The organism is Micromonospora sp. L31, assembly GCF_052068075.1.
Lineage (GTDB): Bacteria > Actinomycetota > Actinomycetes > Mycobacteriales > Micromonosporaceae > Micromonospora > Micromonospora purpureochromogenes.
In genome coordinates, this window is the sequence record NZ_JBQHDC010000004.1 from 511456 (window position 1) to 567616 (window position 56161).

General features: G+C 73.7%; 53 protein-coding genes (2 of these 53 running past the window's edge). 17 read left to right on the top strand and 36 right to left on the bottom strand.

All coding sequences use genetic code 11. The annotated features are described in order from the left end of the window. The 5 genes in view from ACTMS9_RS14995 to ACTMS9_RS15015 are tightly spaced (at most 24 nt apart) and all read right to left on the bottom strand, a layout consistent with a single transcriptional unit that may run on beyond the window. Positions 1–380 carry the start of a carbohydrate ABC transporter permease gene (locus ACTMS9_RS14995; RefSeq protein ID WP_441165232.1) on the bottom strand. 577 nt of this gene lie to the left of the window's left edge, so only the first 380 of its 957 coding nucleotides appear in the window; its start codon is at positions 378–380; the stop codon falls past the left edge of the window. Positions 381–393: 13 nt separating this feature from the next. Further along, the gene (locus ACTMS9_RS15000; protein WP_441165233.1) at positions 394–1335 is read right to left on the bottom strand and encodes a carbohydrate ABC transporter permease; all 942 of its coding nucleotides are present in this window, start codon (positions 1333–1335) and stop codon (positions 394–396) included. A 22-nt stretch (positions 1336–1357) separates the two neighbouring features. Beyond that, entirely contained in the window at positions 1358–2770 is a 1413-nt protein-coding gene (ngcE, locus tag ACTMS9_RS15005; RefSeq protein WP_441146706.1) for an N-acetylglucosamine/diacetylchitobiose ABC transporter substrate-binding protein, read from the bottom strand. A gap of 24 nt (positions 2771–2794) precedes the next feature. Further along, positions 2795–3544, bottom strand: coding sequence for a sugar isomerase domain-containing protein (locus tag ACTMS9_RS15010; protein ID WP_154936112.1), 750 nt, complete (start codon positions 3542–3544; stop codon positions 2795–2797). After that, complete coding sequence (locus tag ACTMS9_RS15015; protein WP_346533176.1) at positions 3541–4488, bottom strand: MurR/RpiR family transcriptional regulator; 948 nt, start codon at positions 4486–4488, stop codon at positions 3541–3543. The genes ACTMS9_RS15010 and ACTMS9_RS15015 overlap by 4 nt, the downstream gene beginning before the upstream one ends. Before the next feature lie 201 nt (positions 4489–4689). On the opposite strand from ACTMS9_RS15015, the gene ACTMS9_RS15020 reads away from it, so the two are divergent. Next, on the top strand, positions 4690–5679 hold the full coding sequence (locus tag ACTMS9_RS15020) for an N-acetylglucosamine kinase (protein WP_441146708.1): 990 nt from the start codon (positions 4690–4692) through the stop codon (positions 5677–5679). Between the two features lie 33 nt (positions 5680–5712). Here ACTMS9_RS15020 and ACTMS9_RS15025 read toward each other — a convergent pair whose 3' ends face one another. From ACTMS9_RS15025 to ngcE (ACTMS9_RS15050), 6 genes are all read right to left on the bottom strand, one after another. Then, positions 5713–6144 (bottom strand): SRPBCC family protein, encoded by a 432-nt coding sequence (locus tag ACTMS9_RS15025; protein ID WP_441146710.1) that lies wholly within the window; start codon positions 6142–6144, stop codon positions 5713–5715. Next, positions 6137–6457 (bottom strand): ArsR/SmtB family transcription factor, encoded by a 321-nt coding sequence (locus tag ACTMS9_RS15030; protein WP_441165234.1) that lies wholly within the window; start codon positions 6455–6457, stop codon positions 6137–6139. The genes ACTMS9_RS15025 and ACTMS9_RS15030 overlap by 8 nt, the downstream gene beginning before the upstream one ends. Beyond that, the gene (locus tag ACTMS9_RS15035; protein WP_441165235.1) at positions 6450–6824 is read right to left on the bottom strand and encodes a VOC family protein; all 375 of its coding nucleotides are present in this window, start codon (positions 6822–6824) and stop codon (positions 6450–6452) included. Before ACTMS9_RS15035 ends, ACTMS9_RS15030 begins: the two co-directional genes overlap by 8 nt. A gap of 75 nt (positions 6825–6899) precedes the next feature. Next, positions 6900–7799, bottom strand: coding sequence for a carbohydrate ABC transporter permease (locus ACTMS9_RS15040; protein WP_357607639.1), 900 nt, complete (start codon positions 7797–7799; stop codon positions 6900–6902). After that, a complete protein-coding gene (locus tag ACTMS9_RS15045; RefSeq protein WP_441146715.1) occupies positions 7796–8704 on the bottom strand; it encodes a carbohydrate ABC transporter permease in 909 nt (302 codons plus the stop codon). Before ACTMS9_RS15045 ends, ACTMS9_RS15040 begins: the two co-directional genes overlap by 4 nt. A 63-nt stretch (positions 8705–8767) precedes the next feature. Then, positions 8768–10183: an N-acetylglucosamine/diacetylchitobiose ABC transporter substrate-binding protein gene (gene ngcE / locus ACTMS9_RS15050; protein WP_441165236.1), complete on the bottom strand. Its 1416-nt coding sequence runs from the start codon at positions 10181–10183 to the stop codon at positions 8768–8770. A 192-nt stretch (positions 10184–10375) separates the two neighbouring features. On the opposite strand from ngcE (ACTMS9_RS15050), the gene ACTMS9_RS15055 reads away from it, so the two are divergent. After that, the gene (locus ACTMS9_RS15055) at positions 10376–11839 is read left to right on the top strand and encodes an acyltransferase family protein (protein WP_441165237.1); all 1464 of its coding nucleotides are present in this window, start codon (positions 10376–10378) and stop codon (positions 11837–11839) included. Here ACTMS9_RS15055 and ACTMS9_RS15060 read toward each other — a convergent pair. Both ACTMS9_RS15060 and ACTMS9_RS15065 read right to left on the bottom strand, forming a co-directional pair. Continuing rightward, positions 11811–13301 (bottom strand): CoA-acylating methylmalonate-semialdehyde dehydrogenase, encoded by a 1491-nt coding sequence (locus tag ACTMS9_RS15060; protein ID WP_441146835.1) that lies wholly within the window; start codon positions 13299–13301, stop codon positions 11811–11813. The two genes, ACTMS9_RS15055 and ACTMS9_RS15060, sit on opposite strands and share 29 nt — an antisense overlap. Before the next feature lie 14 nt (positions 13302–13315). Then, the gene (locus tag ACTMS9_RS15065) at positions 13316–14623 is read right to left on the bottom strand and encodes an aspartate aminotransferase family protein (RefSeq protein ID WP_441146721.1); all 1308 of its coding nucleotides are present in this window, start codon (positions 14621–14623) and stop codon (positions 13316–13318) included. Between the two features lie 264 nt (positions 14624–14887). On the opposite strand from ACTMS9_RS15065, the gene ACTMS9_RS15070 reads away from it, so the two are divergent. Continuing rightward, positions 14888–15781 (top strand): glutamate cyclase domain-containing protein, encoded by an 894-nt coding sequence (locus ACTMS9_RS15070; protein ID WP_441165238.1) that lies wholly within the window; start codon positions 14888–14890, stop codon positions 15779–15781. A 16-nt stretch (positions 15782–15797) separates the two neighbouring features. On the opposite strand, the gene ACTMS9_RS15075 is transcribed toward ACTMS9_RS15070, so the two are convergent. After that, entirely contained in the window at positions 15798–16691 is an 894-nt protein-coding gene (locus ACTMS9_RS15075; RefSeq protein ID WP_441165239.1) for a hypothetical protein, read from the bottom strand. A gap of 37 nt (positions 16692–16728) precedes the next feature. Further along, positions 16729–17601 (bottom strand): hypothetical protein, encoded by an 873-nt coding sequence (locus ACTMS9_RS15080; protein ID WP_441165240.1) that lies wholly within the window; start codon positions 17599–17601, stop codon positions 16729–16731. A gap of 87 nt (positions 17602–17688) precedes the next feature. On the opposite strand from ACTMS9_RS15080, the gene ACTMS9_RS15085 reads away from it, so the two are divergent. After that, positions 17689–18657: a hypothetical protein gene (locus ACTMS9_RS15085; RefSeq protein WP_441165241.1), complete on the top strand. Its 969-nt coding sequence runs from the start codon at positions 17689–17691 to the stop codon at positions 18655–18657. A 31-nt stretch (positions 18658–18688) separates the two neighbouring features. Here the strand turns inward: ACTMS9_RS15085 and ACTMS9_RS15090 are convergent, their stop codons facing one another. Beyond that, the gene (locus tag ACTMS9_RS15090) at positions 18689–19474 is read right to left on the bottom strand and encodes a poly-gamma-glutamate hydrolase family protein (protein ID WP_441146730.1); all 786 of its coding nucleotides are present in this window, start codon (positions 19472–19474) and stop codon (positions 18689–18691) included. Then, positions 19471–20817, bottom strand: coding sequence for a UDP-N-acetylmuramoyl-L-alanine--D-glutamate ligase (gene murD / locus ACTMS9_RS15095; protein WP_441146732.1), 1347 nt, complete (start codon positions 20815–20817; stop codon positions 19471–19473). Before murD ends, ACTMS9_RS15090 begins: the two co-directional genes overlap by 4 nt. Positions 20818–20909: 92 nt before the next feature. Here murD and ACTMS9_RS15100 point away from each other — a divergent pair, with 92 nt between their 5' ends. Further along, the gene (locus tag ACTMS9_RS15100; RefSeq protein WP_441165242.1) at positions 20910–22259 is read left to right on the top strand and encodes a hypothetical protein; all 1350 of its coding nucleotides are present in this window, start codon (positions 20910–20912) and stop codon (positions 22257–22259) included. A 117-nt stretch (positions 22260–22376) separates the two neighbouring features. Here the strand turns inward: ACTMS9_RS15100 and ACTMS9_RS15105 are convergent, their stop codons facing one another. From ACTMS9_RS15105 to ACTMS9_RS15115, 3 genes are all read right to left on the bottom strand, one after another. Then, the gene (locus ACTMS9_RS15105) at positions 22377–24158 is read right to left on the bottom strand and encodes a PucR family transcriptional regulator (RefSeq protein ID WP_441165265.1); all 1782 of its coding nucleotides are present in this window, start codon (positions 24156–24158) and stop codon (positions 22377–22379) included. Between the two features lie 27 nt (positions 24159–24185). Beyond that, positions 24186–24995, bottom strand: a complete 810-nt coding sequence (locus ACTMS9_RS15110; RefSeq protein WP_088964527.1) for a TrmH family RNA methyltransferase — start codon at positions 24993–24995, stop codon at positions 24186–24188. 69 nt (positions 24996–25064) lie between these two features. After that, on the bottom strand, positions 25065–25634 hold the full coding sequence (locus ACTMS9_RS15115; RefSeq protein ID WP_441146737.1) for a dihydrofolate reductase family protein: 570 nt from the start codon (positions 25632–25634) through the stop codon (positions 25065–25067). Positions 25635–25754: 120 nt separating this feature from the next. Here ACTMS9_RS15115 and ACTMS9_RS15120 point away from each other — a divergent pair, with 120 nt between their 5' ends. Beyond that, positions 25755–26387: a dTMP kinase gene (locus ACTMS9_RS15120; RefSeq protein WP_441165243.1), complete on the top strand. Its 633-nt coding sequence runs from the start codon at positions 25755–25757 to the stop codon at positions 26385–26387. Positions 26388–26528: 141 nt separating this feature from the next. Beyond that, entirely contained in the window at positions 26529–27890 is a 1362-nt protein-coding gene (locus ACTMS9_RS15125) for an RNA-guided endonuclease InsQ/TnpB family protein (protein ID WP_441165244.1), read from the top strand. An 11-nt stretch (positions 27891–27901) separates the two neighbouring features. On the opposite strand, the gene ACTMS9_RS15130 is transcribed toward ACTMS9_RS15125, so the two are convergent. Next, positions 27902–28381, bottom strand: a complete 480-nt coding sequence (locus ACTMS9_RS15130) for an SRPBCC family protein (protein ID WP_441165245.1) — start codon at positions 28379–28381, stop codon at positions 27902–27904. A 154-nt stretch (positions 28382–28535) separates the two neighbouring features. On the opposite strand from ACTMS9_RS15130, the gene ACTMS9_RS15135 reads away from it, so the two are divergent. Next, entirely contained in the window at positions 28536–28955 is a 420-nt protein-coding gene (locus ACTMS9_RS15135) for a GNAT family N-acetyltransferase (RefSeq protein ID WP_441146745.1), read from the top strand. A gap of 62 nt (positions 28956–29017) precedes the next feature. Here the strand turns inward: ACTMS9_RS15135 and ACTMS9_RS15140 are convergent, their stop codons facing one another. The 4 genes from ACTMS9_RS15140 to ACTMS9_RS15155 all read right to left on the bottom strand — a co-directional run bounded on the left by ACTMS9_RS15140 (position 29018) and on the right by ACTMS9_RS15155 (position 34009). Continuing rightward, positions 29018–31183, bottom strand: coding sequence for a transglycosylase domain-containing protein (locus tag ACTMS9_RS15140; RefSeq protein WP_441165246.1), 2166 nt, complete (start codon positions 31181–31183; stop codon positions 29018–29020). Positions 31184–31479: 296 nt separating this feature from the next. Beyond that, entirely contained in the window at positions 31480–32271 is a 792-nt protein-coding gene (locus tag ACTMS9_RS15145; protein ID WP_154936090.1) for a hypothetical protein, read from the bottom strand. Between the two features lie 152 nt (positions 32272–32423). Continuing rightward, the gene (locus ACTMS9_RS15150) at positions 32424–33530 is read right to left on the bottom strand and encodes an SPFH domain-containing protein (protein ID WP_280838289.1); all 1107 of its coding nucleotides are present in this window, start codon (positions 33528–33530) and stop codon (positions 32424–32426) included. A gap of 5 nt (positions 33531–33535) precedes the next feature. Beyond that, positions 33536–34009 carry an NfeD family protein gene (locus ACTMS9_RS15155; RefSeq protein ID WP_441146751.1) on the bottom strand — a complete coding sequence of 158 codons (474 nt, stop codon included), beginning with the start codon at positions 34007–34009 and terminating at the stop codon, positions 33536–33538. A 91-nt stretch (positions 34010–34100) separates the two neighbouring features. Here ACTMS9_RS15155 and ACTMS9_RS15160 point away from each other — a divergent pair, with 91 nt between their 5' ends. Continuing rightward, positions 34101–35414, top strand: coding sequence for a serine hydrolase domain-containing protein (locus tag ACTMS9_RS15160; protein ID WP_441165247.1), 1314 nt, complete (start codon positions 34101–34103; stop codon positions 35412–35414). A 66-nt stretch (positions 35415–35480) separates the two neighbouring features. Here ACTMS9_RS15160 and ACTMS9_RS15165 read toward each other — a convergent pair whose 3' ends face one another. Further along, the gene (locus tag ACTMS9_RS15165) at positions 35481–36293 is read right to left on the bottom strand and encodes a DUF3097 domain-containing protein (protein WP_154936086.1); all 813 of its coding nucleotides are present in this window, start codon (positions 36291–36293) and stop codon (positions 35481–35483) included. Between the two features lie 237 nt (positions 36294–36530). On the opposite strand from ACTMS9_RS15165, the gene ACTMS9_RS15170 reads away from it, so the two are divergent. Next, the gene (locus ACTMS9_RS15170) at positions 36531–37325 is read left to right on the top strand and encodes a hypothetical protein (protein WP_154936085.1); all 795 of its coding nucleotides are present in this window, start codon (positions 36531–36533) and stop codon (positions 37323–37325) included. 62 nt (positions 37326–37387) lie between these two features. On the opposite strand, the gene ACTMS9_RS15175 is transcribed toward ACTMS9_RS15170, so the two are convergent. The 7 genes from ACTMS9_RS15175 to ACTMS9_RS15205 form a co-directional block, all read right to left on the bottom strand. After that, complete coding sequence (locus ACTMS9_RS15175) at positions 37388–38167, bottom strand: HAD-IIA family hydrolase (RefSeq protein WP_154936084.1); 780 nt, start codon at positions 38165–38167, stop codon at positions 37388–37390. A 34-nt stretch (positions 38168–38201) separates the two neighbouring features. Beyond that, entirely contained in the window at positions 38202–39233 is a 1032-nt protein-coding gene (locus tag ACTMS9_RS15180) for a ferrochelatase (protein WP_441165248.1), read from the bottom strand. Between the two features lie 70 nt (positions 39234–39303). Continuing rightward, entirely contained in the window at positions 39304–40071 is a 768-nt protein-coding gene (gene fabI, locus ACTMS9_RS15185; protein ID WP_154936082.1) for an enoyl-ACP reductase FabI, read from the bottom strand. Between the two features lie 23 nt (positions 40072–40094). Next, entirely contained in the window at positions 40095–40799 is a 705-nt protein-coding gene (gene fabG / locus ACTMS9_RS15190) for a beta-ketoacyl-ACP reductase (protein ID WP_154936081.1), read from the bottom strand. 709 nt (positions 40800–41508) lie between these two features. Next, positions 41509–42459 (bottom strand): VWA domain-containing protein, encoded by a 951-nt coding sequence (locus tag ACTMS9_RS15195; RefSeq protein WP_280838282.1) that lies wholly within the window; start codon positions 42457–42459, stop codon positions 41509–41511. After that, the gene (locus ACTMS9_RS15200; RefSeq protein ID WP_441165266.1) at positions 42456–43460 is read right to left on the bottom strand and encodes a DUF58 domain-containing protein; all 1005 of its coding nucleotides are present in this window, start codon (positions 43458–43460) and stop codon (positions 42456–42458) included. Before ACTMS9_RS15200 ends, ACTMS9_RS15195 begins: the two co-directional genes overlap by 4 nt. Beyond that, the gene (locus tag ACTMS9_RS15205) at positions 43439–44560 is read right to left on the bottom strand and encodes an AAA family ATPase (RefSeq protein ID WP_441146763.1); all 1122 of its coding nucleotides are present in this window, start codon (positions 44558–44560) and stop codon (positions 43439–43441) included. The genes ACTMS9_RS15200 and ACTMS9_RS15205 overlap by 22 nt, the downstream gene beginning before the upstream one ends. A 238-nt stretch (positions 44561–44798) precedes the next feature. Between ACTMS9_RS15205 and ACTMS9_RS15210 the strand changes: the two genes are divergently transcribed. The 3 genes from ACTMS9_RS15210 to ACTMS9_RS15220 all read left to right on the top strand — a co-directional run bounded on the left by ACTMS9_RS15210 (position 44799) and on the right by ACTMS9_RS15220 (position 47408). Continuing rightward, positions 44799–45029 (top strand): hypothetical protein, encoded by a 231-nt coding sequence (locus tag ACTMS9_RS15210; protein ID WP_088961310.1) that lies wholly within the window; start codon positions 44799–44801, stop codon positions 45027–45029. A gap of 13 nt (positions 45030–45042) precedes the next feature. After that, positions 45043–45570 (top strand): PH domain-containing protein, encoded by a 528-nt coding sequence (locus tag ACTMS9_RS15215; protein WP_441146841.1) that lies wholly within the window; start codon positions 45043–45045, stop codon positions 45568–45570. 443 nt (positions 45571–46013) lie between these two features. Then, the gene (locus ACTMS9_RS15220) at positions 46014–47408 is read left to right on the top strand and encodes a PH domain-containing protein (RefSeq protein ID WP_441165249.1); all 1395 of its coding nucleotides are present in this window, start codon (positions 46014–46016) and stop codon (positions 47406–47408) included. 107 nt (positions 47409–47515) lie between these two features. Here the strand turns inward: ACTMS9_RS15220 and ACTMS9_RS15225 are convergent, their stop codons facing one another. Then, on the bottom strand, positions 47516–48625 hold the full coding sequence (locus ACTMS9_RS15225) for a phosphatase PAP2 family protein (RefSeq protein ID WP_441146767.1): 1110 nt from the start codon (positions 48623–48625) through the stop codon (positions 47516–47518). 157 nt (positions 48626–48782) lie between these two features. On the opposite strand from ACTMS9_RS15225, the gene ACTMS9_RS15230 reads away from it, so the two are divergent. Both ACTMS9_RS15230 and ACTMS9_RS15235 read left to right on the top strand, forming a co-directional pair. Beyond that, positions 48783–49187 (top strand): thioesterase family protein, encoded by a 405-nt coding sequence (locus tag ACTMS9_RS15230; protein ID WP_441146769.1) that lies wholly within the window; start codon positions 48783–48785, stop codon positions 49185–49187. Further along, positions 49184–50014 carry an MBL fold metallo-hydrolase gene (locus ACTMS9_RS15235; RefSeq protein ID WP_441146771.1) on the top strand — a complete coding sequence of 277 codons (831 nt, stop codon included), beginning with the start codon at positions 49184–49186 and terminating at the stop codon, positions 50012–50014. Before ACTMS9_RS15230 ends, ACTMS9_RS15235 begins: the two co-directional genes overlap by 4 nt. 132 nt (positions 50015–50146) lie before the next feature. Here ACTMS9_RS15235 and ACTMS9_RS15240 read toward each other — a convergent pair whose 3' ends face one another. Next, positions 50147–51079 carry a PfkB family carbohydrate kinase gene (locus tag ACTMS9_RS15240; protein ID WP_441146773.1) on the bottom strand — a complete coding sequence of 311 codons (933 nt, stop codon included), beginning with the start codon at positions 51077–51079 and terminating at the stop codon, positions 50147–50149. Between the two features lie 337 nt (positions 51080–51416). Between ACTMS9_RS15240 and ACTMS9_RS15245 the strand changes: the two genes are divergently transcribed. Further along, positions 51417–52496 carry a lytic polysaccharide monooxygenase auxiliary activity family 9 protein gene (locus ACTMS9_RS15245; protein WP_441165250.1) on the top strand — a complete coding sequence of 360 codons (1080 nt, stop codon included), beginning with the start codon at positions 51417–51419 and terminating at the stop codon, positions 52494–52496. A gap of 123 nt (positions 52497–52619) precedes the next feature. Here the strand turns inward: ACTMS9_RS15245 and asnB are convergent, their stop codons facing one another. Further along, positions 52620–54581, bottom strand: coding sequence for an asparagine synthase (glutamine-hydrolyzing) (gene asnB, locus ACTMS9_RS15250; protein WP_441165251.1), 1962 nt, complete (start codon positions 54579–54581; stop codon positions 52620–52622). Between the two features lie 110 nt (positions 54582–54691). On the opposite strand from asnB, the gene ACTMS9_RS15255 reads away from it, so the two are divergent. Continuing rightward, on the top strand, positions 54692–56161 hold the 5' portion of the coding sequence (locus ACTMS9_RS15255) for an aminopeptidase P family protein (RefSeq protein ID WP_441146779.1). The gene runs 12 nt beyond the window's last position; only the first 1470 of its 1482 coding nucleotides appear in the window; its start codon is at positions 54692–54694; the stop codon falls past the right edge of the window.

Here is a 56161-nt window from a genome sequence, read left to right on the forward strand (position 1 = left end):
GCCAGCGCGTACGCCGCCATCGAGCCCAGCAGCATCGTCAGGGTCACGCTGAAGACGAGCACGAGCAGCGTGTTCAGGAAGAAGCTGTCGATCCCGGCCGTCCAGGCCCGGGCGAAGTTGTCCCACTGCAGCGACTCGGGGATCAGCGACAGCGGCTCGCGGATCACTTCCGAGTCGGTCTTGAGTGCGGACATCACCACCCAGAACAGCGGGTAGATCACCATGATCGCCCACACCGCGAGAAACAGGTGCGAGAAGCCGTTGAAGATCCGGCCGCCGATGCTGTTGGCGGCGGCTCCCGCCCGTCGGCTCGCGGCCGGATCGGCCGGCGGCACCGCATCGGGTCGCCTCTGGCCGGAGGAATGGGTCACCGTGCTCATCGTCCAGTCCTCCTCAGTACTCGATCCGGTCACGACGGGTAATCCTCAACTGGAGGGCGGCCAGCAGGATGGTGAAGATGGCCAGCGCCACGGCGATCGCACAGGCGTAGCCGAACTGGCCTTTCTGGAACGCATTGAACTGGATCACCGAGGCGAAGATCTCGCTGGCGTGGTTCGGGCCGCCCTGGCTCGGCGTCATGACGAAGACCAGGGCGTACATGTCCAGGGCGATGAAGCCCAGGTAGACCCAGGCGACCGAGATGGTGTCCCGGAGCAGCGGCAGGGTGACCCGGAAGAAGGTGTGGAACCGGCCGGCCCCGTCGAGGGTGGCGGCCTCGTAGATGTCCTTCGGGATCGACTGCATGGCCGCCGAGAAGAGCACCATGTAGAAACCGGCGCCGCTCCAGACCGCGATGAGCAGCAGCCACCAGAGCACCGCGGGGACGCCGAGAAACGGCTCCGGGTCGGCGGTGAAGGCGATGGGGTTCTGCGGGTCGACCAGGCCGATCTTGGTCAGCAGGCCGTTGATCAGGCCCTGCTGGTCGGTCCGGTAGATCTGCTGCCACATGACGGCGATGACCACCAGCGACAGCACCTGCGGGAAGAAGAAGATGACCTTGTAGATGCTCGACCCGAACACCCCGCGGATGCCGGCCCTGTCCTCGCGTCCGCCCACGTTGAGCAGGAACGCGAGGAACAGGGCCAGCGCGATGGTGAACAGCGGCACGGTGACCAGGAAGAAGACGTTGTGCCAGAACGCCTTCCTGATCAGCTCGTCGGAGAACAGCCGGACGTAGTTGTCCAGCCCGACGAAGCGCTGGGAATCCGAGTACCCTCCCCAGTCGGTCAGCGAGTATCCCGCCGCCTGCGCGAACGGCCACACCACGTAGAACAGGTACAGCGCGACGGGCAGGGCCAGGAAGCCCGTGACGAAACGCGCGACTCCGTGCCGCATTGGACTCACTCTCTCCGTCGGATCAGGCGGTGCGGGTCTGCTTCTTGATCGACGAGTCCTTGGCGACCTTGTCGGCGGCCGCCTGCATCTTGTCGACGAACTGCTGGGCCGTGAGCCGGCCAGCCATCAGCTCCTCGGAGAGGTTCTGGCTCTCCTTGTCCAGGTCGGCGTAGAAGTCCGGGAACTTGACCGAGATGAGGTCCGAGGTCCCGTTCTTCATCAGGGTGTTCGCGCTGGAGAGCGCGGAGTCCTGCACGTTGTCGCCGGAGCCCTTGGTGGAGGCCAGCGACTTGGTCAGCTCGGCGAACTTCGCCGAACCGGCCTTGGACAGGATCGCCCGCAGGAACTCCTTGGCAGCCTCCTTGTTGGGGGCCTTGCTCGGGACCACGAAGCCCTCACCGGAGGAGGCGAACACGTCCTTGGCGGCCTTGTCGCCCGGGTTGCTCCAGTAGTCCGAGAGCGTCATCTCGAAGCCCGGCGGGATGGTGGCGGCCATCTCGTTCTTCAGCCAGGTGCCGACCTGGATGAACGCCGCCTTGCCGTCGAGGAAGGCCTGCTGCGACTGGGTGTGGTCGAGCTTGCCCGGCAGGAGCAGCTTGTCCTTGACCAGCTTCTCCCACGGCTCGAGCGCCTTGAGGACGCCGTCGGCCTTCCAGGCGCCGTCCTTCAGGTTGTCGATGTCGACGACGACCTGCTTGCCGGCGGACTTCCAGATGCTGGCCATCAGGGCCCAGCGCGGGTAGTAGCCGTGCACAGCGTCGTGGACGTACGGCGCCATGCCCTTGGCCTTGATCTTCGGCGCCAGGACGAAGAACTCGTCCCAGGTCTTCGGCGCCTCCCAGCCCTCCTGCTTGAACCTGGCCGCGTTGTACCAGTTGCCCCAGACGGTGAAGGCGATGTTCACCACGTAGAACTTGCCGTTCTGCGTGCCGTCGGAGACGGTGCCGGGCAGCAGCGAGTCGGCCACGGTGCCCTCGCCGTCCCAGGCGGGCGCGGTGAGCAGGTCGTCGAGCGGCTCGATGGCGCCCTCGTTGATCAGCGTGGCGCGGTCCATGCTGTCGGCGCCCGAGTTCATGACGAGGTCGCTGGGCTGCGTCGCCATCTTCGGCTGCTCTTCGGTCTTGATCTTCTGGGTGGAAGACATGTTGACCGTGATGTTCGGGTGCTTGGCGTTGAAGATGGTCTTGTCTTCCTTGGCCCACTGGTCGCCCAGTCCGCCGTTGAAGACGACCACCTTGACGGCGCTGCCGTCCTTCACGCCGAACGGGTTGTCCTTGCTCTTCGCCGTGCCGCCGTTGTCGGACTTCTCCGGCTCGCTGCCGGCGCAGGCGCTGAGCAGGCCGGCGGCCGGGGTGACCAGAAGGCCCGCCGCGGCGGCGCGCCGCAGCAGGGTCCGGCGGCTGAGATCGCCGGGGTTCTCGGGGGTAATCGACATCGTCGTCTCTCCTTGTGTGTCGGGTCAGGCGGTTCGCCGGAGACGCCCGGCGTACCGCGACTCGAGGGCGAGGTTGTGCTCGTCCCCACCGGGGACGTTGGCGGAGAGGTAGATAGGGGGGACCTCTCCGGCCTGGTGGAACCGTCGTACGACCTCCGCGGTCAACAGCTGCGCCAGCAGCGCGGTGGTGACCGAGGAGACCGCACAGACCGCGCCGCCGCCCTCGAGCGGCAGCAGTGCGTCGCCGTACGGCGCGCCGTTGTCCAGCACGACGTCGGCGAGATCGGCGAGCCGGTGGCCGGACGGGTGGCGCGGGGCCACCCGTGCGGTGTGGGCGACCGAGGTGACCGCGATCAGGGGGTGGCCGCCCGACTTGACCAGCAACGCCAGCTCGACGACCGAGCCGTTGATGCCGGACTGGGAGGCGACCACGAAGACGTCGGCCGGGTGCGGGTCGGCGAGGGCGTACAGCTGGTGGGCGACGGCCGGGTCGCGCTCCAGCTTCGGGTCGGCGAGCAGGTCGCGGGGCGCGTCGCCGTGCAGCACCAGGTCGTGCAGGGAGAGCCGGTTGGTGGGGACCAGCCCACCGGCCCGGGCGACGAGCTCGGCGGCGAACGCCTCGGAGTGCCCGGCGCCGAAGGCCTGGAGCACCCCGCCGGCCCGCAGGCTGGCCACGATCAGATCGGCGGCCTGTCCGATCGCCTCGGTCTGCGAGTCGACCACCCGGTCGAGCACCGGGCGGACCGCCTCGGCGTACCCCTGTGCGCTGATCATGAGGCGGCCCCCTTCGCGGCCTTGTGCCCGTCGACGGCCTGGGCGGTACGCCGGAAGGCCGCGTGGGCGCGGTCGTGGGTGCGCTGCGCCACGGCGATGTAGAGCAGGTCGAGCACGACGAGCTGCGGGTGCCGGGCGGAGAGCGCGTCCGGGCGGAAGGTGGTGGCCTGGCTGGCGGTGACCAGCACGATGTCGGCCAGCTCGGCCAGCGGCGAGCGCGGGAAGCCGGTCAGCGCCACGGTGGTCGCGCCCCGGCTGCCGGCCTCGGCGAGCATCTCGATGGTCTCCCGGGTCTGCCCGGTGTGCGAGATGCCGAGCGCGACGTCGCCGACACCGAGCAGCGCCGCGCTGGCCAGCCCCTCGTGCACGTCGCTCCAGGCCCAGGCGGCCACGCCGATGCGGTGCAGGCTGAACTGCATCTCCTCGCCGACCAGGGCGCTGCCACTGGCACCGAAGATGTTCACCCGGGACGCCCCGGCGATGGCCACCGCGGCTCGTTCCACCTCGGCGAGGTCGAGCAGCGTGGCGGTGTCGTGCATGGCGCGGGTGTCGGCGGCCATGATCTGGTCGAGCACCCGCTCCAGGGGGTCACTGGGCTGGATCTCGCGTCCGATGTCGACGGTCCACCCGGCCGACCGGGCCCGCCCGGTCTCGGAGGCGATGCCGAGCCGCAGGTCGGCGTAGCCGTCGAAGCCCATGGCGCGGCAGAACCGGGTGATGGTGGCCGGCGAGGTGCCGCTGCGCTCGGCCAGCTCGACGATGGTGGCCCGAGCGGCCGCCTCCGGGTCGCTGAGCACGTGCTCGGCGACCCGACGCAACGCCCCCGTCAGCTCTCCGGCGCCGGCCCGGACTCTGGCCAGCACCCCGTCGGCGCCCCGCCGGTCGACCGTGTCGGCGTCGACCACCGCGGTCCCCGCGGAAGTGTCCACCTCATGATCCACCATCGGAGCGCCTTTCGGAAAGGAGTGTTTACTGTTAGTGGTAAAAGTTCTTACTGAAGGCCCCTCCGTGTCAATAGCGTGGGCGAAGTTTTCAAACTGTTACCTGGCGCACACCGGCCCCGCCGACCGCCGATCTTGCCTTGCGGGCCCGGGTCGGACCAGCATGAATCCCACCCGTACCGCCGCACCGGGAGGCCCGTGAGCATGTCCGACACCGTCGTGGTCGGTCTCGACGTCGGAGGTACGTCCACCCGCGCGACCGCGCTGACCCTGGCCGGCGAACGCCTGGGCACCGGCCGGGCCGGCGGCGGCAATCCGACCAGCCACGGCGCCGAACGCGCCGCCGCCGAGCTGCTGACCGCGCTGCGCGGCGCGCTCGCCGGGGTCGATCCGACCCGGGTACGCGCCGGCACGATCGGCCTCGCCGGCGCCGCCCGCCTGCTGGCCGACCCGGCGGGGCGGGCCGCCTTCGACCGGGCCTGGGCCGAGGCCGGCCTGCGCTGCCCGTACGCGGTGCACGGCGATGCCCTCGTCGCGTACGCCTCGGGCACCGCCGCCCCGGACGGCACCGTGCTGATCGCCGGCACCGGCGCGATCGCCGCCCAGGTACGCGACCTGCGACTGGACCGGGTCGCCGACGGTCACGGCTGGCTGCTGGGCGACGCCGGCTCCGGCTTCTGGCTGGGCCGGGAGGCGGTCCGCCGGCTGCTGGCGACCCTGGACAGCGCCGGGACGCCCGGCCCGCTGGGCCGCCGGCTGCTCACCGAACTGCTCGGCACCGCCGAGGTGGCGGCCCGCCCCAGGGACACCGTCGACGCGCTCATCCAGGCGGTGACCCGGCGGCCCCCGGTCGAACTGGCCCGGCTCGCGCCGCTGGTGGTGGCCGCCGCCGTCGAGGGCGAGCCGGAGGCCGTCGCGCTGATCGAACGGGCCGCCGCGCACCTGGTCGACAGCGCCGGGCGGATCCGGCCGGCCGGCGCGGTCACGCCGATCGTGCTCGGCGGTGGGCTGCTCACCGGGGACACCCCGCTGGCGGCGGCGGTCCGCGCCGAGGCGCACCGGCACTGGCCGGACGCCCCGGTGCGCCCGGCCGGCGACGGGGCGGCCGGGGCGGCCTGGCTCGCCGCCCGGGAACTGCCCGAGGTGACCGATCCCGTCGCCCTGCACGCCCTGCTGGTCCCCGCCACCGACTGAGCCGGCCCTGGCCCCTGGGGCGGCGCGGTGGTGTCAGGTGGTGGCGAGGATTTCCGCCAGCCGGCGCCAGACGTGCGAGCGCCAGCCGCCGCCGAGCAGGGTGGCCGTGCGCTGCTGCACCGGGTCGTCGGGGTCGAAGCCGCTGTGCTCCAGGAAGAGCCGGGTGCCGCGCCCCTCCGGGGCCAGGGTCCAGCTCACCTCGGTGTCGAGCGACCCACCGCGCCAGGCCCAGCGCAGCCGGCGCGGCGGATCCACCTCCAGCACCTCGCAGTGCACCACGCCGTCGAAGCCCTGGGCCGGCCGCGGCTCGGTACGGAAGGTGAACCGGTGCCCGACGACCGGCACGACGTCGTTCGGCATCAGCCAGCGGGCGAGCAGGTCGGGCTCGGTCAGCACCCGCCACACCTTCGCTGGCGGGTGCGGCAGGAACTCATCGACCCTGATCGTCGTGGTGGGCTCAGTCATCGGGCATCCCGTCGAGGACGTCGCGCAGCTCGGCCAGCTTCGCCCGCCAGAACCGCTCGTACGGGGTGAGCCAGTCGGCCACCTCGCGCAGCGGCTCCGGGCGCAACGCGTAGAACCGCTGCCGGCCGACGGGTCGTTCGGTCACCAGGCCGGCGTCCTTGAGCACCCGCAGGTGCTCGGACAGGCTGGGCCGGCGCATGTCGAAGTGGGTGGCGAGCCCCTGCACCGGCTGCTCGCCGCGCTCGCGCAGCAGCCGGAGCACCTCGCGGCGGGTGGGGTTGGCCAACGCCGCGAAGACGTCGGCCTCAGACACGGGTGGACTGGAGCACGATGCCGTTGCCGTCCGGGTCGTCGAAGGTGGCGTAGCGCCCCCACGGGGCGACCTGGATGCCGTCCTCGGCGAAGACGACGCCCCGGTCGCGCAGGGCGGCCACGTCGCCGTCGAGGTCGTCGGTCTCCAGCACCAGGCCCTTGAGCGAGCCGGGCGGCATGGTCGGGAACCAGGTGACCAGGGTGAGGCCGGTGGCGGCGCCCTTCGGGGCCACCTGCACCCAGCGCTGCCCGGGGCCCATCGGGTTGTCCCGGACCAGGTCGAAACCGAGGACGTCGACGTAGAAGTCACGGGCCCGGTCCTGGTCGCTGACGGGCACGGAGAGCAGCTGCACATGGGTCATGGTCATGCGCCCACCATAGGTAGGACTTTTCCTACCGGTCAAGTTGGCGGGCCGGCCGTGCTGATCGGTATCGGACAGGCGTCACTTCAGCTGACCGGCGGTCAGGCCGGACTGGACCTGCCGCTGGAAGGCCACGTAGACGGCGAGCACGGGCAGCACCGCGATGGTGAGGCCGGCGAAGAGCCGAGCGTAGTCGCCGGCGTAACCTTGGCTGACCGAGAGCGCGAAGAGCCCCTGGGCGAGCACCCACTTCGACTCGTCGCCCTGCATCAGCACCTGCGGCAGCAGGAACTGGTTCCAGTGGCTGAGGAAGTTGAAGATCGCCACACTGATCAGGCCCGGACGGGCCATCGGCAGCATCACCCGGAAGAAGAGCCGGAAGTGGCCGCAGCCGTCGACCAGCGCCGCCTCCGCCACCGAGGTCGGCAGGGTGCGGAAGAAGGCGGTCATGAAGAAGACCGTGAACGGCAGCGAGTACGCCGCGTACACCAGGATCAGGCCGGTCCAGGTGCCGAAGAGCCCGGCGTTGCGGACCACGAAGAAGAGCGGCACCAGGGCGAGGAAGACCGGGAACATCAGGCCGCCGACGAAGAGGTAGTAGACGAACTGCCGGCCCCGGAACTCGTACCGGGCGAAGACGTACGCGGCGGTGGCGCCCATCAGCATGGTCAGGCTGACCGAGCCGGCCACCACCACCAGGCTGTTGAGGAAGTACCGGCCGATGTGCGCGCCGGTCCAGGCCCGGGCCCAGTTGTCGAAGTGCAACGTCTCGGGCAGGCCCCACGGGTCGGCGAGGATCTCGCCGTTGCTCTTGAACGAGCTGACGAACATCCACACCAGCGGCAGGACCGTCAGCGCGGTCCAGACCAGCAGGAAGCCGTGCGAGAAGACGTTGGCGACGCCGAGTTCGCGGCGGACCGGGCGGTCGGCCGAGCGCGCGGTCGTCGCGGCGACCGGGGCGGCCTCGTCCAGGGTGGTCAAGAGTACTCGATTCGGTCACGTCGGCCGGCGCGCAGGGACAGCACCGCCACCGACAGGGTCAGGAAGAACATCACCACGCCGATCGCCGAGGCGTAGCCGAACTTGGTCTCGCTGCCGAACGCGGTGTCGTACATCCGCACGCCGATCACGTCGGTGGAGAAGTTGGGGCCGCCGTTGGTCATCAGCTGCACCAGGATGAACCCGTCGAGGGCGAAGATGGCCAGGTAGACCCAGGCGACCTGGACGGTGTCCCAGAGCAGCGGCAGGGTGACCCGGCGCAGGGTGGTCAGCCGGGACGCCCCGTCGAGCAGCACCGCCTCGTAGATCTCCTTCGGCACGGCCGACATCGCGGCGCCGAAGAGCACCACGTAGAAGCCGACGTTGCTCCAGACCATCACGGCCAGCACGCACCAGAAGGCGGTCCGCGGATCGCCGAGCCAGGTGGGCGAGGCGAGCCCCACCGCGTGCAACGCGCTGGTGAGCAGGCCCTTGTTGGGGTGGTAGACCTCCTTCCAGAGCAGCGCGATGATCACCACCGAGAGCACCTGGGGGAAGAAGTAGACGGTGCGGTAGAGCGCGCTGCCGCGTACCCCGGTCACCCCGGCCCGGCCCTTGCGCCCGCCCATGTTGAGCATGGTGGCGAAGAAGAGCCCGAGGACGATCGTCAGCACCGGCACCAGGGCCAGCAGGATCGCGTTGTTCTTCAGCGCGTTCCAGACGTAGTCGTCGTGCCAGAGCGCACGGAAGTTGGCCAGCCCGACGGAGTTGGCGTCGGCGGAGTAGCCGAGCCAGTCGGTGGTGGAGATCTGGAACGCCTGCAGGTACGGCGATACGACGAAGACGACGTAGAGCAGCACCGGCGGCACCAGGAAGGTGATGATCAGCGGGTACTTGCCATGTTTCACGGTGGGCCCCAACTCCCGGCGGTCGGCCGGTGGGGACCTCGGGGGTCCCCACCGGCCGGGATGTCACGCGGTGCGCTTGTACTTCTTGACCGAGCTGTCCTGGGCGATCGAGTCGGCGCCCTTCTGGCACTGGTCAAGGAACTCCGCCGGGCCGATCCGGCCGCTGAAGAACTCGCCGCACGCGGCGTCGACGAGGTTGCGCTCCAGCTTGCGGTAGTAGTTGTTGTAGACCCAGTTGAAGCCGTTGGTGCCGGACGCGTCCAGCGCCTTCACCACGGTGCTCAGCCCGTACGGCAGCTCGACGCCGTCGGTGGCGCCGGCGACCACGGTGAGGCTGGAGACCTTCTTGGTGAAGTCCTGGGCGCCCTTCTTGGACAGCATGGTCCGGAAGTACTCCAGGCCACCGGCGACGTTCTTCGCCTTCGCCGGCACCATGAACGGCTCGCCCGCGGTGCCCCGGACCGCCTCGAACGGCAGCCTGTCGCCGCTGCCCAGGCTCGGCGTCGGCTGGACCGTCATGTTGAACCCGGCCGGCGTGACGTCCTTCTGCTCGCTCTCCAGCCAGGAACCGCAGGAGATGAAGGCGGCCTTGCCCTGACACCAGGCGGTCTGCGACTGCTTGTGGTCCAGGCCGGGCGAGCCCTCCAGGATGTACTTGTCCTTGACGATCTGGTGCCAGGCGTCGGCCGCGGCCTTCATCGCGTCGGACTTCCAGGCGTTCGGCTCCAGGTTGTCGATCGCGGTGGCGACCGACGGCCCGCCGAACTTGATCGCGGTGGCGATCAGCGGCCAGCTCATGTAGCGCGGGTGCAGGCCGGCGTACGTCCAGGGGGCGATCCCGGCGGCCTTGATCTGCTTGCACAGTGCGATGTGGTCGTCCCAGGTCTTCCCGTACGACCAGTTGCGCTCGCCGAACAGCTTGGTGGAGTGCCAGATGCCGTAGACGGTGTAGGTGTAGTTGAACACCAGGAACTTGCCGTCGTACGAGCCGACCTCAACCGCGCCGGGCAACAGGGTGTCCTTGACGGTCTTGCCGGGGATGTCGAGGCTCGGGGCGGCGAGCAGCTCACCGAGGTCGGCGAGGGCGTTCTGCGAGACCAGGCCGTTGAAGTCGATCTGGCCGGCGCCGGAGTTGTTGACCACGTCCGGCGGGGTGCCGTCGACGAAGCGCGGCTGGAGGGTCTTGCTGATCTCCTGCGTGGCCGAGTGCTTGATCTCGGCCTTCGGGTACTTCTCCTTGTACATGGCCTCGTGGGCCTTGGCGTACTCCTCGCCGAAGCCGCCGTTGAAGATCACCACCTCGAGTGGCGCGTCCTCCTTGACCCCGAGGGGGTTCTGCTCACTCTTGGTGCCCTGGTAGGTGCCGCCGTCGGCCTTGTCGTCGCCACCGCCGGTGGCGCAGCCGGCGAGCAGGCCCGCCGCGGGGGTGGCCAGCAGGCCGGCGGCGGCGGTACGCCGCAGGATCTCACGCCTGTTCATCAGCTCTCCTCGGTTCGGGTGGGGCGGATCGCCGCTGACATCCGGTGGCGTCCGCCGGTCGAGGCACGTTGATTCTCTTCAGTTTGCCTGTTGCTGTTGAAGAATTTCTACGGCAGGAGCGCGTCGACTTCAAGACCCGGCGGCCGATCCGTTATCACCACCGGTCGCACCGCACTGGCATAGCCTGAGCCCATGCGCCGCCTGGGCCAGCTCGCGGAGCGCACGCCGGCAGGGCGGGAACGCTACGTCGACCTGCTCCGCGCGCTCGCGATCACCATGGTCGTCGCCGGCCACTGGGGCGTCACCGTGATCGGCCGGGACCCGGCCGGCCGGCCGACCGGGCACTCCGCGCTCGCCGACCTGCCGTGGGCGTACCCACTCACCTGGCTGGCCCAGGTGATGCCGGTCTTCTTCCTGGTCGGCGGCTATGCCAACGCGGCGTCCCTGACCCGCCACCGGGCCCGCGGCGGCGACGGGGCCGGCTGGCTGCTGGACCGCAGCGCCCGGCTGGTCCGCCCCACCAGCGCGCTGCTGCTGGTCCTCACCGTCGGCGCGGCGCTGGGCCGGCTGCGCGGCACCGACCCCACCCACGTGCGCACGGTGATCTGGTTCGCCACCATCCCGCTGTGGTTCCTGGTCGCCTACCTGCTGGTCGTGGCCCTCACCCCGCCGATGTACGCGCTGCACCGCCGCTACGGGCTCGCCGTGCCGCTGGCGCTCGTTGCCCTGGTGGCGCTGGGCGACCTCGGCCGGCTGACCGGGCCGGCGACGCTGGCCGCCGGCAACTACGTCTTCGGCTGGCTGGCGGTGCACCAGCTCGGCTTCGCCTGGTACGACGCCCGCACCCCCGCGACCGGGCCACCGTCCGGGCCGTCCGGGCCGTCCGAGCCGTCCGAGCCGTCCGAGACCGCACCGCCCGACCCGGCAGAGACGGCCCTCCCACCGTCGGGGTCCGACCGGCCGGGCGTACGCCGGCGACGCCTGCCCACCTCCCGGCCGACGGCGCTGGCGCTGCTGGTCGGGGGCCTGGCCGCGCTGATCCTGCTCACCATCGTCGGGCCGTGGCCGGTGGCGATGCTGAAAGTGCCCGGGGAGCGGCTGGACAACGCCTCGCCGCCGAGCCTGGCGCTGCTCGCCCTCGCCGCCGCCCAGCTCGGGCTGATCCTGCTGCTGCGGGCCCCGGCGCGACGCTGGCTGCGCCGGCCCCGACCGTGGCGGGTGGTGATCGCGGTCAACCTGGTGGTGCTGACGGTGTTCCTCTGGCACCTGACCGCCGCCGTGCTGCTGATCGGGCTGCTCGACGCCGTCGGCCTGCTGCCCACCCCACGGGCCGGCTCGGCCGCCTGGTGGGGCTGGCGGGTGCCCTGGCTGCTGCTGCTCACCGCGGTGCTGGCCGTGCTGGTCGCCGTCTTCGGCCCGATCGAGACGCGCAGCGCCCGGCACCGCACCGGGCGGCGGATTCGCCGGGCCGGCCGGGTCCGCGCAGCACTGACCGTCGCCGGGTACGCCGCCGTCATCGGCGGGCTGCTGGTCAACAGCGCCACCCCGAAGGCCGCCCCGGAGCCGCTCGGCACGCCCGTCCCGGCGCTGGTGGCGTACCTGGCCGGGGCGGGCGTGCTGCGGTTGCTCAGGTCTGGGTGGGGAAGCCGAGGTTGACCCCGCCGTGGCGCGGGTCGAGCCAGCGACTGGTGACGACCTTGCCCCGGGTGAAGAAGCGCACCCCGTCCTCGCCGTGCGCGTGCAGGTCGCCGAAGAGGGACGACTTCCACCCGCCGAACGAGTAGTACGCCATCGGCACCGGGATCGGCACGTTGATCCCGACCATGCCGACCTCCACCTCGTGCTGGTACCGGCGGGCGGCGCCGCCGTCGTTGGTGAAGATCGCCGTGCCGTTGCCGTACGGGTTGGCGTTGACCAGCTCGACCGCCTCGTCGTACGAGCCGACCCGGACGACGCTGAGCACCGGGCCGAAGATCTCGTCGGTGTAGATCGACATGTCCGGGGTGACCCGGTCGAACAGGGTCGGGCCGAGCCAGAAGCCGCCGGACTCCCCGTCCGGGGTGACGTCCCGGCCGTCGACCACCGGCACCGCGCCGGCCGCCACGCCGGACTCCACGTAGGAGCGGACCCGGTCGGCGTGCGCGGCGGTGACCAGCGGACCCATGTCGCAGCCGCGCCGCCCGTCGCCGGTGCGCAGCCCGGACATCCGTTCGGCGATCTTCGCGACCAGGGCGTCGGCGACCGGCTCGACCGCGACCAGCGCCGAGATCGCCATGCACCGCTCCCCCGCCGAGCCGAAGCCGGCGTTGACCGCCGCGTCCGCGGCCAGGTCCAGGTCGGCGTCGGGCAACACCACCATGTGGTTCTTCGCCCCGCCGAGCGCCTGCACCCGCTTGCCGGCCATCGACCCGCGCTGGTGCACGTACCGGGCGACCGGGGTGGAGCCGACGAACGACACCGCCCGCACCGAGGGATGGTCCAGCAGCGCGTCGACCGCCTCCTTGTCGCCGTTGACCACGTTGAGCACGCCGTCGGGCAGGCCCGCCTCGGCGAACCACTCGGCCAGCAGCAGCGCGGCGCTCGGGTCCTTCTCGCTCGGCTTGAGCACCACCGCGTTGCCGCAGGCCACCGCCACCGGCACGAACCACAGCGGCACCATCACCGGGAAGTTGAACGGCGAGATCACCGCCACCACGCCCAGCGGCTGCCGGAGGCTGTACGAGTCGACCTCGGTGGAGACGTTCTCGCTGAAGCCGCCGCGCAGCGCCGACGGGATGCCGCAGGCGTACTCGATCACCTCCAGGCCGCGCTGCACCTCGCCGGCGGCGTCCGCGAGCACCTTGCCGTGCTCGGCGGTGATCACCTCGGCGAGCCGGTCGCGGCGGGCGTGCACCAGCTCCCGGAAGGCGAACAGCACCGCCGTGCGCTTCGCCAGCGACGCGTCCCGCCAGGCCCGTGCCGCGCGCTCGGCCGCCTCCACCGCGACCGCGACGTCCGCGGCCGAGGCCAGCTCCACCTCCCCGGTACGCCGGCCGGTGGCCGGGTCGAAGACGTCCCCGCGCCGCGGGGAGCCGCCGGAGACCCGCTTGCCGTCGACGAAGTGCCCGATGACCGTCACGTCGTCCGTCCCGCTCATGCCGCCACCTCCGCCGAGGCGCAGGAGCGGATGGCGCCGACGAGGATGGCCAGCCCCTCGCGGGCCTCGTCCTCGGTCAGCGTCAGCGGCGGGCCCATCCGCAGCACGTTGCCGTGCAGGCCGCCCTTGCCGGCGAGCAGCCCACCGGCCCGGCACGCCTCGAAGACACGGGCGGTCAGCGCCGGGTCCGGCTCGGTGCCGCCCGGCCGGACGAACTCGACGCCGAGCATCAGCCCCTTGCCGCGTACCTCGGCGACGCAGTCGAGACCGGCCACGGCGGCGCGCAGCCCGTCGGCGAGGATCGCGCCGGTGCGGGCCGCGTTGGCCTGCAGGTCGTGGTCGCGCAGGTAGTCCAGGACGGCGTTGCCGGCGGCGGTCGAGATCGGGTTGCCACCGAAGGTGGAGAAGCTGATCGCCGGCACCGACTCCAGCACGTCGGCCCGGCCGACCACGCCGGCGAGGGCGAAGCCGTTGCCGACGCCCTTGGCGAAGGTGAGCAGGTCCGGGGTGACGCCGTGCGCCTGGTAGCCCCAGAAGTGCTCGCCGGTACGCCCCCAGCCGGTCTGCACCTCGTCGGAGATCAGCAGGATGCCGTGCTCGTCGAGAACCTTCTTCCAGGCGGCGAAGAGCCCGTCCGGCGGGGCCACGAAACCGCCCACGCCCTGGATCGGCTCGGCGATCAGGCAGGCCACGTCGCCGGCGGTCTGGGTGGCCAGCACCTCGCGCAGGTCCTCCACCGCCGCGTCGATCCGGTCGGACTCGTCCAGGCGGGCCAGCAGGCCGCGCAGCCGCTCGCCGGAGTGCAGCCAGGCCACCTGGAGCGGGTTGAGCGCGCTCGCCGACCAGCTCCGGTTGCCGGTGACGCCCATCGCCGCGTACGACCGGCCGTGGTAGCTGTTGCGCACCGCCAGGATCTGGTGGGAGCGGCGGTGGTTGGTGGCGACCAGCAGGGCGGCCTCGTTGGCCTCGGTGCCGGAGTTGGTGAAGAAGACCCGGGCGTCCGGGATGCCGGAGAGCCGGGCGATCTTCTCCGCCAGCTCCACCTGCTGCCGGATCAGGTAGAGCGTGGAGCTGTGCACGATGCCCGTGCGCAACTGGCGCTCCACCGCCTCCCGGATCTCCGGGATGTCGTAGCCGATCATGTTGGTCAGCACGCCGCCGAAGAAGTCCAGATAGGTCCGGCCCTGCGCGTCGGTCACCCGGCGACCGGAGCCGGACACCAGCTCGATCGGTTCGGCGTAGTAGAGCGGCATCCAGGACGGGAGCACGGCCCGGTGTCGGGCCAGCAGGTCGTCGGAGGTCATCTCGCACCCTTCAGCGGCGGCGGATTCGCGTTCCCCGCACGCTTCCACCACCCGGCGACAGGGACAACTGTCACTGTGTAGCGCAGCCGGGGTGGCGGCCTGACAGCGCGTCAACCTGCTCGGTGCGGTTTCCGGGGCGGCCCGCCTCCTTCGCAATCCTTTCCGGTGACATCTGAGCGATCCGCGACTCATTCCGCAGAGCGGCGGCCGGCTGGACCGCTCGCCCTACGCTGGGCCGGTCCCCCGGGTTGCAGGAGGTCCGACGTGCGGCTGGCGCAGACCATCGCGGAGCTGGAGCGGACGGCCGCGCGGGAGGTGGGCCGGGGCAGCGCGCGGCTGGCCGTACCGGCGGCCGGCGGCCTGCTCGCCGCCGCCCGCTCGCTCGCCGCGGCGCCCGACGCCGCCGTCCTCACCGGGTTCTACATCCCGGCCGCCGACCCGCCCGCGGCCGAGACCGACGGTCCGATCGGGGCGGTCCAGCTGGCCGCCGCGCTGCGCGCGCTGGGCGGCGAGGTCCGGCTGGTCACCGACGCGCCCTGCGCGCCGGTGGTCGCCGCCGCGCTCGGGGCCGCCGCACCGGACGTGCCACTGGACGTCGCGCCGGTCCAGGGGTACGACGACTGGGCCGGCACCGTCCTGCCCCGCTACGCCGCGCTCTCGCACCTGGTCGCCTGCGAGCGGGTCGGCCCCTGCCTCGACGGATGCCCGCGCAACATGCGGGGCGAGGACATCGGCGCCCACACCGCGCCGCTGGACCGGCTCTACACCGCCGGTTCCGCCTACCGGATCGGCATCGGCGACGGCGGCAACGAACTCGGCATGGGCCGACTGCCGGCGGAGCTGGTGGGCCGGGTGGTGGACCGGGGCGAGCGGATCCACTGCGTGGTCGGCTGCGACGCGCTGCTCGTCGGCGGCACGTCCAACTGGGCCGCCGCGGCGCTGGTGGGTGCGCTGGCGCTGCTGCGCCCCGAGGTGCCCGCCCTGCGCGACCTGCTCCGCCCCGACTGGTCGTACGGCGTGCTGACCGAGATGGTGACCAGGGCTGGCGCGGTGGACGGCGTACGCCGGCGGGCCGAGGTCAGCGTCGACGGCCTGGACTGGCCCGCGTACGCCGAGCCGCTGACCCGGATCGCGGAGCTGGTCGCTGCGGCGGGTTGACCGGCGGGCGTCGTTCTCACGTGGTCGCGCGGCGCTCGGCGGCGGTCGGACGCGGCCGGGGCCGGGCGCGCGGGGCGCCGGCCGCACCCTCCGGCGCGGGCCGGGTCGAGGGGTCCGGCGCGGGCCGGGCCGGCGCTGCCGGGGCGGGGCCGGCCGACGGGTCCGGGGTGGCGCCGGCCGGGGCGGGTTCGGCGCGGCGGCGGCGCGGCAGGTGCAGGGCGGTGGCCAGCAGCGCGAAGGCGGCCCAGCCCCCGGCCAGGGCGACGACCGGCGACGCGTCCTGGAGATGGTGGTAGGCGGTGAGGAACCCGACCAGCGCGAGGCTGTTGCGGGCGAAGTGCCGGCTGAAGTCGACCAGTTGGCGACGGGCCTCGACGGCGACCAGCACGCCGGAGTAGGGGAAGGTCACCACCATCCCGCGCAGCAGCTGGCCGAGCAGGCCGGTGAGCACCGCCCCGGCGAAGATCACCGCCAGCTTGGCCGGGGCGGGGAGGCTGTCCGGGCGGGCGTCGACCGGCCGCTCCGGTGGCGCGGGGACCGCCCGGGCGCGGCGGCGCAGCACCACCATGGCGAGCAGCCAGAGCGCCAGCGTGCCCGCCAGGGCCGGCCCGAACGGCACCGGGACCGCCAGCAGGCCGGCGCTCAACGCCACGTAGGCGGCGATCCCGGCCAGGTCGGCCAGGAGGATCGGCCAGCGCAACCGGTGGTGGGTCAGCGCCACGGTGACGAAGAAGAGGTTGAGGCCGAGCACGCCGAGCAGCTGGGCGCCGTCGACCCGGTGGTCCGTGGTGACCAGGGCCAGCGTCATCGGCAGCGGCAGGCTGTAGACGAACGCCCGCAGCCGGACCGAACGGATCACGCTGACCGCCCAGACCACGGCGGTCACCAGGAGCACGGCACTCCACGTCATGGCTGGCCCATCTCCGCTCCACCGCCCGCCGGCGCGGTCAGTCCTCGAAGGTCGCGACGTTCGCGCACAGGTCGAACACCCGGGTGAGCCGGTCGATGTCGGCGCGGTTGACCGAGAACTGGTTCTCGCTGATCTCCCCGTGCGCGCTCATCCTGGCCTCCCAGCAGCTCGAGCCGTCCCAGAGTGTCAGATTGACGTGCAGGTGCGGGCTGACGACACCCAGCGGCAGCAGGCCCACCCGGACCCCGGCCCGGCGTTGCTTCTCCACCAGCTCGACCAGCTGGTCGGAGAGCGTGGCGTAGGCGAAGACCCGGGTGATCCGCACCCCGCGCGCCAGGGCCGCCAGGTTCGCCTCCCAGTAGCGCCGCCCGATCTCGCTGCGCCACCAGCTCAGCTCGCCGCTGGCCCTCGGCGTCAGGTTGGTCAGCCCCTGCAGACTCCGGGTGCAGTCCCGGGTGGCGCCGATCAGGTCCTCGTCGTCGTCGCCCCGCCGGACCACCCGCCCCGTGGCGAGCTGCTCGGCCTCGATCCGGAACTGCTCGTAGCGGCGCTGCGCCTCCTCGGCGACCCGGGTGCCCGGGTGCCGCTCGACCGCCTCCCGGACGGCGACGACGATCTCCGGCGCGGCCTGCACCAGCCAGGGTGGCCCGTCCAGCAGCGTACGCAGGTGGAACCGGCGCTCCGCGCGGGCCAGCGAGTCCACCAGCAGCGAGATGGTGATGCCCATCAGCCCGGCCAGCAGCGACTCGACGCCGCTGGCGGCGTTGGTGAGGTCGAGCGTGACGGAGAGCGCGATCGACAGGGTGATGCCGACCAGCGCCACCGGGTCGGTGTGCGCCACCAGCCGGACCAGTCCACTGGCCGACCCGGTACGCCCGGTTAAACGTCGGCGGAGCACGTCGCCAGTCATCGGCAGCCCCCGATCTCGTCGGTGCGCCCAGCGTAGTGCCGATCCACAAGCGCCCCTCGTGGCCACGGCCGTCGGTACGATCCGGTGGTGCGGATCGCGGACGTGGCGCTGCCGAACTGCCCGGCCGGCGCGTCGCCCGCGCAGCTCGCCCGCGGGGTGCGGGCCTGGGTGGAGTCCCCGCCGCTGCGGGCGCTGGTCGCCCGGTTCGGCGGCGAGTGGCCGACCGGCGACCTGACGGCCGTGCTGGCCGGGCTGGACGACTTCTCCGCCCGGCACTGGGACTTCCGGGGCGGTCGGGAACGCCCCGAGGCGCGGGAACCGACCCTCGACCCGAGCACCGCCGCGCTGGTGCACGCCACGGCCGAGGCGCTCGGCCTGGTTCGCCCCGTGCGACCGGCCCACCCCCGGTACGCCCACCTGGTGGTCCTGGGCGGGCTGGCGCACGCCTGCCTGCGGCGCGTGGCGTTCGCGGCCCACCTGGTACGGCACGGGTTGGCGGTGGACGGGGAGGTGGCCGTGCTCGGCAGCTTCCGGCCGCTGTCCGAGGTGGAGCGGGACGTGCTGGCCGGGGCGGGGATCGCGGCCGACACCGAGGTCGACGCCCTCGACGCGGCGGTCCGCGCGGTCCTCGGAGTCGCCGCGCCCGACGACGAGGACGGGCACGACGCCGGCCACCCGCACCACTCCTGGTCCGCGCGGACCTACCGCTCGGACGGGCTGCCGCCGGTCCGGGTGCTCGCCGCCCCGTCCAGCGAGCCGGAGCGGCGGCGTGCGCACACGGCGGACACCCAGCGGTTCTGGGCCGGGCACGTCCGGCTCTCCCCCGGCGACGCGCTGCTGGTGGTGACCGCGCCGATCTACGTGCCGTTCCAGCACTGCGACGCGCTGCGCACCCTGGCGGTGCCGTACGGCTGCGCGATCGACACCGTCGGCGTCGACCCGGCCCTGCCCGACCTGGTCCGGCTGCCCGAGCCGGCCCTCACCCCGGGGCGCTACCTCCAGGAGATCCGCTCGGCGATCCGCGCGATGCGGGCCCTGCACGAGGTGCTCGGCTGAACCGCCCACGAGGCCGCTCGGATCGGGGGTGTCAGGCGTCGGCGTGCAGCGCGAGTGCCGTCCGGGTCGCGGAGACGAAGTCCCAGAACAGCGGCCGGGTGCTGTGCTTGCGTCCGTCCCAGGTGTTGGTGCCGAACATCGCCTCGCGCAGCGGCGTGGTCAGCTCCAGTTGGGCGCCCGCCCTCGACGCCGTCCGGTTGCAGATGTTCCGCGGGCTGGTCCCGTCGATGGCGCGGTTGACCCGCCGGGCGACGGTGATGTCCACCTTCGCCAACTCCCGGCGCAGCAGGTCCCGCAGCCCGGCGTCCAGCCCGCCGATCACCACCGCCTCGGCCCCGTCCGGCTCACCGGCCTGCCGGGTCGTGCAGCCGTGCAGGGCGACGGCGTGGCGGACCCCACCGCAGATCGACTCGGCCCACGGGTCGTCACAGTTCACCGAGGTCACGTGCAGGGCGGCGTTGCCGGAGCCGAGCAGCCCCTCGAACATCCAGTAGTGGTGCAGGCCCCTGCCGTCGGTGCTCGGCTCCAGGGTCGCCGGGTGGTAGCCGGCGACCGCGAGGCACAACTCCGACGTGCCCACCTCGATGCCGCCACCGTGCGGCGCGAGGACCGCCGTCCGCGTCGTCCCGGTTGCGCAGCCGGGCGGCTCGTCCGGGGCGCATCGATGGCAGTAGCGCAGGGCGTACTCGACGCCCTCGACGAGGCCCGCGGTGGCGTACAGCTCGGTGTTGGAACCGTACCGGTCGGTGGGGTGCGCGGTGGGCCGGCTCGGGCGGGGGCGGTCGGGATCCCCGGCCCGGTCCTCGGCGGAGGTCACCGCGCGGTGTCGGCGACCGCTTGGGCAAAGACCTCGGAGCGGTGCTCGAAGTTGCGGAACCGCCCGTAGCTGGGCGCGGCCGGCGAGAGCAGCACCACCCCGCCGGGCGGGGTGAGCTTGCGGGACAGCCCGACCGCCGCGACCAGGTCCTCGGCGAGTTCGGTACGCACCGCCGGCAGCCCGGCCAGCGCCTCGACGATGCGGGGGCCGCTGTCCGGGATGCCGATCACGGTGATCTCCCGCTCGGCCAGGTGCGCGGCGAGCGGGCTGTAGTCCAGCCCCCGGTCGGTGCCGCCGACGATCACCGTCAACGGCCGCCCCTCGTACGCGTCGATCGCGTGCATGGCCGCGTACGGGCTGGTGGCGAGGGTGTCGTCGACGAAGGTGAGGCCGGACGGATCGGCGATCTCGGTGAGCCGGTGGGCCAGCCCCTGGAACTCGGCGACCGCCACGGCCAGGGTGTCCTTGCGGGCCACCACGTCCACGTCGAGCGCGTCGAGCACGGCCAGCGCCACGCAGAGGTTGCCCTCGTTGTGCCGGCCGACCAGCGGCAGCACGGCGCGCGGGAAGAGCGGCTGATCGGCCAGGTGGAACCAGGGTGTGCCGTCGGGGCCGCTGGCCACGTTCGCGGTGTCCGGCCGGCCGGCGCGCACGGCGGCCCGGTCGCCCAGTTCCACGGCCAGCCGCGGGTCGGCGCCGTTGACCACCACGGTCCGCGGGCCGTACGCCAGCAGGTTGAGCTTGTCCCGGTAGTACTCCGCCTCGCCGCCGTGCGCGTCGAGGTGCTCGGGGAAGAGCGCGGTGACCACGGCGACGCGGGGCGAGTCGGTCAGGTCGGTGCACTGGTAGCTGGAGAGCTCCAGCACGTACAGGTCCGCCTCGGGCAGGTCCAGGGTGGGCACCCCGATGTTGCCGCCGAAGACGTTCGGCCGGTCCACCGCGGCGAGCAGGTGGCTGATCAGGCTGGACGTGGTGCTCTTGCCCTTGCTGCCGGTGACCCCGACGGTCCGCTCGGCGTGGTCGGCCATCCAGAGCGCGGTGCCCTGGGTGATCGTGGCCGCCCGCGCCCGCAGCTCCACCATCCAGGGGTGGGTGTTCGGCACGCCCGGGGAGCGGACCACCACGTCGGCGGCGGCCAGCCGGTCGAAGCCGGCCTCCCCGGTGATCAGGGGCGCGGCCTCGGCGAGCGGACCCTCCCAGGGCAGGGTGAGGAAGTTGGCGCTGTCGTCCACGGCGACCAGGCCGGCGGGGCCGTGCGCGGCGATGGCGGTCACGGCCGCCCGGCCCTCGCGGCCGGCCCCCCAGACGGCGACGGTACGTCCGCGCAGGTCAGACAGGCGCACGGGCTCTCTCCTCGGGGGTCTCGACGGCGTGGCACGGGGCACGGTCCGGCGCAGCCGGACACGGCCGGACGAACCAGGGCCTAGTATGGCGTGTGCCCAACGAGCAGCTCCGGCGGATGGACGCCTTCACCTTCCCGTCCTACTCGATCGACCTCGCCACCGGCGAGGCGTTGTTCGACTACAAGCTGACCGGTCCCGACGGTGAGCAGCGGTTCACCGAGGCCATCACCCTGCCGCTGCCCGCCGACCCGCCGTCGGACGAGACCGTGGCCACCCTGGGCCGGGTCCTGGAGCTGCTGCACGTGGTCGCCGGGGTCAGCTACTACAAGGCCGCCGCGCCGCGCCGGCTGGTGCTGCCGGCGCCGCTGGGCGCGGCCGCCGCCGAGCTGGTCACCGCCGTCTACACCAAGGGCCTGGCCGAGTACGCCTACCGCAACCAGCTGCCGCACGTGCTCGAACTGCGCCCGGAGGTGGCCTCCGGCACCGTCTCCCCGGCCCGCGAGTACGACGACTCCGACCGTCGTCCGCTCTCGGCCGTCGGCGGCGGCAAGGACTCCATCGTCAGTCTGGAGGCGCTGCGCCGGGCCGGCTTCGACCCGGTGCCGTTCTCGGTCAACCCGAACCAGGTGATCGTCTCGGTGAACGAGGCGTCCGGGCTCACCCCCCTCGCGGCCCGCCGGCGGATCGACCCGGTGCTGTTCGACCTCAACGCGGCCGGCGCGCTCAACGGCCACATCCCGGTCACCGCGATCAACTCGCTGATCACGGTCGCCACCGCCGTGCTGCACGGGCTCGGGCCGGTGGTGATGTCCAACGAGCGCTCCGCGTCGGACCCGAACCTGATCTGGAACGGTCACGAGATCAACCACCAGTGGTCCAAGGGCGTCGAGGCGGAGGGGCTGCTGCGGGCGGCGCTGGCCGAGCACGCCGGTCTCACCGAGCCGTACTTCTCGCTGCTGCGCTCGCTGTCGGAGCTGCACATCGCCCGGCTCTTCGCCGCGATCGACCGGTACGACGCGGTGGTGACCAGCTGCAACGCCGCGTTCAAGCTGCGCGACGCGAGCGAGCGCTGGTGCCGCGACTGCCCGAAGTGCCGGTTCGTCTTCCTGGCCATGGCGCCGTTCATGCCGCGCGAGCGGGTGGTGCGCATCTTCGGCGGCGACCTGCTGGCCGACCCGGCGCAGATCCCCGGCTACCGGGAGCTGCTCGGCGTCGACGGGCACAAGCCGTTCGAGTGCGTCGGCGAGGTGGAGGAGTCGGTGGTGGCGCTGAGCCTGCTCGCCGAGCAGGAGCAGTGGCGCGACGCCCCGGTCGTCCAGGCCCTGGCCGACGCGGTCCCGGAAACCGCCTGGTCGGCGGCGGCGTCCTCCGACGTCTTCACCCCCGGCGGCCCGAACTTCGTCCCCGCCCCCTACGCCAAGGCCCTCACCGCCCTCACCTGACCCCCGTCCCCCTCCGTCACCACTCCCGTTGATCATGAAGTTATTGCCGCGACACGCCGCGGCGGACGACAACAACTTCATGGTCAACAGGACAGCAGGCCCGGGGGGCGCGCAGGGTCAGGGGGTGCGGATGGCGTCTAGGGCGAGCAGGGCGACGTGCAGGGAGAGGCAGGCCTCGACCGAGTCGAGGTCGACGTCGAGGATGCGTGCGATGCGGGCCAGCCGCTCGTAGAACGCCGGCCGGGACAGGTGCGCCGCCGCGGCCGCCGCCGACTTGTTGCGGCCCTGTTCCAGGTACGCCCGCAGCGTGCCGAGCAGCTGGTCGCGGGGGTGCCGGGCGTCGTGGGCGAGCAGCGCGCCGAGTTCCCGCTCGACGAAGGTCTGCACCCGGGGCTCGTCGCGCAGCAGGTGCAGCAGCCCGGCGAGCCCGACGTGGGGTAGCCGGAAGATGGGCAGGTCGCGGCGGTCGCGGCGGGCCGCGTCGGCGATCTGCCGGGCCTCGATCAGCGACCGCCGGGCCTCCCGCAGGCCGCCCACCCCGGAGCCGGCGGCGACGATCACCGCGTCCGGCGGCGAGGCGCCGGACACTGCGGGACGGGCCGGGGCGGCGTCGAGCCGGATCCGGCGCAGGGCGGCGGCGAACGCGGTCAGCGCCCGCTCCTCCGCGGCCGGGTCGGGCAGGGCGAGCAGCGCGCCCACCGCCTGGTCGTCGACGGCGCTGGTCAGCCCGGTAAGCTTCGCCTCCCGCAGCGCCTGCCCCACCGCCTCGGCGAGATCCCGCAGCCGCGCCGGGCCGGCCTCCGGGGCCGACTCGGCCGCCACGGCGCTCTCCCCGGTGGCGCCCTCGGGGGCGGGGTCGTCGAGGCGGTGCCGGACCACCACGCCGACCAGGTGCCGGCGTTCCAGCGTGACGCCGAGCGCCCGCGCCCGCAGCGCGACCTCGTCGACCGGGCGGGAGTGGTCGAGCAGGGCGGTGAGCAGGGTGCGGTGGATCTGCCGTTCCAGGCCCTCGGCGTCGCGCCGGATCAGCCGGCCCAGCGCCAGGGTGGAGGCGGCCCGCTCCACCAGGATCGTCAGCCGGGTCGGCGGGGTGCCCGTCGGCCGGCCGCCCAGCGTGGTCCCGGCGGCCAGGTCGCCCCCGCCGGGCCAGCGCAGCAGCAGCCGGCCCCAGTCCTGCCCCCGCGCGCCGACGGTGGTCACCAGCCAGCCGCTGTCGGCGTCGTACGCGGTGCGACCGGCGGGACGGATCCGCCGGGAGTGCTGCTCCCAGCCGTCCAGCAGCAGCTCGGCGCTCTCCCCCGCCGGGTCGTACGCGAGGACCTGCCGGGACAGGTTCTCCAGCACCACCGGGCAGCCGGCCAGCTCGGCGGCCTGCCGGACCACCTCGGCCGGGCCGGCGCCCTCGACCGACAACTCGGTGAACCGCTGGTGGATCTCCTCGGTGGCGCGCAGCTCGGTGAGCTGGGCGTCGACGATCAGCGCGTGCACCGCCTCGGTGATCCGGACGAACGGGGTGGCCCGGCGCAGCTCGACCAGGGGCAGGCCGCGCCGCTCGGCGGCGGCCGCCATCACCCGGGGCACCCCGCTGACGTACCGGCGGCCCAGCTCGACCACCAGCCCGGAGACGCCGACGTCGGCCAGGTCGCCGATGAAGGCGCGCAGGCCGGCGTCGTCGGCGGGCAGCCCGATGCCGGTGGTGAGCACCAGCTCGCCGCCGCCGAGCAGGGTGGCGATGTCGGGCACCTCGGCGACGTGCACCCAGCGGACCGGCGCGTCCAGGCCGGCGTCCCCGGCGACCAGGCGCGGCGCGCCGTGGCGGACCGGGTCCAGGGCGAGGACCTCACGCACGGTAGGGAACACGGGCGACACGCTACCGTCCGTGACCCCGTCCCACGACAGCCCGGCCCGGTGGCCAGCCGTGGGGGCTCAGAGCGGGTCGTCGCGGCCCAGCTCCCAGCAGGCCACCGCGGTGGCGGCGGCCACGTTGAGCGAGTCGACGCCACGGCGCATCGGGATGACGACCCGGGCGTCGCTGGCCTCCATCGCGGCCCGGGTCAGCCCGGCGCCCTCCGCGCCGAGCAGCAGCGCGGCACGGGCCCGCTGGGCGGCGTCGAGGCGCTGGATGGGCACCGCGTCCGGGGCCGGGGTCATCGCCAGCACGGTGAAGCCGGCCGCCCGTACCTCGGCGAGCGCGTCGGGCCAGGGCTCCAGCTTCGCGTACGGGACGGCGAAGACCTCGCCCATGCTGACCCGTACGCTGCGCCGGTAGAGCGGGTCGGCGCAGGTCGGCGAGAGCAGCACCGCGTCCACGCCGAGCCCGGCCACCGCCCGGAAGATCGCGCCGAGGTTGGTGTGGTTGTTGACGTCCTCCAGGATCACCACCCGGCGGGCGGTGGCCAGCACCTCGGCAGCGGCCGGCAGCGGCTTGCGGCGGAACGAGGCGAGCACGCCCCGGTGCACGTGGAAGCCGGTGGCCCGCTGGAGCACGTCCGGGGTGGCGGCGTAGACCGGCGCGTCGCCGGTGTCGAGGTCGGCGAGCTGGTCGACGCGCTTGGCGTCCACCAGGTACGACCGGGCCGGGTAGCCGGCGCGCAGCGCCCGCCGCAGCACCAGCTCCCCCTCGGCGATGAAGAGCCCGTGCGGGGGCTCCCAGCGGGTACGCAGCTCGACGTCGGTCAACGCGCGGTAGTCGGCGATCCGGTCGTCGTCGGGGTCGGTGATCTGGTGGACGGGCACGGCGACGATTCTGCCCGGTGCCCGTGGTGCGGCGGCCGGGGCGGGTCGCCGGGGCGACCCGGGCCACCCTCACCCCGCCGCACGCTCATAGCGCAGCAGCACGGTCCGGCCGTCGAAGACGCGCGACCCGGCCAGCCGCAGGTCCAGCCGCTCCGGGCCGCCGGGGAAGACCGGCCGGCCGCCGCCGAGCAGGACCGGGTGCACGATCACCTGGTACTCGTCGATCAGGCCGAGCGCGGTCAGCGCGGCGGCGGCGCCGGAGCCGCCGGTGAGCAGCAGGTCGCCGCCGGGCTGCTCCTTGAGCGCGGTGATCTCCTTGGCGAGGTCGTCGCCGCCGACCACCTGCGCGTCCCACTCGGCGCCGGTCAGCGTCCGGGAGACGACGACCTTCGGGGTCCGCCGCCAGATCGGCGCGAAGGCCAGGTCGTGCGGGTCCGTCGAGATCGACTCGGCGCGCGGCCAGTACCAGGACATCATCTCCCAGACCTTGCGCCCGTAGGCGAAGGCGCCGGCCCGGTCGGTCAGCTCCAGCGAGTACGCGGACAGCTCCGGCCCCATCGACGGCCAGTCGAACTCACCGTTCGGGCCCTCGATGAAGCCGTCGAGGGACTGGTGGACCCAGTGCACGACCTTGCGCATGATCTCTCCTCACGCCCGGGCGCCTCCGGTGGGCGCTCTCACGGGTGGGTCGGAGCGGGCCGACGGTTCCCGACAGCTCGGCGGAGATTTTCTTGCCCGGGCCGGCTAGCGTGCCGGGGCATGGCCCGTCCCATGATCATCGCGCTGGTCGGGGTCGACGGCTCGGGCAAGTCGACGCAGGCCCGGGCGCTGGCCCGACGGCTGTCCGAGCGGGGTGTCGGGGCGACGTACTTCGAGAACGCCGGCGGCCGCCCGGTGTGGAACCGGCTGGCCCACCGGCTCGGGCGGCGTGACGGTGTGCACCTGTTCGGCCGGCGCCTCTACCCGGCGCTGGAGGCGACGGTGCGCTGGCTGGCCGTGGCCCGGGCGGTCGCCGGGGTCCGGCTGACCGGCCGGGTGGGCGTGATGGACCGCTGGACCTGGTGCCAGTACGTGATCATGCGAGCCCGTGGCGACCGGGGCGTCCGGCTGGTCCGGGCGGCGTACGCGCTCTTCCCCCGTCCCGACCTGGTCTGCTTCCTGGCGGTGTCGCCCACGCTGGCGCAGCGGCGGGTGCGCGAGCGGGGCATCGACACCGAGGAGCTGGGCCACCTGGCCGCACTCGACGCCGCCTACCGGGCGCTGCCGGAGTTCACCGACTTCCGGGTGCTCGACGGCGAGGCCGACTCGACGGCGGTCGCCGCCGCCCTGGACCGGCTGGTGCGGCCGCTGGTCACCGGTGGGTCCGGGGACCGGGCGCGACCCGGCGGCTAGTGCGGTGTCCACTAACGTTCGCCGGGTTCGCCGCCCCTTAGGGAGATGTCGTAGGGGTGGTGTTGGGTTCAGTTCGTGCCTCGTCGTCGGGATCCGTCCGCGCCGCCGGTCGTGCATCGCACCGCGCGCGTCGCGGTGCGGGTGACATCGGGGCAGCGGCGGCGGTGCTTCGGGCTGCTCCGCTCCGCTGGTGACGTGTGGGCGTGCGTGCTGGAGGTCAACGCCTGGCGGCGCCGCCGTAGGGACGCGCCGTTGGTCGGTTATCAGCAGTTGTGCCGGGAGTTGGCGGCGTCCGGGCCGGGCACGTTCGCCGAGCTTGACTCCACGGGTGCCCGGTCGGTGTTGCGCCGGTTTTCGGATGCGTGGTTCGCGGCGGCGAAGCGCCGCAACGGCGGTGACCTGTCGGCGCGGTTCCCGCGTCGCCGACGTGGGTTGATGCCGGTGCGCTGGTATCACGGCACGTTCACCCTCGACGGCCGGAGGGTGCGCATCCCCACCGCCAGAGGCACCCCGCCGCTATGGGTCCGACTGGGGCGAGACCTGCCCTATCCGGTGGAACAGATCCGGTCGATCACCCTGCTGTGCGAGGGCGGCCGGCTGTTCCTCGACGTCACCGCCGAAGTCGCCGTCACGACCTACCCGCCCGGTGAGGAGCCGGATCCGGCCCGGGTGGCCGGGGTGGATCTGGGGGTCATCCACCCCTACGCAGTAGCCGGCCCCGACGGGGAGGGGCTGTTGGTGTCCGGGGGGCGGGCGATCCGCGCCGAACACCGGATGCACCTCGCCGACACCAAAGCCCGCCGCCGCGCCGTCGCCCGCCGGGCACCCAAGCCAGGTGAGCGGGGATCCCGGCGGTGGCGGCAGCACCGCCGCCGGGCACGCCTCGTGGAGGGTCGGCATCGGCGGCGGGTCCGCCAGGCCCAGCACGAAGCCGCCCGCACCGTCGTGTCCTGGTCGGTGCGCCAACGCGTCGGTGTGCTGCACGTCGGCGACCCCCGCGGGGTGCTCGACCTGCCTACCGGGCGGCGGCACAACCTGCGGCTGCGGCAGTGGCAGATCGGCCGGCTCATCCAGGTCCTCACCGAAAAGGCCACCCTGGCCGGCATCACCGTCCGGCTCGTCGACGAACGCGGCACCTCCTCCACCTGCCCCACCTGCCGACGGCGGATACCGAAACCCCGAGGGCGGACCCTGTCCTGCCCACACTGCAGATTCTCCGGCCACCGCGACCTCGTCGCGGCCGCCACCATCGCCACCCGCACCCCGGGCGGCGGACCCACCACCAAGACAGCCGCCGTGCTGCCCCAGGTGGTCACGCACCGTCGAGCAGGCCGCCACCTACCCGGCGCCGGCCAGTCCCGACGTGACCCCCGCCGCCCCACGCACCACCAGCGGCGTAAGGGTCAAGTTGGCCCGCGGAGGCCCGCCCCACCACCCGGAGGGGAGTCGCTCGCTGCCACGGCGAGGATCCACAACACCCACCGCAAATCCGGTGAACGTTAGTGGACACCGCACTAGGCGATCGTCCTGCCGCCTCCCGGCGCCGACCCGCCGCGCTCCCGCTCCAGCAGCGCCTTCAGCCGGGCCAGGTCCTTTCGGTTCGCCCGGCGCATCGCCGCCGCCATCACCGGGGCGGTCACCGTCGCGAAGCCGCGGGGCTCGCCACGGTTGCGCAGGGTCATCCGGGTGCTCCCCTGGCCCTGCGGTTCCCAGCGGTAGGTCGTCTCCATGGGAAACGGGCCCTGCGCGGTCCGCATGACGAGCCGCTCGCCGGGGACCAGCTCGACGATCTCGTACGTGTAGGCCAGCCGCCGACCGAGGAAATGCGCGACGAAGGCGAGACGGGACCCGACCCGCAGTGGCGGAGGCATGCGCCACTCCACCGACTCGATGTTCACGTACCAGGTGGGAGCGTTGCCGGGGTCGCCTGCGTACGCCGCCACGTCGGCGACCGGCCGGTCGATCACGATCTCCGTCACCACGTCCACTGCCATGGCGGCACTCCCCTCGGCGGACATCCCTCGTCCGGGCCCACGGTGGCGGTCCGCGGCGCGAGCGGCCCCCCTCATTCTGGCCGCCCTCCGGTCACGGCGCCCGCGCTACGGGAACCCATGACTCGGATCGACAGCACCGACCTAGGCTTCGATCATGGAGTACCGACTGGTCGACCGGCTGCCGACCGTCGAGGAGTTCGTCGCGGTGACCCGCGCCGTCGGCTGGGCCGACGCGTACGACCCGGCGGCGATCCCCGCCTCGCTGGCCGCCTCGCTGCACGCCGTGGTGGCGGTGGAGGGCGACCGGGTGATCGGGCTGGGCCGGCTGATCGGCGACGGGGCGATCTACTACTACCTGCAGGACCTCGCCGTGCTGCCGGAACGGCAGCGCCGGGGGGTGGGGGCCGCCATCCTCGGTCGGCTGGAGGAGTGGATCGCCGGCCGCGCCTCGGCGCGCACCTTCGTGGGGCTCTTCGCCGCGGGCGGGTCGGTCGCCCTCTACCGACGGTTCGGCTACGCCGTCCACGACGACATGACCGGCATGTTCCGGGTCGGCCCGCGCCGCACCTCCTGACCCGGCGACGGTCACCGTCCCCGAGGGGGAACGGTGACCGTCCACGATCGTGCGGCCGGCCGTCAGCCGCGGCGGCTCTGCAGCCAGCGCAGGATGTCGTCGGGGATCTCCTGCTCGCGCCGCGGCTCGTCCGGGCGGGGCGCCGGCTTCGGCTCGGGGCGCTGCGGGTTGCCGGCCAGCTCGCGGCTCGGCGCGGTGAAGTCGCGGACCGGCTGGCCGTCGACCGCGGCGCGGATGATCCGGGCGACCGCGTCGATCACCTTGCTCTGCACCGCGGCGCCGACGGCGTCGCTCGGGTCGTCCGGGTTGGCGGCGATCCCGGCGACCGCCACCTGCGGGGTGAACCCGACGAAGGTCTCGGTGGCGTTCTTCTCCGAGCTGCCGGTCTTGCCGGCGACCGGGCGGCCCACGATCCGGTCCACCCCGCTGGCCGTGCCGCCGTTGCACTGCGCGTACGCGGACTGCTGCCCCACCGGGCAGCGCGCCGCGTCGGTCGCGGCCCGGGCGACGTCGGCCTCCAGCACCCGCTTGCAGGACGGCTGGCCGACCGGCACCTTCGTGCCGTCCGGCGCGGTCACCGACACCACCGGGGTCGGGGCGCAGTACGTCCCCTCGGCGGCCACGGTGGCGTACGCGTTGGCCAGGTCGAGCGGGGTGGTGGCGGCCACGCCGAGGGTGAACGCGCCCCAGTCGGCGGCGTCGTTCGCGGCGAAGTCCGCGTCGGCCTCGGCGCGGAAGGTGATGCCCAGCCGCTGCGCCATCTCCACCACCTTGTCCTGGCCGACCTGCTCGGCCAGCCAGACGAAGTAGGTGTTCACGGAGCGGCCGAAGCCGTCCCACATCATCCGGTAGCCGTCCATCCGCTCCGGGTTCGCGTTGGCCGGGCACCACCTGCCGTCGCAGCTGCCCTCGCCCTCGGCGGCGTACCGGGTGGGCAGGCGGCTGGGGGCGTCGAAGCCGGTGGCGAGGGGCTTGCCGGCCTCCAGCGCGGCGAGCATGGTGAACATCTTGAACGTCGAGCCGGCCTGGTAGCCCTCGACGCTGCCGCCGCCGGAGATCAGCGGGTTGACCGTCTCGTTCTCCCCCACGCCGTACCGGCGGTTGACCGCCATCGCCAGCACCCGGCCGGTGCCCGGCTCGACCGCCGCGATCGGCACCGCCCGCGCGTCGTCGTCGGCGTACACCTTGCGGGCCTGGCTGGCCGCGGTGGCCTGCACGTCCGGGTCGAGCGAAGTGACCACCCGGTAGCCGCCCCGGCGCAGCGCCTGCTCCCGCTCCTCGGCGGTGGCGCCGAACGCGGGCTGCTCCAGCCACCACCGGCGCACGTAGTCACAGAAGAAGCCGGCGTCGTCGGTCCGGGTGGCCACGCAGCCGTTGGGCTGGGCGGTCGGACGCAGGGTGAGCTTCTCGGCCCGGGCCTGCGCCCCCTGGGCCTCGGTGATCACGCCGGTGGCGACCATCGCGTCGAGCACGTACCCGCGCCGGGTCAGCGCCGCCTCGGCGTCGCCGTCGATCGGGCTGTACTCGTCGGGCGACTGGACCAGGCCGGCGAGCAGGGCGGCCTCGCCGAGGGTCAGGTCCGCCGGGGCCTTGCCGAAGTAACGCTGGCTGGCCGCCGCGACGCCGTACGCCCCGGAACCGAAGTACGCGATGTTCAGGTAGCGGTTGAGGATCTCGTCCTTGCTGAGGGAGTCCTCCAGCGCGGTGGCGTAACGGATCTCCTGGAGCTTGCGCCCGACGGTCTGCTCGGTGGCGGCCTGCCGCTCCTCGGCGGTGCGGCTGGGATCGGTCTTGAGCACGTTGCGGACGTACTGCATGGTCAGCGTCGAGCCGCCCTGGGCCGAACCACCGGTCAGGTTGGCGACGACGGCGCGGGCCAGCCCGCGCAGGTCGGCTCCGCCGTGCGAGTAGAAGCGCCGGTCCTCGGCGGCGACGATCGCCTGCCGCATCACCGGAGCGATCTCGGCCAGCGGCACGTCCGTGCGGTTCACGTCGTAGAACGTGGTGAGCAGCGTCGTGCCGTCGTTGGCGTAGAGGTAGGACCGCTGCGGGGTGGCCGGCGTGCGCAGCGCCGCCGGCAGCTCGTCGTACGCCCCGAGGGCCGCCTTGGTCACGGTGCCCGCGAGCAGGTTGCCCGGCAGCGCGGCGACCGCGAGAACGAGGCCGGCGAGCAGGCCGGCGAGCAGCACGGTGAAGAGCCGCGACAGCGGCGACCGGGGTCGGGGCATGGTGTCCAGGATTGCCAGCAATTCGTGAAGCGGGCCACCCCGGCACGCGATTGTCAGCTAACTCACCGTGACCTGCCAGCCATCTCTCCGCCCCACACCCCTCCCGTCCCCACTCCGCCCTGTCATCCCCTCTGCACCGCCGCGCCCCCCGCGCCCCCGTCACGGCCCTCCTGTCCCCGCTCGCCCGACTGCCTGGCGTTGATCAAGAGGTTTGCGTCAGCCGGCGGCCATTTCCCGACGCAAACTTCTTGATCAACCGGCGAAGGCGGGCGCGGGCGCGGTGCGGGGGCGGGGGGTCAGGCGGCGGGGAGGGGGCCCTGGGGGCCGCCGGTCGAGGTGGGGACGCTGGCGGTGGCGGCGTCGCGGGCGATCGCGGCGGGGACCAGCCGGCCGGAGCGGTAGCCGATGCCGATGCCGGAGATCAGGACGAAGATGGCGCCGAAGGTCTGCAGCGAGCCGATCAGCGCGCCGCCGAGGCCGAGCAGCGGGGCGGCGATCATGAGCATCACGCCGTCACCCATCGAGAACATCCCGGAGCGGGCCACCGACCAGCCGGTGAACAGCCAGCCGGCGCTGTAGAAGGTGGCGCCGACCAGGACCAGCATCCGGGCGGTGGTCCCGAAAACCGGGGTCTGCTCGGCCAGCCCGGCGAAGGGCAGCATCAGCACGGTGCCGGCGATGCTGACCAGCAGCCCGGTGACGGCTACCTTGCGGTCGCGGGTGGCGGCGAGCAGCCCGGTCAACGCCAGCAGGGCGAGCAGGCCCAGCCAGACCGCGGCCACCCAGCCCACCAGGTAGAGCGGCCGGCCGTCGGCCGGGTACGGGTCGTTGCCCACCCCGCCGTCGCTGGCCATCGCCACCACGCCGTACAGCACCGCGTACGCGGGCAGCAGCCACACCGACGCGCGGGCGAAGCGCCGCAGCGACCACGCCCAGCTCGCGTTGGTGGCCGGCGCCGCGGGGCCCGGGTCGCCGACGAAGGGCAGTACGCCGAACCCCCCACCGGTACGGCGGGTACCCAGCGGGCCGGCGGGATCGTGCGCGCCGGGGACGGGGGTGCTGGAGAAGAGCCGCTTCGCCGGGTCCATGGTCACCTCGCTCGCTCCGACGGGCGGCGCGGGGACGCATCCGGCGCCCCGGCTCCTGGCCACCACCCGTCCGTCAGACCGATCGTGGCAGGCGCCGGGACGCCGTATGAGTGTTTCTCGCATTTGCCGTCCGAGGTCGGACGGCCGCCGGATCAGCCGCGGGCGCGCTGGTCCGACGGGTCGTTCACCAGGCTCTCCGGCGAGACCGGCTCCGGGGCGGGCAGCCCCTGCGGGGCCTTGCCGCCGGTGGCCTGCGCCTCGGCGACGCGTACCTCGTCGTGGATCGCCTGGGCGGCGGTGGCCGCCGCCCGGGCGGCCTCGGCCGCCTCGCGCTCGACCTCGCTGGCGGTGTTGGAGGCCTCCGGCGTCGGCTCGTCGCCGACCATCCGGCTCAGCCCGCCGAGCGCGCCGCCCATGCCCTCCAGGGCCTTGGTCAGCTCGGCCGGGACGATCCAGACCTTGTTCGCGGTGCCGTTCGCGATCTGCGGCAGCGCCTGGAGGTACTGGTAGGCCAGCACCTTCTGGCTCGGGTTGGCCTGGTGGATGGCGTCGAAGACGGTACGGATCGCCTTGGCCTGACCCTCGGCCTGGAGGATCCGGGCCTGCCGGTCACCGTCGGCGCGCAGCACCGCGGACTGCTTGTCACCCTCGGCGGTGAGGATCTGCGACTGCTTGTGTCCCTCCGCGGTCAGGATCGCCGCCCGGCGGTCCCGCTCGGCGCGCATCTGCTTCTCCATCGAGTCCCGGATGCTCGCCGGCGGCTCGATCGCCTTGATCTCCACCCGGGTGACCTTGATGCCCCAGCGTCCCGTGGTCTCGTCGAGCACCCCGGAGAGGTGCCGGTTGATCTCCTCCCGGCTGGTCAGCGCCCGCTCCAGGTCCAGCGAGCCGATCACGTTACGCAGCGTGGTGACGGTGAGCTGCTCGATGGCCTGGATGAAGTTGGCGATCTCGTAGGTGGCCCGGACCGCGTCGACCACCTTGTAGTAGAGGACCGTGTCGATCGACACGACCAGGTTGTCCGAGGTGATCACCGGCTGCGGCGGGAAGCTGACCACCTGCTCGCGCATGTCGACCTTGGTACGCACCGCGTCGATGAACGGGACCAGCAGGTTCAGGCCCGGGTTCAAGGTGCGCTTGTACTTTCCGAGCCGCTCCACCACGTCCTGACGCTGCTGCGGCACGATGCGTACCGCCTTGACCAGCGTCACCACGACGATCAGGGCCACGGCCACCAACAGGACCGCTGCAAACTCCATACCGCTCACCTTTTCGCTTCCGGCAGCTCGCCGGGGGAGGAAATGTCGTCCTGCCACACCAGGGCGGTGGCGCCCCGGACCTTGATCACCTGCACCCGCTCACCGGGCTCGAACGACTGCGTCGCGTCGTACGGCCGGGCGCTCCACAGCTCACCGTCGATCTTGACCAGGCCGTGCCCGTCGTCGACCCGCTCCAGCACCAGCGCGGTGGCGCCCTCCAGCGCCTCCACCCCGAACGCCTGCTCGCCGGTCTCCAGCGCGCTGCGCGCGTGCCGGGCGATGACCGGCCGGACCAACGCCACCGAGAGCACCGACACGGCGGCGAACACCAGCGCCTGCACCGGGACCGGGGCGCCCAGCGCGGCGGCCCCGGCGGCGGCGAACGCGCCGGCCGCGAACATGATCAGAAAGAACGTCGTCGTGAAGATCTCGGCGACGCCCAACAGCACACCCAGTACGACCCACACCACGGCGTCCACCAATCAATCGTGACACGCCGACGCACGCCGCACCGACCCCCATGATCAGTAAGCTCGCCGGGGTAGGCCACGACCGACCGAGGAGAACGCCGTGCCCCTGCTGCCCGAGACCGTCCGCCGGGCTGACGCGCTGGTGGCGCAGGCGCAGTCCACCGGCCGCGCCCCGTCGCTGGTGCTGGGTGTCGTCCGCGACGGGACGCTGGCCCACCTCGCCGCCGCCGGGGACCACCCGCGTCCCGACGCCGACCTGCAGTACCGGCTCGGCTCGATCAGCAAGACCATGACGGCCACCCTGGTCATGCAGCAGCGCGACGCCGGTCGGCTCGCCCTGGACGATCCGCTGGAGCGGCACCTGCCCGGCACGCCGGTCGGCGCGCTGACCCTGCGCCAGCTCCTCGGGCACGCCGGCGGGCTGCAACGCGAGCCGGACGGGCAGTGGTGGGAGCGGACCGAGGGCGGCGACCTGGCCACGCTGGTCGCCGGGCTGACCCCCGACAAGATCGCGTACCCGCCGCACCGGGCGTACCACTACTCCAACCTGGCGTACGGGCTGCTCGGCGGGGTGCTGGAACGGATCACCGGCACGCCCTGGGCGGAGCTGACCCGGGAGCGGCTCCTGACGCCGCTCGGCATGCACCGCACCACCTACGACGCCACCGAGCCGTACGCCCGCGGCTACGTGGTGCACCCGTGGCACGACACGCTGCGGGAGGAGCCCTGTACCGACACCGGGGCGATGGCGCCCGCCGGGCAGCTCTGGTCCACGGTGGCGGACCTGGCCCGCTGGGCGGCGTTCCTCGCCGACCCCGCGCCGGCCGTGCTCGCCCCGGAGACGCTGACCGAGATGTGCGCGCCCGTGGTGATCAGCGACCTGGACTCGTGGACCGGCGGGCACGGCCTCGGGGTGGAGCTCTACCGGGAGGGCGATCGGGTCTACGTCGGACACGGCGGCTCGATGCCCGGGTACGTCGCCGCGCTGGCCGTGCACCGCCCGAGCCGTACCGCCGTGGTCGGCTACGCCAACGCGTACGGCCTGCGCTCGGCCCACCTCGGCGGGCTCGCCCGGCAGCTGCTCACCCTGGTGCTCGACACCGAGCCCGAGCCGGTGACGCCGTGGCGGCCGGCCGCCGCGCCGCCGGCCGGGGAACTGGCCGAGCTGACCGGCCGCTGGTGGTGGATGGGCGTCGAGTTCGAGTTCCGCGCCGACCCGGCGGGCGAGCTGTGGGCCGGCCGGGTCGGCGAGCCGGTGCTCCGGTTCACCCCGGAGGGCCCGGACCGCTGGCGGGGCCGCACCGGCGCCCAGGACGGCGAACTCCTCACCGTGGTCCGCGACGAGGCCGGCCGGGCGGTCGCCCTCGACATCGCCACGTTCGTCTTCACCAGCACCCCCGACCAGGAGCCCTGAGCCCTTCGGGTGCGCGTCGCCGGCCCGGCCACACCGGCGGGCGGACGAGCGGGAGCCGGCGGGCGGTCAGCCGGGCTCGGTGACGAAGTCGATCAGGCGTTCCATCGCGTTGATCAGCGGCGTCTCCACGTCGGCGAAGCTGTCGACGCGGGACAGGATGTGCCGCCACATGTCCGCCGGCTCGGCCACCCCGAGCGCCGCGCAGACGCCCTCCTTCCAGGGCCGCCCCGGCGGCACCACCGGCCACGCCGCGATGCCCAGCGCCGCGGGCTTCACGGCCTGCCAGACGTCGACGTACGGGTGGCCGGTGACCAGCACGTGCGGCGAGGTCACCTTCGCCACGATCCGGCTCTCCTTGGAGCCGGGCACCAGGTGGTCGACCAGCACCCCGAGCCGCCGGGTCGGACCGGGGCCGAAGTCGCGCACCTCGGCGTCGAGGGCGTCGATGCCGTCCAGGGGCTCGACCACCACGCCCTCGATCCGCAGGTCGTCACCCCAGATCCGCTCCACCAGGGCGGCGTCGTGCACGCCCTCCACCCAGATCCGGCTCGCCTTGGCCACCTGCGCCCGGACGTTGTCGAGCGCGATCGACCCGGAGGCGGTCCGTCGGCGGGCCGCCGGCACCGGGGCGCGGGTCGGACGGCGCAGCGTCACCGGCCGGCCGTCGAGCAGGAACGCCGCCGGCAGCAGCGGGAAGTTGCGCCGCCGACCGTGCCGGTCCTCCAGCACCACCGCACCGGACTCGAACCCGACCACCGCGCCACAGAAGCCGGAGTCGGCGTCCTCGACCACCAGGTCCGGCTCGGCGTCGACCTCCGGGGTCACCTTCCGCCGCCGCCAGTCCCCCGCCAGCACGTCCTCGCCGTATCGCCGCGCCATGTCGATCAAACTAACCGCCGCCCCGGCGCGCCGCCCGCCGACGCGCCGCCGCACCCGCTCGGTGGCAGCCCGGCCCCACCTGCCCAGCGCTCCTCATGATCGGGTCCCAGTTTCCGAGGAAGCGCCAGGGCGGGGGCGCAGCCGGGCGGGTGGGGGCGAAGCGGGCAGTTCGGGGCAGGTGACGCGGCCGGAGCGGCAGTCGAGACAGGGCAGGCGGGGACCACGTACCCTTTCGGCATGTCCTCCCCCGCAACGGGCGCGGCCACCCTTGCCCCGCGCCGGTCGAGCCGGTTCGTTGCCTGGGTACGCGCCTGGCGCGCCGGCCTGGTGCCGTACGACGAGGTCGCCGAATCCATCGCCGGCGACGAGGAGCACCTGGTCGCGGACGCGCCCGGCACCTGGACCGACGTCCCGCTGCGCGACGCGCTGCCCAGCCTGGCCAAGCTCTCGCCCGACGAGATCCGGTTGGTGCTGCCCGCACCCGGCGACCCGCGCGGCCTGCCCGGCCCCGGCGACTTCGCCGGCGCGGCGCTGCTCGCCGGCGAGGCGGTGGTGGCCGGGCCGCTGGGGCTGATCCCCGAGGTGCGCACGCACACGTCCGGTTCCGGGATGACCTGGGAGACCGTGCTCTGGCGGGTGTACCCGCTGCCGGCCGACGCGCCGAAGGCGTCGCTCGCGGCACCCGGCGCGGCGGAGGCCGAGGCCGAGCTGGCCGCCGCGCTGGCCGAGACGACCGCCGCGCTGACCCGGCTCGACGTGGCCCAGTGGCGGCCCGAGCTGGCCGGGGCCCTCGCGGCGCTGCGCCGCCCGGACGGCGCCACCGACCTGCCGCCCGGCTTCGACCCGCGCGCCCGGCGGCTCTTCGCCCGGGCGGCCGTGCTGGACCGGGTGCTCGCCCTGGCCGGGCACAGCGCGCCGGGCGGGGCGATCAACAACTACGAGGCCCAGCAGCGCGACGCCGCGCTGCGCCCGCTCACCACCGCCTGCCGGCAGGCGCTGGTCGCCGCCTGCAACGCTCCGCTGCGCCCCTGAGGGCGTACCCGTGCCGGCCGGCACGGACGACGGACGCCCGGCCGGCGCACGACGCCGGTCGGTCAGATCTCGTCGATGAGGTCGGCGACCGAGTCGACGATCCGCGACGGCCGGTACGGGTAGCGCTCGGCCTCGACCCGGCTGCTGATCCCGGTGAGCACCAGGATGGTCTCCAGCCCGGCCTCCAGGCCGCAGAGGATGTCGGTGTCCATCCGGTCGCCGATCATCGCGGTGGTCTCCGAGTGCGCGTTGATGGTGTTGAGCGCCGAGCGCATCATCATCGGGTTGGGCTTGCCGACGAAGTACGGCTCCACCCCGGTCGCCTTCGAGATCATCGCGGCGACCGAGCCGGCGGCCGGCAGCGCGCCCTCCACCGACGGGCCGGTGACGTCCGGGTTGGTGCAGATGAACCGGGCCCCGTCGTTGATCAGCCGGACCGCCTTGGTGATCGCCTCGAAGCTGTAGGTGCGGGTCTCCCCCAGCACCACGTAGTCCGGCGCGAAGTCGGTCAGCACGTAGCCGACCGCGTGCAGCGCCGTGGTCAGCCCGGCCTCGCCGATCACGTACGCGGTGCCGCCCGGCCGCTGGTCGGCGAGGAACTGGCCGGTGGCCAGCGCCGACGACCAGATCGCCTCCTCCGGCACGTCGAGTCCCATCCGGACCAGCCGGGCCTGGAGGTCCCGCGGGGTGTAGATCGAGTTGTTGGTCAGCACCAGGAACGGCTTGCCGGAGGCGCGCAGCCGCTTGACGAACTCGGGGGCGCCGGGCACGGGCTGGCCCTCGTGCACCAGTACGCCGTCCATGTCGGTGAGCCAGCTCTGCACCGGCTTGCGGTCCTGCATCGTCTCGTCCCAGGGGGTGTCGGAGTGGGTGGTCTCAGGGGCGGCGGGCGGCCGGCACGCAGCACGGCGTGGGACAGGTGTCCCACATCGGCAGCTCACCGAGGCGGCGGCGCAGCCGCTCCCCGTCGGGCGTGGTGCGTTCGGCCACCAGTTCGCGGACCATCGCCACGAAGCGCGGGTCGGTGCCCGGGGTGCCCGCCCGGACGAGGTCCAGGCCGAGCCGCTTGGCCGTCTCCAGCGCCTCGGTGTCCAGGTCCCAGACCACCTCGAGGTGGTCGGAGACGAAGCCGATCGGGCTGACCACCACGCTGGTCACCCCGGACTCGGCGAGCGCGGTCAGGTGGTCGTTGATGTCCGGCTCCAGCCACGGCACCTGCGGCGGGCCGGACCGGCTCTGCCAGACCAGGTCGTACGGCAGGTCGGGCGCGGCGGCGGCGTGCACCAGCCGGGCGACCTCCGCCAGCTGCGCGGTGTACCGGCCGCCGTGCGGGCCGGCGGTGGCCGCCGCCGAGACGGGAACGGAGTGCGCGGTGAAGACCACCCGGGTGGTGTCCCGCTTCGCCGGGTCGAGCTGGGCCAGCGCCGCCTGCACCGCGTCGGCGTGCGGCTCGACGAAGCCGGGGTGGTCCCAGAACTGGCGCAGCTTCTCGATCACCGGGGCGTCCGCGCCGACGGCGGCCCGGGCCGCGGCGATGTCCTCCTGGTACTGCCGGCAGGACGAGTAGCCGCCGTACGCGCTGGTGACGAAGGCCAGCGCCCGCGTGACCCCGTCGTCGCGCATCCGCGCCACCGTGTCGGCGAGCATCGGATCCCAGTTGCGGTTGCCCCAGTAGACCGGCAGGTCGACGCCGTTCGCGGCGAAGTCCGCCCGGATCGCGGCGAGCAGCTCGCGGCACTGCTGGTTGATCGGGGAGACCCCGCCGAAGTGCAGGTAGTGCTGGACGACCTCGTCGAGCCGCTCCGGCGGCACGCCCCGGCCCCGGGTCACGTTCTGCAGGAAGGGCAGCACGTCCTCGGGGCGCTCCGGGCCGCCGAAGGAGACCAGCACCAATGCGTCGTACGCCATGGTCCCATTCTCCCCCGACGGCCGGGCCGGCCCGGCGGCCACCCCGCGGGCACCGGCGTGCGCCGGTGGCTCAGGCGCCGATCGCGTGGTAGCCGCCGTCGACGTGGACGATCTCGCCGGTGGTGGCCGGGAACCAGTCGGACAGCAGCGCCAGGCAGGCCCGGGCGGCCGGCTCCTGGTCGGTCAGGCTCCAGCCGAGCGGGGCGCGCTCGGTCCAGGCGTCCTCGAACTGGTCAAAGCCGGGGATCGACTTGGCGGCGATGGTGCGCAGCGGGCCGGCGGCGACCAGGTTGCTGCGGATGCCCTGCTTGCCGAGGTGCAGGGCGAGGTAGCGGGAGGCGGACTCCAGGCCGGCCTTGGCCACGCCCATCCAGTCGTAGACCGGCCACGCCTTGGTGGCGTCGAAGGTGAGCCCCACCACGGCGCCGCCGGACGACATCAGCGGCAGCGCCGCCATGGCCAGCGACTTGTACGAGTACGTGGAGACCTGCAGCGCGGTGGCCACGTCCTCCCAGGGGGCGTCGAGGAAGCCGCCGCCGAGGCAGCTCTGCGGGGCGAACCCGATCGAGTGCACCACCCCGTCCAGGCCGTCGACGTGCTCGCGCACCTTGTCGGCCAGGCCGGCCAGGTGCTCCGGGTTCGTCACGTCCAGCTCGATCACCGGGGCCGGCTCGGGCAGCCGCTTGGCGATCCGCTCGACCAGGGAGAGCCGGCCGTAGCCGGTGAGCACGACCTGCGCGCCGTTCTCCTGGGCGAGCTTCGCCACCGAGAAGGCGATCGAGGCGTCGGTGATGACACCGGTGACCAGCAGCCGCTTACCGGCGAGCAGTCCGGACATTGCAGTTTCCTCCATCGTCGTGCTCAGTGACCCATGCCGAGGCCGCCGTCGACCGGGATGACGGCGCCGGAGATGTAGCCGGCGGCGTCCGAGGCCAGCCAGGTGACCACGCCCGCGACCTCGTCCGGTTCGGCGAACCGGCCGGCCGGGATGGCCTTGCGGTACTCGGCGCGACGCTCGTCGGGCAGCTTGGCGGTCATGTCGGTGTCGATGAAGCCGGGGGCGACCACGTTGGCGGTGATGTTGCGGCTGCCCAGCTCGCGGGTGATCGAGCGGGCCACGCCCACCAGGCCGGCCTTGCTGGCCGCGTAGTTGACCTGACCGACGCCGCCGTAGAGGCCGACCACCGAGGAGATGAAGATCATCCGGCCCCACTTCGCCCGGAGCATCTTCGTCGACGCCCGCTTGGCGCAGCGGAAGGTGCCGGTGAGGTTGGTGTCCAGCACACCGGTGAACTGCTCCTCGGACATCCGCATCAGCAGCGTGTCGTCGGTGATGCCGGCGTTGGCGACGAGCACCTCCACCGGCCCCAGCTCCGCTTCGACGGCGGTGAAGGCCGCGTCCACCGACGCGGCGTCGGTGACGTCACACCGGACGCCGAAGAGCCCGGCCGGGGCGTCGCCGCTGCGGTGGGTCACCGCCACCCGGTCGCCCTGCTTGGCGAACGCCTGCGCGATGGCCAGGCCGATCCCCCGGTTACCGCCGGTCACCAGCACGGTACGGGCCACGGGTCCCCCTCTGCTCAGCTGATCTCTGCGTCGGTCGGAGCCTAGGCGTTACCGACAGGTAAGCGCTAACGCCCGGACCGCCCGGGACCCCGTCCGAGGGGTCCGGACGCCCCTCCCGGCCCCTCCCGGCCCCTCCCGGCCCCTCCTCGCCGACCCTTCGGTCGGGTCGGTCCAGACGCTCGGCCGGGTGCGCGGCGGCAGCGTCCCCGTTGTACGATGATCGGCGTTTGCGGGTCGGCGTCCGGCCCGCGTTCCGGGCCCCGCCGACCGCAGGAGGTGATCGCTGTGCGAGATAGCGATCCTCCCAGTCGTGGCCGGGCCCTCCGTCAGCCCCGCTGAGCCACGACTCAGTCGGTCGAGCTGACCCAGCTCCCGCTCCCCGCACCGCCCGCCTCGGCCACCGCCGGGGTGGCCGGCCCGCGCCGTCCCGCTCGCGGGACGGCCCACGGTGGAGCCGCCCGGTCACGACTTCGTGTGCGCGTCCTGCTCAACCCCTGCGGTCCGCCCCCGCACGCGCGGACCGTCCAGCCGCCACCCGGAGCCGTCCATGAGCCGTTACGTCGCCCCGCTGGGCTTCACCCTCGCCGCCGTCTGGGTGGCCGTCGTCTTCGTCCTGGCCGGCGGCGGTCACTGACCACCACCGGCCGCACGGCCACCCGTCCCGCCCGCCCGCACCCCGGACGGGTCCCGCTCGCACCCCGGACGGGCCTCAGAGCATCCGGGACGACCAGAGCAGGCTCAGCCCGCCGGCGCAGAGCGCGAGCAGCAGGGCCACCCCCGCGTACCACTGGGTGATCTCGCGCGGCTGGGTGCGGAACCCGATCGAGCTGCCCATGTCCTGGTAGACCTGCTTCAGCTCGGAGACCGAGGCCGCCTCGTAGAAGTAGCCCTCGGTGGTCTCGGCCAGCTGCGCCAGCGCCAGCCGGTCCACCGGCACCCGCTGCGGCTGACCGTTGATGTCGACCTGCCCCGAGTCGGTGCCGAAGGCGATGGTGGAGACCGGCACGTTGGCCGCCTGCGCCGCCGCGGCGGCCTCCTCCACCGACCGGCCCGACGTGCGGAAGCCGTCGGAGAGCAGCACGATCCGGGCCGGCGGAATGCCGGCCGTGCCGTCGGCCGGGACCGAGCGGATCGCCTCCAGGCAGGTGAAGACCGCCTCGCCGGTGGCGGTCGCCTCGGCCAGGGTCAGCCCGTCGATCGCCGCCGTCACCGCCTCCCGGTCCTTGGTGGGGGCGACCAGCACGTTCGCCGACTTGGCGAAGGAGACCAGCCCGAGGTTGTAACTCTCCGGCAGCTCCCCGACGAACTGCTTCGCCGCCTCCTGCGCGGCCTCCAACCGGTTCGGCGCCACGTCGTCGGCCTGCATGGACAGTGAGACGTCGATCGCCAGCATGACGGTGGCCCGCTCCAGGGGCTCCCGGGTGTCCACCGCCGGGCGGGCCATCCCCGCGGCCAGCGCCACCAGGGCGAGCAGGAACGCGGTGGCCGCGGCGTGCCGCCGCCAGCCCAGGCCCTTCGGCGCCAGGGTCCGCAACAGGTCCACGTTGGTGAACCGCATCGCGTACGCCCGGCGGTGGCGCTGCCGCCAGACGTAGAGCGCGGCGAGGGCCAGCACCGGCAGCAGGGCCAGCAGCCACCACGGTTGCAGAAAACGGATCATCGCGTCGTCCCCCGGGTGCGAGCGTGCCGCTGCGCGGCCACGAATCGCACCATGTCCAGCAGCCAGTCTCGATCGGTACGCAGGCGCAGGTGCCCGGCGCCGGCGGCGCGCAGCTCGGTGGCAATCGCCTCGCGCTGGGCGGCCGCCGCCTCGGCGTACCGCCGGCGCAGCCGGGGATCGGCGGTCTGCACCTCGTGCAGCTCCCCGGTCTCCGGGTCGACCACCGGCAGCACCCCCACGTCCGGCAGCTCCAACTCGCGCGGGTCGACCACCTCGATCGCCAGCACGTCGTGCCGGACCCGCAGCTTACGCAGCGGCCGGCCCCACTGCTGCGGCGGCGCGAGGAAATCCGAGATCACCACCGCCAGGCCCCGCCGCCGTGGCGGGCGGTTGAGCAGGTCGATCAGCGCGCCCAGGTCGCTGCGCCCGGGTCGGACCGGGGTGTGCGCGACGGCCCGCAGCAACGCGTGCGCCTCCCGGCGACCCGAGCGGGCCGGCACCCGGGTGAGCACGCCCGGCCCGACGGGCGGCGGCGGGGCGGCGCGCCACCGGCCGGCGGGCGCCACGGTCTCCGCGCCGGTGCCGATCACCGCGCCGATCCGGTTGCCGCCGCGCACGGTCAGGTGGGTCAGGGCGGCGGTCGCGGCGATCACCACCTCCCGCTTGAGCCAGCGCCCGGTGCCGAAGTCGAGGCTCGCCGACAGGTCCACCGCGAGCCAGGTCTCCAGCTCCCGGTCGGCCACCGTCCGCCGCACGTGCGGCATGGTGGTCCGGGCGGTGACCGGCCAGTCCATCCGGCGTACGTCGTCGCCGGGCCGGTACTCCCGCGACTCCCCCGCCTCGCTGCCCGGGCCGGGCAGCAGTCCGGCGTAGTCGCCCTGGAGCAGGCCGTCGAGCTTGCGGGTGACCAGCAGCTGCAACCGGGACAGCACCGCCTCGGTCCGCTCGCCGCCGGCGCCGGCCGGGCGCACGGGTGAGGTCACGGCCGCTGCCCGGGCCAGCCGGCGCCGGGCGGCGCGCTGACCGGCGGCACCGGGGTCGCCTGCTGGCGGGGCGCCACCGAGGGCAGCGGGATCGTCGACATGACCCGGTGCACCACGTGGTCGGCGGGCACGTCGTCGGCGAGCGCGTCGTAGCTGAGCACCAGCCGGTGCCGGAGGATGTCCGGCGCGATGTCCTGCACGTCCTGGGGCAGCGCGTAGTCGCGGCCGCGCAGCAGGGCCAGCGCCCGGGTGGCCCGGACCAGGCCGAGCGAGGCGCGTGGGCTGGCGCCGTACTGGATGAACCGGGCGACGTCGGGCATCCCGTGCTCGGCCGGGGTACGGGTGGCCAGCACCAGCCGGACCGCGTAGTCGACCAGCGCGTTGTGCACGAAGACCTGGTCGGCCTTCTGCTGCAGGGCGATCAGGTCGTCGGTGGTGAAGACCTGCGCCGGCTCCGGCGGGGCGACGCCCATCCGGTAGACGATCTCGCGCTCCTCGGCGTCGGTCGGGTAGCCGACCACGATCTTCATCAGGAACCGGTCCCGCTGCGCCTCCGGCAGCGGGTAGACGCCCTCCTGCTCGATCGGGTTCTGGGTGGCCATCACCAGGAACGGGTTCGGCACCCGGTGCGTCTCGCCGCCGATGGAGACCTGCCGCTCGCTCATCACCTCCAGCAGCGCGGACTGCACCTTCGCCGGAGCCCGGTTGATCTCGTCGGCGAGGAGGAAGTTGACGAAGACCGGGCCCAGCTCCACGTCGAACTTCTCGCTGGACTGCCGGTAGATCCGGGTGCCCATGATGTCGGCGGGGACCAGGTCCGGGGTGAACTGCACCCGGGCGAAATCGCCGCCGACCACCTTGGCCAGGGTCTCCACCGCCAGCGTCTTGGCCACCCCGGGTACGCCCTCCAGCAGGCAGTGACCGCGGGCGAGGAGCGCGACGAACATCCGCTCCACCATCCGGTCCTGGCCGACGATGACCCGTTTGATCTCGAACAGCGCCCGTTCCAGCAGGCTGGCATCCTCCGCCGGCGTGCTCACCGGTGTGCTCACCGGCGTGGGCGTCTCGGGGGCCGACCCGTTCGGGGTCGGGGCGTCGGGCGTGGTCGGCTGGGCCACCGGTCCTCCACAGCATGATCGGTCGTCGCGGCGTGGTGCGTGTCAAGACTCCCATGCCTGGCTGAGAGCCGATGGAGGGAGAAGCCGATTTCCGCCGCGCCGTCCCGTTCGCCGAATCGCTGAACGAGGGTGGACACACAGGGGTCCGGCGCGTGTACGATTCACCCCGTCGCCGGGCGGCTCCCCCCGTGGTCGCCCGGCGCTCAAACTTCCGGCACCCCGGCCTAGACTGCCCCGGGTGACCGACTCCAGCACCGCCGACGAGGCACCGATCTGTTCGGCCCGTGGCTGCCGCGCTCCCGCCGTCTGGGCGCTGCGCTGGAACAATCCCCGCCTGCACGACCCTGAGCGGCGCAAGACCTGGCTGGCCTGCCCGCAGCACCGGACGTCCCTCGGCGACTTCCTCGACGCGCGCGGCTTCCTGCGCGAGGTCGCACCACTGCCGGGATCGCATACGCTCGAACGGTGAGCGCGCAGAGCGGATCTTCCCGGTGACCGGCGCCGAGCCACCTCAGCGTCCGGTCAGCGCCCTGGAACCCTGGCCGGACACCGTCCGGTGGCAGCGGATCTCCGGCGACCTGATCTGGGTGGAACTGCTCCGGCTCGCGATGGTGCTGGCCGTGCTGCTGGCCGGTCTCGGCCTCGGCTGGGCGCTCAGCGGTCACTGGGCCTTCGGCGTCGCGTTGGGGCTGGTGCTGCTGCTCGGCGCCTGGCGGGCGGTGGCGATCGTCCGGGCCGTCCACGCCTGGGGCTACGCCGAGCGCGAGAACGACCTGCTGGTCCGGCACGGGCTGGTGGTCCGGCGGCTCTCCATCGTGCCGTACTCGCGGATGCAGTTCGTCGACGTCAGCGCCGGGCCGCTGGAGCGGGCGTTCCGCCTGGCCACCGTGCAGCTGCACACCGCCGCCGCGGCCAGCGACGCCCGGGTGCCCGGCCTGCGGCCGCAGGAGGCGGCCCGGCTGCGCGACCGGCTCACCGCGCTGGGCGAAGACCGCGCGGAGGGGCTGTGAACGACGGGCCGCGCGGGCCGGAACCGGCCCGGCCCGACACCGGCCCCGCGCCGGCCCCGTCGGAGCCGTCCGCACCGGCCGCCCCACCCGGACCCGAGCCGGTCTCCGGCCCACCCGGACCCGGCCCCGTCTCCGGCCCACCGGCACACAGCCCGACATCCGGCCCACCGCTCCACGCCGCGGTCTCCGGCCCACCGGCACACAGCCCGACATCCGGCCCGCCGGTCCACGGCCCTACGCCTGGCCCACCGGAGCACGGTCCGACATCGGGCCACCCCGAATACGGCTCCACCTTCGGCCAACCGGCGCCCGCCCCGGCACCCGGCCCACCCGGACACGGCCCTGCGCCCGCGCCGCCGGGATACGGCCCGCCGCCCGGACACGGCCCGCCGCCCGGACACGGCCCGCCGCCCGGACACGGCCCGCCGCCCGGATACGGTCCCGTGCCCGGGGGTCACGGCCCGGTACCCGGCGCGCCCGCCCACGCCCCGCCGCCCGGCACACCCGGGTCTCCCCCCGTGCCCGGCCCGGCCGGGGAGGAGCCGCGGCAGCGGCTGCACCCGCTCAGCCCGGTGCTGCACGGGGCGAAGTCCCTGGTCGTGGTGATCGCGGGCCTGTCCTGGTCGACCCTGTCCCGGGTGGGCTTCGGGGTGTTCGCCGGGATGGTGGTGGTGCTCGCGCTGGGCGCGACCGTGCTGGCGGTGATCAGCTGGTGGAACACCGGCTACCACATCGTCGGGCGGGAGCTGCGGGTGCACGAGGGGCTGCTCTGGCGGCGTACCCGGGCGATCCCGTTGGAGCGGTTGCAGGCGGTGGAGGTGGTCCGGCCGCTGCTCGCCCAGCTCACCGGCCTGGCCGAGCTGCGGCTGGAGGTGGTCGGCGGCGGCAAGACCGAGGCGCCGCTGGCGTACCTCGGCGTGGCCGAGGCGGAGGCCCTGCGGCAGCGGCTGCTCGCCGTGGCGGGTCGGGCCGCCGGCGGGGAGGTCGCGCCGGCCGTCGCACGCGCCGGGGTGCCACCGGAGCCGGCCGGCCGTCCGCTGCACGCCGTCCGCAACACCGACCTGCTGGTCAGCCAGCTGCTCACCCCGCAGGCGTTCCTGCTCCCGTTCGGCCTGGTCTTCGTGGCGGCCCAGTTCCTCTCCCAGGGCTCCTGGTCGTTCATCGCGGTGGCCAGCACGCTGACCGCGATGGCCGGCGTGATCCTGCAACCGGTCCGCCGGGTGCTCGACGACTGGAGCTTCCGGCTGGACCGGGAGGAGGACCGCCTGCGCGTCCGCAACGGCCTGCTGGAGACCCGGGTGCAGACCGTGCCGCTGGACCGGGTGCAGACGGTCGGGGTGACCTGGCCGCTGCTCTGGCGGATGAAGGGCTGGCTGCGGCTGCGGCTGGAGGTGGCCGGCTACTCCGGTGGCGAGCAGGACGACCGGAACCGGCCGGACCGGCTGCTGCCCGTCGGCGACCTGCGTACCGGCGAGGAGATCGTCGCCGAGGTGCTGCCCGGGGTGCGGCTGACCGCCCTGCCGCTGACGCCCCCGCCGGCCCGGGCCCGCTGGCTGCGGCCGCTCAGCGTACGGGCGCTCGGTGCCGGGCTGGGCGAGCGCGTCTTCGCCGTCCGCTCCGGTCTGCTGACCCGGCAGCTGGCGATCGTGCCGTACGCCCGGATCCAGAGCGTGCGGGTGGTGCAGGGGCCGGCGCAGCGGCGGCTGCGGCTGGCGACGGTGCACGCCGACACCGCGGGCGGTTCGGGCGCCGCGGCGCACGACCGGGACCTGACCGAGGCGTGGGCGCTCGCCGCGGAGCTGATCGCCCGGGCGCACGCCGCACGGCGCACCCGCTGACGGTCCGGGCGAGTGGCGCGGCCCGTCCCCCGTTGACGGTCGGGGCGAGTGGCTCGACACGTCCCCGCTGACGGTGCGACGAGTGGCGCGGCGCGTTCGCTGCCGGCTCAGCGGCCGGCGCGCTGCTCCGCCGACTGCCCGGCCGGCGCGCTGGCCCGCTCGGCGACGGCCGACTCGACGGCGACCCGCTGGGCGGCGATCGGCCGGGCCGTGACCGGGGAGACCGCCGCCGGGGTGGCCGTGGTCGGCGGGGCCGCCAGCGGGCGGCGGGCCCGGTGGGCCGCCCACCAGCGCTCGGCGAGCCCGACCACCAGGAAGGTCATCCCCACGTACGCCCAGCCGACCAGCACGTCGATCACGTAGTGCTCGCCGCAGTAGACCAGGGTGAAGGTCATCGCCAGCGGGTACGCCAGCAGCAGCGGCCACCACCGCTTCCGGGTGGCCCGGAGGAAGAACAGCACGACGAACAGGGCGAACGCGGTGTGCAGCGACGGCATCGCGGCGACCGGGTTGCTGGCGATCTGCCCGGCGTTGAGCAGGTTGCCGGCACCGTGCATGCCGAACGCCTTCCAACCCCGGGTGGAGATCCGGGCGACCTCGGTGAGCAGGCCGTTCTGCGCCGCCCACCAGGGCGGGGCGGCCGGGTAGAGGAAGTAGGTGACCAGCCCGGTGGCGCAGAGGAACCCCCAGCGCCGCATGAACGCCGCCCACCGGCCCCGGTCACGCAACCAGAGCACCGCGGCGGCGGCCAGCGCCACCACGAAGTGGGAGAAGTAGACCCAACTGGCCAGGACGTCCCACCACTGCACGTCGGGCCGGTAGAGGTGCTCCTGGAGCCAGACCGTCGGCACCTCGCCGCCGGTGGCCCAGCCGAACATCACCCGGTCGGCGACGATCAACTCGTAGGCGTGCGGGGTCGCCCCGTTGTCGGCGAAGCCCCGGGAGAGGTTGTACGCGGCCAGCAGCAGCACCACCGGCACCCAGTCCCGGGCGAAGTGCAGGTGGCTGCGCCACGGACGGGACGAGTTCCAGGCGATCGTCGCCGCCCAGATCCAGACGAACGCGTACGCCGGGTCGGTCGGCAGGCCGATGGCCAGCCAGGCGACGACGAAGGCGGCGCCCCAGACCGCCATGGCGATCACGCGGCGACGCCCGCCGTCGGCGGACACGGTCGGTCCGGTGGGGGCGGGGGGCTGGGGGTCAGTCACGACGGCCATCGCGGTCAAGGTTAACGGCGGCTGACGGGGACCACCGGGCCGGCTGCCCCCCTGCCCGCCCGGCCACCGCGGGCCGCCGCGCCGGCCGCCCGGCGGCGGGTGGTCCGGTTCGCCGTCGTCGTGGCCGGGGCCGCCGCCGAACACCTACGCTGAGCCCATGCAGGAGCAGTCGGACAACCCCTTCCCGACCGGGCTGACCGCCCGGGTCGAGCTGACCGTCACCGACGCCGACACCGCGCAGGCGGTGGGCTCCGGCGACGTGCCGGTGCTCGGCACACCCCGGTTGCTCGCCCTCGCCGAGGCGGCCACCGTCGCGGCCACCGCCACCCACCTGCCGGCCGGCTCGACGACCGTGGGCAGCCGGGTGGAGCTGGAGCACCGCGCGGCGACACCGGTCGGGCGGACGGTGGTGGCGCAGGCCCGGCTGGCCGAGGTCGCCGGGCGGCGGCTGGTGTTCGAGGTCACCGTCACCGACGGTGCCGAGACGGTGGCCGAGGGCCGGGTGGAGCGGGCGCTGGTCGACCGGCAGCGCTTCGTGGCGCGCGCGGCGCGGGTGTCATGACCCTCCGGTTCGTGGAGGTCGCCGACCGGGTCCACGTGCTGCGCGAGCCGGTGCTCGACGTCAACGTCACCCTGGTCGTCGGTGACGGAGAGGCGTTGCTGGTGGACAGCCTCTCCACCGCCGGGCAGGCCGCCGAGCTGGCCGCGGCGGCCCGGGCGGTCACCGGCCATCCGTGGACGCTGGTCAACACCCACCACCACTACGACCACTGCTTCGGCAACGCCACCCTCGCCGCCGATCCACCCCGCCCGGTGTACGCCCACGAGCTGGCCGCCGCCGCGCTGCGCGAGCGGCCGGACGCGCTGCGCCGGGAGGCGTACGAGGAGCTGCGGGGCGAGCGGCCGGAGTTCGCCGCCGAGGTGGCCGGGACGGAGCTGCTCGCCCCGACGCACACCGTGCTCACCGAGGCGGTGCTCGACGTCGGGGGCCGCCGGGTGGTGCTGCGTCACCCGGGGCGCGGGCACACCGACGCCGACCTGGTGGTGCACGTGCCCGACGCCGACGTGCTGGTCGCCGGGGACCTGGTGGAGCAGAGCGGGCCGCCCGCCTTCGAGGACTCGTACCCGTTGCAGTGGCCGGACGCGGTGGCCGAGCTGCTGCGGCTCACCACGCCCGCGACGGTGGTCGTGCCCGGGCACGGCGACCCGGTCGACGCCGAGTTCGTCCGGGCCCAGCACCGCCAGCTGGTCGACCTGGCCTGGCTGATCCGCGCCGCCCACACCGGCAGTGCCCCGCCCGAGCGGGTCGCCGCCGAGGCGCCCTTCGGCGCCCGACCCGCCCTGATCGCCGCCCGCCGCGGCTACGCCGAGCTCAACGGCACCCCCTGACGCCCGGCCGTCCCGGGCCGCGACGGCCCACCGCCGAGCGCCGGTCGGTCCGTGGCGCGGAGGGTGGCCAGGAGGCGGTCCAGGGCCGGAACGGCGGCGCGGACGGCGGGGTCGAGGGCGGCCAGTGCCGGCTCAGTCGACGAAACGGGCCAGCACCTCGGCGCGGGTGGGCATCGACACCGCCCCGCCGGGCGACTCGCAGACCAGGCCGGCGACCCGCAGCGCGAACGCCACCCGCTGGTGCCAGTCGGTCGGCTCGGCCGGCTCCCCGTCGACCAGCAGGTCGGCGATGAGCGCCGCCATCACCGAGTCGCCCGCGCCGGTGGCGTCGACGGCGCGCACCTTCGGCGCGGGCACGCGTACCGGGTCGGGGCCGGCCGCGACGATCGCACCGGCCGCGCCGAGGGTGACCACGACGGTGCCCGCCCCCAGCTCGCGCAGGTACGCCGCGACCCCCTCGACCGGCTCGCGCGGGTAGAGCAGCGCGGCGTCGGCCTCGCTCAGCTTGACCAGGTGCGCCCCGGCGGCGAACTCCGCGACCACCTCCCGCAGCCCGTCCAGCGTCGACGCACCGTTCAGCAGCCGGGGCCGCACGTTGGGGTCGAACACCCGCAGGCCGGTGGCGAGCGACCAGGCGTGCCGCGCGGCGGCGAGCACCGGCGGGCAGAGCAGCACGATCGACCCGCAGTAGAGCACGTCGGCGCCCTCGATCAGGGCCAGGTCCAGATTGTCGGCGGTGAGCAGGCCGTACGAGGGCGGCTCGCCGTAGAAGCGGAAGTCGGGCTCGGCCCCGGCGTGCGTGGTGACCGCGAGGGTGGTGGGCACCCCGACGGCGACGGCGCCGGCCAGCCCGACGCCGGCGTCGGCGAGGAAGGCGCGGATCCGGCCGGCCAGCACGTCGTCGCCGAACGACCCGACGAACTCGGCCGCGCCGCCGAGCCGGGACACCCCGACGGCGACGTTGAGCGGGCCACCGCCGATCTCCTGCCGGAAGACCGGCCGGCCCTCGCACTCGGCGTCGAGCAGGTCGACCAGCGCCTCACCGAGCACCACCGCGTATCCCACGTCGCCTCCCAGCGTCCGTCGCTTCGTACCAGGCTGGCACAGTGCCCGCCACGGCGGGCGCGAAGCCCCGTCTCCACGTATCGAGCAACGCCTATTGCGCCGGGTCGCCGGGGCGTGGTGGGATGACGCGTGCCGGGCCGGTGCGGGGGCTGCCGCACCACCGGCGCCGAGCTGGAGCCGACGCGAGGGCACCGGTCCGCGGGACGCGGACCGAGGGCGGTGCGCGGCCATCCGGCCCTTCCGATTCCCGGGCCGCCGGCCGTGACGCCGCGATCGTCGCATCCGCTCGTCACAGCGGGGCCGGCCGTCGCGCCGCCCCGCGGGTCAGGAGAACCTCGTGATCCGTTCCCGTACGGCCGCGCTGCTCACCGCGGCCGCCACCCTCGCCCTGGGCGCCGTCGCCCTGACCTCCGGTCCAGATCCGGCCGCCGCGCACGGCGCGGCGATGACTCCGGGCAGCCGGACCTACCTGTGCTGGAAGGACGGCCTCAGCCCGACCGGCGAGATCAGGCCGGTCAACCCGGCCTGCTCGGCGGCGGTCGCGCAGAGCGGCGCCAACTCCCTCTACAACTGGTTCAGCGTGCTCCGCTCCGACGCCGGCGGCCGGACCGTCGGCTTCATCCCCGACGGCAAGCTGTGCAGCGGCGGCAACCCCGGTTTCGCCGGGTACGACCTGGCCCGCACCGACTGGCCGGTGACCCACCTGACCGCCGGGGCGCGGCTGGACTTCCGCTACAGCAACTGGGCCCACCACCCGGGCACGTTCTACTTCTACGTCACGAAGGACAGCTGGAGCCCGACCCGACCGCTGGCCTGGAGCGACCTGGAGGAGCAGCCCTTCCTGACGGTGACCAACCCGCCGCAGCGCGGCGCGGTCGGCACCAACGACGGGCACTACTACTTCAGCGGCAACCTGCCCTCCGGCAAGAGCGGGCGGCACATCGTCTACTCCCGCTGGGTCCGCTCGGACAGCCAGGAGAACTTCTTCGGCTGCTCGGACGTCACCTTCGACGGGGGCAACGGCGAGGTGACCGGGGTCGGTTCCGGCGGCGGCACCACACCGCCGCCGAGCCCCACCACGCCGTCGCCGAGCCCGACCACGCCGCCGCCGGGCGGCGACTGCATGGCGGTCTACAAGGTGCTCAACTCCTGGCCCGGCGGGTTCCAGGGCGAGGTCATGATCATGAATCACAGCGCCCGGACGTACGGCGGCTGGGTGGCCAGCTGGACGTGGCCCAGCGGTCAGTCGATCAGCAGCCTCTGGAACGGCACGGTGAACTCCTCCGGATCGGCGGTGACGGTCGCCAACGCGGCCTGGAACGGCACGATCGCCCCCGAGGGCACCACCACGTTCGGCTTCACCGCGACCACCACCGGCGCCAACACCCTGCCCACCGTCACCTGCTCCGGCCGCTGACCTCCCGCCCACCGACGGGCCGCTGAAACGATCAAGAGGCTTGCGTCGCCGGAGCGGACTCCGGTCGACGCAAACCTCTTGATCAACGGCGGTGGCGCGCCCCGGGCGCGCCGGGCCCGGCCGTCAGCGGACCATGGAGCCGACCACGGGCTTGGTGAGCAGGGCGGACTGGTTGCGCTGGATGCCGGGGTCGAGGGTCTTGGCCACGAAGATGGCGTGCCAGATGCAGAAGATCAGCACGGTCCACACCTTGCGGGAGTGGTCCGCCTCCTCGCGCTTGTGCTCGTCCAGCAGCCGCAGCGCGTACGACAGGTCGATCAGGTCGCCCGCGCCGGAGGTGGCCAGCACGTGCCGGGCCCACTCGTACATCTCGCCGCGCAGCCAGACCCGGGTCGGGGTCGGGAAGCCCAGCTTCTTGCGGTTGACGATGGCCGGCGGCACCACGCCCTGCAACGCCTGGCGCATGGCGTACTTGGTGGCGTCCGAGCGGGGCGGGAGCTTCAGGTCGACCGGGATGCCGGCGGCCACGTCGAAGACCGCCCGGTCGAGGAAGGGCACCCGCACCTCCAGCGAGTGGGCCATCGAGATCCGGTCGGCCTTGACCAGGATGTCGCCGCGCAGCCAGGTGTAGAGGTCGACGTACTGCATCTTGGTGACGTCGTCGAGCTCGGTGCACTCGGCGTAGATCGGCGCGGTCACGTCGGTGTAGCGGACCGAGGGGTCGTAGCGGCGCAGCAGGTGCTGCTTCTCCTCCTCGGTGAACATCCGGGCGTTGCCGTAGTAGCGCTGCTCGATCGGAGTGGTGCCGCGCTCCAGGAAGCTCTTGCCCTTGACCCCCTGCGGGATCGCCTTGGAGACCGCGCGCAGACCCTTCTGCACCCCGTCCGGCAGACCGTTGACCGCGCCGAGGGAGAGCGGCTCCCGGTAGATCGTGTACCCGCCGAAGAACTCGTCCGCGCCCTCGCCGGAGAGGACCACCGTGACGTGCTCGGCGGCCTTCTTGGCCACGAAGTAGAGCGGCACCAGCGCCGGGTCGGCCACCGGGTCGTCCAGGTGCCAGACGATCTTCGGCAGGGCGTCGATCATGTCCTGCGGCCCGATCTTGGTCGGGATGGTGGTCACGTCGAGGTGCCGGGCCGACTCCTGGGCCACGTCGATCTCGGAGTAGCCGGGCACGTCGTACCCGACGGTGAAGGTGAGGATGTTCGGGTTGAACTCCCGGGCCAGGGCCACCACCGCGGTCGAGTCGATCCCGCTGGACAGGAACGAGCCGACCGGCACGTCCGAGCGCATGTGCATCCGGACGCTCTCCCGCAGCGTCTCCCGGATCTCCTGGTAGAGCCGCTGCTCGTCGGTGACCGGGGCGGGCCGGAACACCGGGCGGTACCACCGGCGCACGTCGATGCGCCCGCCCGGGCTCCAGGTCAGGTACTCCCCCGAGCCGATCCGCCGGATCCCCTTGTGCAGGGTGCCGGGTTCCGGGACGTACTGGAGGGTCAGGTAGTGGCTCAGGCTGGCCGAGTCGATGCCGGCGTCGCCCTCGTAGTTCGAGTGCGCGAAGGGCAGCAGCGCCTTCTTCTCCGAGGCGAGGTAGAGCCCGTCGGCGGTCTCCAGGTAGTGCAGCGGCTTGATGCCGAAGTAGTCGCGGGCGCCGAAGGCACGCCGCTCCTGCCGGTCCCAGATGACGAAGGCGAACATGCCGCGCAGCCGGGTGAGCACCTGCTCGCCCCAGTAGTGGTAGCCGGCGACGATCACCTCGCCGTCGCCGGCGGTGGCGAACTGGGCGCCGTAGGTGCGCACCAGCTCGTCGCGCAGCTCGATGTAGTTGTAGATCTCACCGTTGAAGGTGAGCAGGTAGCGGCCGTCGGCGTACGGCAGCGGTTCGTGGCTGGAGGCCACGTCGATGATCGCCAGGCGCTTGTGCGCGAACACCCCGTCCGCGTACCGGCCGGAGGCGTCCCCGACCACCTCGACACCGGTCTCGTCCGGGCCGCGGTGGTGCAGGCATTCCAACGCCCCGGCGATGTTGTCGCGGTGAGCGGCGGCGTCGCCGCGCGCACTGAAGAAGGCCAGGAGTCCGCACATGGTGGTCATCTTTCCACGCGTGTGAAGCGGCCGTCGCGGCACCGCAGGCTCTTCCGGCCGGGACCGGCCGGGTACCGTCTGGACCAGCAACGAGGCGGAGGGAGCGGACCATGACCGAGGACCGGACGAGCGGAAAGCCGGCGGACGGCACCGAGTCGCACGACCCGGACTTCCCGCAGGCGTTCCTGGACTTCATGCGCCAGGGCTGGCGGGACACCACGCTGCCGGTCGGCCCGCGCCCCGAGGTCCCCAACCACGCCAAGCGCCGGGCCGCACTCTCGGCGGCCTTCCCGGGCGAGACGCTGGTCATCCCGACCGGCACCGAGAAGGTACGCGCCAACGACACCGACCACCCGTTCCGGCCGGGCAGCGACTTCGTCTACCTGACCGGCGACCACGACCCGGACAGCGTGCTCGTGCTGCGCCCGAACGGCTCCGGGCACGACGCCACGCTGTACATGCGGCCCCGGTCCTCGCGGAAGACCGACGAGTTCTTCCGCAGCCGCCACGGCGAGCTGTGGGTCGGCCGGCGGCACACCCTGTCGGAGAAGTCGACCGAGCTGGGCCTGCCGACCGAGGACCTCACCGAGCTGGACGCGGCGCTGGCCGGGCTGGCGCCGGGGCGTACCCGGGTGTTGCGCGGTTTCGACGCCCGGGTGGACGCGGCCGTGCGGCCCTGGGACGGCCCCCGCGCCGACGGCCAGCCGGCCCGCGACCGCGAGCTGGCCATCGCGATCTCCGAGCTGAAGCTGGTCAAGGACGAGTGGGAGATCGCCCAGCTCCAGGACGCCGTCGACGCGACCGTACGCGGCTTCGAGGACGTGGCCCGAGGGCTGCCGGCCGACCGCGGGGTCTCCGAGCGGCTGCTGGAGGGGATCTTCGCGCTGCGCGCCCGGCACGACGGCAACGACGTCGGGTACGGCTCGATCGTCGGGGCCGGCGAGCACGCCACGATCCTGCACTGGGTGCACAACCACGGCGCCACCCGTCCGGGTGAGCTGCTGCTGATGGACATGGGCGTGGAGAACCGCAACCTCTACACCGCCGACGTCACCCGGGTGCTGCCGGTCGACGGCCGGTTCACCCCGTTGCAGCGCCAGGTCTACGACGCGGTGTACGCCGCCCAGCAGGCCGGCATCGACATCATCAAGCCCGGGGTGGCGTTCCGGGAGGTCCACCTGACCGCGATGCGCGTCCTCGCCGAGGCGCTCAAGGACCTCGGCCTGCTCCCGGTGAGCGTGGACGAGGCGATGGACCCGGCGTCGACGGTCTACCGCCGGTGGACGCTGCACGGCACCAGCCACATGCTCGGCATCGACGTGCACGACTGCGCCAACGCGCGCAAGGAGCACTACCGCGACGGCCCGCTCGGCGAGGGCTACGTGCTGACCGTCGAGCCGGGGCTGTACTTCCAGCCCGAGGACGAGCTGGTCCCCGAGGAGCTGCGCGGCATCGGCGTGCGGATCGAGGACGACATCCTGGTCACCGCGACCGGCGCGGTGAACCTGTCGGCCGGTCTGCCCCGCCGCTCGGACGAGGTGGAGACCTGGCTCGCCGAGCAGCGTGAGGCGGGTCCGCGC

Excerpts from the sequence above, each read along its gene's own strand:
- ACTMS9_RS15230 (WP_441146769.1), top strand. The coding sequence starts at position 48,783 with ATGCAGGAGCAGTCGGACAACCCCTTCCCGACCGGGCTGACCGCCCGG.
- ACTMS9_RS15120 (WP_441165243.1), top strand. The coding sequence starts at position 25,755 with ATGGCCCGTCCCATGATCATCGCGCTGGTCGGGGTCGACGGCTCGGGC.
- ACTMS9_RS15115 (WP_441146737.1), bottom strand. The coding sequence starts at position 25,634 with ATGCGCAAGGTCGTGCACTGGGTCCACCAGTCCCTCGACGGCTTCATC.
- ACTMS9_RS15020 (WP_441146708.1), top strand. The coding sequence starts at position 4,690 with ATGTCCGACACCGTCGTGGTCGGTCTCGACGTCGGAGGTACGTCCACC.
- ACTMS9_RS15000 (WP_441165233.1), bottom strand. The coding sequence starts at position 1,335 with ATGCGGCACGGAGTCGCGCGTTTCGTCACGGGCTTCCTGGCCCTGCCC.
- ACTMS9_RS15225 (WP_441146767.1), bottom strand. The coding sequence starts at position 48,625 with ATGGCCGTCGTGACTGACCCCCAGCCCCCCGCCCCCACCGGACCGACC.
- asnB (WP_441165251.1), bottom strand. The coding sequence starts at position 54,581 with ATGTGCGGACTCCTGGCCTTCTTCAGTGCGCGCGGCGACGCCGCCGCT.
- ACTMS9_RS15015 (WP_346533176.1), bottom strand. The coding sequence starts at position 4,488 with ATGGTGGATCATGAGGTGGACACTTCCGCGGGGACCGCGGTGGTCGAC.
- ACTMS9_RS15145 (WP_154936090.1), bottom strand. The coding sequence starts at position 32,271 with ATGGACCCGGCGAAGCGGCTCTTCTCCAGCACCCCCGTCCCCGGCGCG.
- fabI (WP_154936082.1), bottom strand. The coding sequence starts at position 40,071 with ATGTCCGGACTGCTCGCCGGTAAGCGGCTGCTGGTCACCGGTGTCATC.
- ngcE (WP_441146706.1), bottom strand. The coding sequence starts at position 2,770 with ATGTCGATTACCCCCGAGAACCCCGGCGATCTCAGCCGCCGGACCCTG.
- ACTMS9_RS15065 (WP_441146721.1), bottom strand. The coding sequence starts at position 14,623 with ATGACCTCCGACGACCTGCTGGCCCGACACCGGGCCGTGCTCCCGTCC.
- ACTMS9_RS15135 (WP_441146745.1), top strand. The coding sequence starts at position 28,536 with ATGGAGTACCGACTGGTCGACCGGCTGCCGACCGTCGAGGAGTTCGTC.
- ACTMS9_RS15175 (WP_154936084.1), bottom strand. The coding sequence starts at position 38,167 with ATGCAGGACCGCAAGCCGGTGCAGAGCTGGCTCACCGACATGGACGGC.
- ACTMS9_RS15055 (WP_441165237.1), top strand. The coding sequence starts at position 10,376 with ATGCGCCGCCTGGGCCAGCTCGCGGAGCGCACGCCGGCAGGGCGGGAA.
- ngcE (WP_441165236.1), bottom strand. The coding sequence starts at position 10,183 with ATGAACAGGCGTGAGATCCTGCGGCGTACCGCCGCCGCCGGCCTGCTG.
- ACTMS9_RS15025 (WP_441146710.1), bottom strand. The coding sequence starts at position 6,144 with ATGACTGAGCCCACCACGACGATCAGGGTCGATGAGTTCCTGCCGCAC.
- ACTMS9_RS15195 (WP_280838282.1), bottom strand. The coding sequence starts at position 42,459 with ATGATCCGTTTTCTGCAACCGTGGTGGCTGCTGGCCCTGCTGCCGGTG.
- ACTMS9_RS15010 (WP_154936112.1), bottom strand. The coding sequence starts at position 3,544 with ATGATCAGCGCACAGGGGTACGCCGAGGCGGTCCGCCCGGTGCTCGAC.
- ACTMS9_RS15080 (WP_441165240.1), bottom strand. The coding sequence starts at position 17,601 with ATGACTGGCGACGTGCTCCGCCGACGTTTAACCGGGCGTACCGGGTCG.
- ACTMS9_RS15130 (WP_441165245.1), bottom strand. The coding sequence starts at position 28,381 with ATGGCAGTGGACGTGGTGACGGAGATCGTGATCGACCGGCCGGTCGCC.
- ACTMS9_RS15035 (WP_441165235.1), bottom strand. The coding sequence starts at position 6,824 with ATGACCATGACCCATGTGCAGCTGCTCTCCGTGCCCGTCAGCGACCAG.
- ACTMS9_RS15235 (WP_441146771.1), top strand. The coding sequence starts at position 49,184 with ATGACCCTCCGGTTCGTGGAGGTCGCCGACCGGGTCCACGTGCTGCGC.
- ACTMS9_RS15075 (WP_441165239.1), bottom strand. The coding sequence starts at position 16,691 with ATGACGTGGAGTGCCGTGCTCCTGGTGACCGCCGTGGTCTGGGCGGTC.
- ACTMS9_RS15140 (WP_441165246.1), bottom strand. The coding sequence starts at position 31,183 with ATGCCCCGACCCCGGTCGCCGCTGTCGCGGCTCTTCACCGTGCTGCTC.
- ACTMS9_RS15150 (WP_280838289.1), bottom strand. The coding sequence starts at position 33,530 with ATGGAGTTTGCAGCGGTCCTGTTGGTGGCCGTGGCCCTGATCGTCGTG.
- ACTMS9_RS15165 (WP_154936086.1), bottom strand. The coding sequence starts at position 36,293 with ATGGCGCGGCGATACGGCGAGGACGTGCTGGCGGGGGACTGGCGGCGG.
- ACTMS9_RS15170 (WP_154936085.1), top strand. The coding sequence starts at position 36,531 with ATGTCCTCCCCCGCAACGGGCGCGGCCACCCTTGCCCCGCGCCGGTCG.
- ACTMS9_RS15180 (WP_441165248.1), bottom strand. The coding sequence starts at position 39,233 with ATGGCGTACGACGCATTGGTGCTGGTCTCCTTCGGCGGCCCGGAGCGC.